The 42,995-nt window shown below is 52.4% G+C and carries 56 protein-coding genes and 2 pseudogenes (1 of these 58 only partly in view); 57 read left to right on the plus strand and 1 reads right to left on the minus strand.

All coding sequences use genetic code 11. From position 1 onward, the window contains the following. The 30 genes from ACESZP_RS12440 to ACESZP_RS12585 form a co-directional block, all read left to right on the plus strand. Window positions 1-1,335, plus strand: partial view of a DUF8193 domain-containing protein gene (locus ACESZP_RS12440; RefSeq protein ID WP_044911223.1) — the 3' portion only. 363 nt of this gene lie to the left of the window's left edge; only the last 1,335 of its 1,698 coding nucleotides appear in the window; its start codon lies off the left edge, out of view; the stop codon is at window positions 1,333-1,335. Beyond that, entirely contained in the window at window positions 1,310-1,819 is a 510-nt protein-coding gene (locus ACESZP_RS12445) for a prepilin peptidase (RefSeq protein WP_227589410.1), read from the plus strand. Before ACESZP_RS12440 ends, ACESZP_RS12445 begins: the two co-directional genes overlap by 26 nt. A 12-nt stretch (window positions 1,820-1,831) precedes the next feature. Continuing rightward, entirely contained in the window at window positions 1,832-2,671 is an 840-nt protein-coding gene (gene cpaB, locus ACESZP_RS12450) for a Flp pilus assembly protein CpaB (protein ID WP_003499634.1), read from the plus strand. 27 nt (window positions 2,672-2,698) lie between these two features. After that, window positions 2,699-3,493 carry a CpaE/TadZ family protein gene (locus ACESZP_RS12455; protein ID WP_003499635.1) on the plus strand — a complete coding sequence of 265 codons (795 nt, stop codon included), beginning with the start codon at window positions 2,699-2,701 and terminating at the stop codon, window positions 3,491-3,493. Then, complete coding sequence (locus ACESZP_RS12460; protein WP_349175861.1) at window positions 3,486-4,862, plus strand: ATPase, T2SS/T4P/T4SS family; 1,377 nt, start codon at window positions 3,486-3,488, stop codon at window positions 4,860-4,862. Before ACESZP_RS12455 ends, ACESZP_RS12460 begins: the two co-directional genes overlap by 8 nt. Beyond that, a complete protein-coding gene (locus ACESZP_RS12465) occupies window positions 4,863-5,795 on the plus strand; it encodes a type II secretion system F family protein (RefSeq protein ID WP_499709151.1) in 933 nt (310 codons plus the stop codon). Then, the gene (locus ACESZP_RS12470; protein WP_003499638.1) at window positions 5,792-6,670 is read left to right on the plus strand and encodes a type II secretion system F family protein; all 879 of its coding nucleotides are present in this window, start codon (window positions 5,792-5,794) and stop codon (window positions 6,668-6,670) included. The genes ACESZP_RS12465 and ACESZP_RS12470 overlap by 4 nt, the downstream gene beginning before the upstream one ends. Window positions 6,671-6,855: 185 nt before the next feature. Then, window positions 6,856-7,002, plus strand: a complete 147-nt coding sequence (locus tag ACESZP_RS12475) for a hypothetical protein (RefSeq protein ID WP_006873413.1) — start codon at window positions 6,856-6,858, stop codon at window positions 7,000-7,002. Between the two features lie 61 nt (window positions 7,003-7,063). Then, window positions 7,064-7,285: a DUF6133 family protein gene (locus ACESZP_RS12480; protein WP_003499639.1), complete on the plus strand. Its 222-nt coding sequence runs from the start codon at window positions 7,064-7,066 to the stop codon at window positions 7,283-7,285. A gap of 83 nt (window positions 7,286-7,368) precedes the next feature. Continuing rightward, complete coding sequence (locus tag ACESZP_RS12485) at window positions 7,369-7,716, plus strand: hypothetical protein (RefSeq protein ID WP_003499640.1); 348 nt, start codon at window positions 7,369-7,371, stop codon at window positions 7,714-7,716. A gap of 56 nt (window positions 7,717-7,772) precedes the next feature. Further along, the gene (locus ACESZP_RS12490) at window positions 7,773-8,180 is read left to right on the plus strand and encodes a zinc-finger-containing protein (RefSeq protein WP_243139228.1); all 408 of its coding nucleotides are present in this window, start codon (window positions 7,773-7,775) and stop codon (window positions 8,178-8,180) included. 16 nt (window positions 8,181-8,196) lie between these two features. Continuing rightward, window positions 8,197-8,778 carry a sigma-70 family RNA polymerase sigma factor gene (locus ACESZP_RS12495; RefSeq protein ID WP_050624190.1) on the plus strand — a complete coding sequence of 194 codons (582 nt, stop codon included), beginning with the start codon at window positions 8,197-8,199 and terminating at the stop codon, window positions 8,776-8,778. Window positions 8,779-8,838: 60 nt separating this feature from the next. Further along, window positions 8,839-9,534, plus strand: a complete 696-nt coding sequence (locus tag ACESZP_RS12500; RefSeq protein ID WP_003499643.1) for a hypothetical protein — start codon at window positions 8,839-8,841, stop codon at window positions 9,532-9,534. A gap of 2 nt (window positions 9,535-9,536) precedes the next feature. After that, window positions 9,537-9,995 carry a hypothetical protein gene (locus tag ACESZP_RS12505; protein ID WP_308459193.1) on the plus strand — a complete coding sequence of 153 codons (459 nt, stop codon included), beginning with the start codon at window positions 9,537-9,539 and terminating at the stop codon, window positions 9,993-9,995. Window positions 9,996-10,167: 172 nt separating this feature from the next. Further along, a complete protein-coding gene (locus tag ACESZP_RS12510; protein ID WP_003499645.1) occupies window positions 10,168-10,776 on the plus strand; it encodes a hypothetical protein in 609 nt (202 codons plus the stop codon). A 293-nt stretch (window positions 10,777-11,069) separates the two neighbouring features. Further along, entirely contained in the window at window positions 11,070-11,471 is a 402-nt protein-coding gene (locus tag ACESZP_RS12515) for a single-stranded DNA-binding protein (protein WP_003499646.1), read from the plus strand. A gap of 116 nt (window positions 11,472-11,587) precedes the next feature. Further along, window positions 11,588-12,403 carry a hypothetical protein gene (locus tag ACESZP_RS12520; protein ID WP_395591034.1) on the plus strand — a complete coding sequence of 272 codons (816 nt, stop codon included), beginning with the start codon at window positions 11,588-11,590 and terminating at the stop codon, window positions 12,401-12,403. Window positions 12,404-12,448: 45 nt separating this feature from the next. Then, entirely contained in the window at window positions 12,449-13,522 is a 1,074-nt protein-coding gene (locus tag ACESZP_RS12525; RefSeq protein ID WP_006874318.1) for a DUF932 domain-containing protein, read from the plus strand. Window positions 13,523-13,560: 38 nt separating this feature from the next. Continuing rightward, the gene (locus ACESZP_RS12530) at window positions 13,561-14,394 is read left to right on the plus strand and encodes a hypothetical protein (RefSeq protein WP_395591032.1); all 834 of its coding nucleotides are present in this window, start codon (window positions 13,561-13,563) and stop codon (window positions 14,392-14,394) included. Between the two features lie 103 nt (window positions 14,395-14,497). Next, window positions 14,498-15,037, plus strand: coding sequence for a sigma-70 family RNA polymerase sigma factor (locus tag ACESZP_RS12535; RefSeq protein WP_195628369.1), 540 nt, complete (start codon window positions 14,498-14,500; stop codon window positions 15,035-15,037). Between the two features lie 63 nt (window positions 15,038-15,100). Beyond that, a complete protein-coding gene (locus ACESZP_RS12540) occupies window positions 15,101-15,346 on the plus strand; it encodes a hypothetical protein (RefSeq protein ID WP_003502009.1) in 246 nt (81 codons plus the stop codon). A 104-nt stretch (window positions 15,347-15,450) separates the two neighbouring features. Next, the gene (locus ACESZP_RS12545) at window positions 15,451-16,134 is read left to right on the plus strand and encodes a YkgJ family cysteine cluster protein (RefSeq protein WP_395591074.1); all 684 of its coding nucleotides are present in this window, start codon (window positions 15,451-15,453) and stop codon (window positions 16,132-16,134) included. 35 nt (window positions 16,135-16,169) lie between these two features. Next, a complete protein-coding gene (locus ACESZP_RS12550) occupies window positions 16,170-16,598 on the plus strand; it encodes a DUF6809 family protein (RefSeq protein ID WP_117497638.1) in 429 nt (142 codons plus the stop codon). Then, entirely contained in the window at window positions 16,591-17,076 is a 486-nt protein-coding gene (locus tag ACESZP_RS12555; RefSeq protein WP_117497636.1) for a hypothetical protein, read from the plus strand. The genes ACESZP_RS12550 and ACESZP_RS12555 overlap by 8 nt, the downstream gene beginning before the upstream one ends. A gap of 175 nt (window positions 17,077-17,251) precedes the next feature. After that, the gene (locus ACESZP_RS12560) at window positions 17,252-17,791 is read left to right on the plus strand and encodes a decarboxylase (RefSeq protein ID WP_499709152.1); all 540 of its coding nucleotides are present in this window, start codon (window positions 17,252-17,254) and stop codon (window positions 17,789-17,791) included. Continuing rightward, the gene (locus ACESZP_RS12565) at window positions 17,788-18,333 is read left to right on the plus strand and encodes an adenylosuccinate lyase (protein WP_499709153.1); all 546 of its coding nucleotides are present in this window, start codon (window positions 17,788-17,790) and stop codon (window positions 18,331-18,333) included. The genes ACESZP_RS12560 and ACESZP_RS12565 overlap by 4 nt, the downstream gene beginning before the upstream one ends. Further along, complete coding sequence (locus tag ACESZP_RS12570) at window positions 18,330-19,424, plus strand: DUF4313 domain-containing protein (RefSeq protein WP_118024180.1); 1,095 nt, start codon at window positions 18,330-18,332, stop codon at window positions 19,422-19,424. The genes ACESZP_RS12565 and ACESZP_RS12570 overlap by 4 nt, the downstream gene beginning before the upstream one ends. A gap of 107 nt (window positions 19,425-19,531) precedes the next feature. Next, window positions 19,532-19,744 carry a hypothetical protein gene (locus ACESZP_RS12575; RefSeq protein WP_499709154.1) on the plus strand — a complete coding sequence of 71 codons (213 nt, stop codon included), beginning with the start codon at window positions 19,532-19,534 and terminating at the stop codon, window positions 19,742-19,744. A gap of 128 nt (window positions 19,745-19,872) precedes the next feature. Then, window positions 19,873-20,580: a DUF4313 domain-containing protein gene (locus ACESZP_RS12580; RefSeq protein ID WP_050624176.1), complete on the plus strand. Its 708-nt coding sequence runs from the start codon at window positions 19,873-19,875 to the stop codon at window positions 20,578-20,580. Between the two features lie 26 nt (window positions 20,581-20,606). Beyond that, window positions 20,607-21,263, plus strand: coding sequence for a hypothetical protein (locus ACESZP_RS12585; RefSeq protein WP_243034104.1), 657 nt, complete (start codon window positions 20,607-20,609; stop codon window positions 21,261-21,263). 107 nt (window positions 21,264-21,370) lie between these two features. Here ACESZP_RS12585 and ACESZP_RS12590 read toward each other — a convergent pair whose 3' ends face one another. Beyond that, on the minus strand, window positions 21,371-21,562 hold the full coding sequence (locus tag ACESZP_RS12590; protein WP_118555932.1) for a helix-turn-helix domain-containing protein: 192 nt from the start codon (window positions 21,560-21,562) through the stop codon (window positions 21,371-21,373). Between the two features lie 209 nt (window positions 21,563-21,771). Here ACESZP_RS12590 and ACESZP_RS12595 point away from each other — a divergent pair, with 209 nt between their 5' ends. From ACESZP_RS12595 to ACESZP_RS12725, 27 genes and pseudogenes are all read left to right on the plus strand, one after another. Next, on the plus strand, window positions 21,772-22,155 hold the full coding sequence (locus tag ACESZP_RS12595) for a GntR family transcriptional regulator (RefSeq protein ID WP_002578893.1): 384 nt from the start codon (window positions 21,772-21,774) through the stop codon (window positions 22,153-22,155). Further along, on the plus strand, window positions 22,148-23,008 hold the full coding sequence (locus ACESZP_RS12600; RefSeq protein ID WP_080908610.1) for an ABC transporter ATP-binding protein: 861 nt from the start codon (window positions 22,148-22,150) through the stop codon (window positions 23,006-23,008). The genes ACESZP_RS12595 and ACESZP_RS12600 overlap by 8 nt, the downstream gene beginning before the upstream one ends. Next, window positions 23,001-23,141 (plus strand): annotated as a pseudogene (locus tag ACESZP_RS12605) (ABC-2 transporter permease); the annotation flags it as partial. The gene ACESZP_RS12600 and the pseudogene ACESZP_RS12605, both read left to right, overlap by 8 nt. Beyond that, window positions 23,132-23,470 (plus strand): annotated as a pseudogene (locus tag ACESZP_RS12610) (sensor histidine kinase); the annotation flags it as partial. The pseudogenes ACESZP_RS12605 and ACESZP_RS12610, both read left to right, overlap by 10 nt. A gap of 176 nt (window positions 23,471-23,646) precedes the next feature. Then, complete coding sequence (locus tag ACESZP_RS12615) at window positions 23,647-24,312, plus strand: ABC transporter ATP-binding protein (RefSeq protein ID WP_080908613.1); 666 nt, start codon at window positions 23,647-23,649, stop codon at window positions 24,310-24,312. A gap of 14 nt (window positions 24,313-24,326) precedes the next feature. After that, window positions 24,327-25,289, plus strand: a complete 963-nt coding sequence (locus ACESZP_RS12620; RefSeq protein ID WP_499709155.1) for an ABC transporter permease family protein — start codon at window positions 24,327-24,329, stop codon at window positions 25,287-25,289. 164 nt (window positions 25,290-25,453) lie between these two features. Beyond that, window positions 25,454-26,827: a ParB/RepB/Spo0J family partition protein gene (locus ACESZP_RS12625; protein ID WP_499709156.1), complete on the plus strand. Its 1,374-nt coding sequence runs from the start codon at window positions 25,454-25,456 to the stop codon at window positions 26,825-26,827. A gap of 309 nt (window positions 26,828-27,136) precedes the next feature. After that, entirely contained in the window at window positions 27,137-27,493 is a 357-nt protein-coding gene (locus ACESZP_RS12630) for a DUF7768 domain-containing protein (protein WP_009901612.1), read from the plus strand. Next, a complete protein-coding gene (locus ACESZP_RS12635; protein ID WP_499709157.1) occupies window positions 27,480-28,565 on the plus strand; it encodes a DNA cytosine methyltransferase in 1,086 nt (361 codons plus the stop codon). The genes ACESZP_RS12630 and ACESZP_RS12635 overlap by 14 nt, the downstream gene beginning before the upstream one ends. Before the next feature lie 4 nt (window positions 28,566-28,569). Further along, complete coding sequence (locus ACESZP_RS12640; protein WP_117567937.1) at window positions 28,570-29,283, plus strand: antirestriction protein ArdA; 714 nt, start codon at window positions 28,570-28,572, stop codon at window positions 29,281-29,283. A 14-nt stretch (window positions 29,284-29,297) separates the two neighbouring features. Next, entirely contained in the window at window positions 29,298-30,347 is a 1,050-nt protein-coding gene (locus ACESZP_RS12645) for a DUF8626 domain-containing protein (protein ID WP_499709158.1), read from the plus strand. A 91-nt stretch (window positions 30,348-30,438) separates the two neighbouring features. After that, window positions 30,439-30,909: a PcfB family protein gene (locus tag ACESZP_RS12650; protein ID WP_012741698.1), complete on the plus strand. Its 471-nt coding sequence runs from the start codon at window positions 30,439-30,441 to the stop codon at window positions 30,907-30,909. Further along, complete coding sequence (locus tag ACESZP_RS12655; RefSeq protein WP_499709159.1) at window positions 30,906-32,729, plus strand: VirD4-like conjugal transfer protein, CD1115 family; 1,824 nt, start codon at window positions 30,906-30,908, stop codon at window positions 32,727-32,729. Before ACESZP_RS12650 ends, ACESZP_RS12655 begins: the two co-directional genes overlap by 4 nt. A gap of 89 nt (window positions 32,730-32,818) precedes the next feature. Continuing rightward, window positions 32,819-33,034 (plus strand): Maff2 family mobile element protein, encoded by a 216-nt coding sequence (locus ACESZP_RS12660; protein ID WP_016306504.1) that lies wholly within the window; start codon window positions 32,819-32,821, stop codon window positions 33,032-33,034. A 40-nt stretch (window positions 33,035-33,074) separates the two neighbouring features. After that, window positions 33,075-33,941 carry a VirB6/TrbL-like conjugal transfer protein, CD1112 family gene (locus tag ACESZP_RS12665; protein WP_005927637.1) on the plus strand — a complete coding sequence of 289 codons (867 nt, stop codon included), beginning with the start codon at window positions 33,075-33,077 and terminating at the stop codon, window positions 33,939-33,941. A gap of 42 nt (window positions 33,942-33,983) precedes the next feature. Next, entirely contained in the window at window positions 33,984-34,625 is a 642-nt protein-coding gene (locus tag ACESZP_RS12670; protein ID WP_015567066.1) for a septation protein SpoVG family protein, read from the plus strand. A 9-nt stretch (window positions 34,626-34,634) separates the two neighbouring features. Further along, window positions 34,635-35,288, plus strand: coding sequence for a DUF7007 domain-containing protein (locus ACESZP_RS12675; RefSeq protein WP_015567065.1), 654 nt, complete (start codon window positions 34,635-34,637; stop codon window positions 35,286-35,288). A gap of 44 nt (window positions 35,289-35,332) precedes the next feature. Then, window positions 35,333-35,719 carry a PrgI family protein gene (locus tag ACESZP_RS12680; RefSeq protein WP_003500106.1) on the plus strand — a complete coding sequence of 129 codons (387 nt, stop codon included), beginning with the start codon at window positions 35,333-35,335 and terminating at the stop codon, window positions 35,717-35,719. Further along, a complete protein-coding gene (locus ACESZP_RS12685; protein WP_370866625.1) occupies window positions 35,637-38,066 on the plus strand; it encodes a VirB4-like conjugal transfer ATPase, CD1110 family in 2,430 nt (809 codons plus the stop codon). Before ACESZP_RS12680 ends, ACESZP_RS12685 begins: the two co-directional genes overlap by 83 nt. A gap of 279 nt (window positions 38,067-38,345) precedes the next feature. Further along, window positions 38,346-40,013, plus strand: coding sequence for a C40 family peptidase (locus ACESZP_RS12690; RefSeq protein ID WP_148445519.1), 1,668 nt, complete (start codon window positions 38,346-38,348; stop codon window positions 40,011-40,013). A 22-nt stretch (window positions 40,014-40,035) separates the two neighbouring features. Further along, on the plus strand, window positions 40,036-40,302 hold the full coding sequence (locus ACESZP_RS12695) for a DUF4315 family protein (RefSeq protein WP_003500096.1): 267 nt from the start codon (window positions 40,036-40,038) through the stop codon (window positions 40,300-40,302). Further along, the gene (locus ACESZP_RS12700) at window positions 40,289-40,936 is read left to right on the plus strand and encodes a DUF4366 domain-containing protein (protein WP_227083914.1); all 648 of its coding nucleotides are present in this window, start codon (window positions 40,289-40,291) and stop codon (window positions 40,934-40,936) included. The genes ACESZP_RS12695 and ACESZP_RS12700 overlap by 14 nt, the downstream gene beginning before the upstream one ends. Window positions 40,937-40,938: 2 nt before the next feature. Beyond that, entirely contained in the window at window positions 40,939-41,130 is a 192-nt protein-coding gene (locus ACESZP_RS12705; RefSeq protein WP_499709160.1) for a hypothetical protein, read from the plus strand. Next, complete coding sequence (locus ACESZP_RS12710; protein ID WP_227083915.1) at window positions 41,131-41,532, plus strand: cysteine-rich VLP protein; 402 nt, start codon at window positions 41,131-41,133, stop codon at window positions 41,530-41,532. It abuts the gene before it with no gap. Between the two features lie 132 nt (window positions 41,533-41,664). Continuing rightward, complete coding sequence (locus ACESZP_RS12715) at window positions 41,665-42,255, plus strand: defense against restriction DarA-related protein (RefSeq protein ID WP_499709161.1); 591 nt, start codon at window positions 41,665-41,667, stop codon at window positions 42,253-42,255. A 12-nt stretch (window positions 42,256-42,267) separates the two neighbouring features. Then, on the plus strand, window positions 42,268-42,450 hold the full coding sequence (locus tag ACESZP_RS12720) for a DUF4316 domain-containing protein (protein WP_003500078.1): 183 nt from the start codon (window positions 42,268-42,270) through the stop codon (window positions 42,448-42,450). Then, the gene (locus tag ACESZP_RS12725) at window positions 42,450-42,791 is read left to right on the plus strand and encodes a plasmid mobilization protein (protein ID WP_117567870.1); all 342 of its coding nucleotides are present in this window, start codon (window positions 42,450-42,452) and stop codon (window positions 42,789-42,791) included. Before ACESZP_RS12720 ends, ACESZP_RS12725 begins: the two co-directional genes overlap by 1 nt. Window positions 42,792-42,995 lie beyond the last annotated feature (204 nt).

Here is a 42,995-nt window from a genome sequence, read left to right on the forward strand (position 1 = left end):
GTCAGCAGCAAGGGGCAGAGCAACATCGAAGCCATCAAACGGTATTTCTGTTCTGAATATGCGTGCATGATGGTCGCTCAGGCAGCCGGCGTCGATTATGAACGGATGATTGCCGGCGAGTACAAGCTTCTGATTGAACCCATTGCCTACTTCACTCACAACGGTCAGTATTACTGCATGACAGCTACTGAGGCCGGCCTGTATGATCAGATGTCCGGCGGCAATCTGCGGAAAACCATGACCTCGCTTACCCATAAAAATCTGCCGCTGTCAATGTTCCTGGAATTCAGCGACCTTGGCATCTCCGTCTGGACAGGCAACACCACTGGAAAGCAGAACAATTCCGACATCATCAGCACCCTTGGCGTTGGTATCGTCTGGTTTGATGAAGCTCCGCCGGAAGGAGAAATTGAGGCCCCTGATGTTGAATACCGAGTGGACACGGATGTGATCACCGCCGTCACACTACGGACGGACCAAGATCTGACGCCGGATAATCCGGCATCGGTTACCTTCCATATCCTCGGCACCACCTACCGGGTCAATGATATAGTGATCCCCGCCGGTGACAGTCAGGTAGTCTGGGTCAAATGGCATACTCCCTCCACACCCCAGACCATAACCATTACAGTATCTGTCAGCGGCGCCTATACCGCCCAGGATACCTTTGTCGCAAAGATCGTGGACCTGAATGAACACATTCCGCCTGACCCTGTGGCAACCGACACGAATCCCGGCTACTCTGTGCCGCCCCTGCCCAATGAAACGCAGAAGCTCACTGCCAACTGGGGCGTCTGGAGCTGCTACTGGGTGCCTGTATGGGTATGGTGCGACCACGGTGAAGATGGCGGTCACTGGGTCGATGAAGGATATTGGGAATACGAATATACGGGCTACTCCGCTTCCATCAGCGGCGAGATGTCTCTAATGCCAGATGATATTGTACCCACAGCATCCGGCAAGACGATGAAAAGCGGGTACGGCGTTAAAACCGAAGTGCGGGCAACGCTGTCAACAGATGCCCCGACCAGCCACATTACTTATCCCCAAACTGCCTTTTCCGTATTTCCTGAGTTCCAGTATCAGACCTATCTGCGGCTTCTGCAGCGTTCCGGCGGCCAAAGTGCAAAATTCATCTTTAAGCCCAACGAGTTTTCCACCTATGACCGGACAGTGCATTTCACACCGCTGTGGTTCCCCGATGCCACCGACTACACCATCTATACACAGGTGTGGGATACCTGGACTCCTGACGGTATGTTATCCATCAACCTAAATGACTATGTTTCGATCCAAGGGAGCCTTTATGATGACTGGTATACCAATCGAGAATAACCTCTGGACAGCTTACCTGCTTACCATATTTTTTGTGGTGGCCGGCTTTGCTGTCTACGATGTGCTTTACAGACGGGTGCCTGACCGGGCACTCGTCTTTTTTATCCCCTTAGCTGCCCTGGCGCCGGTCCTTCAAGGGTATTTCCTGTTAAATCATGGACTTCCGCCGCTCTTTCTCTGGCCGGTCGCTACCCATGCTCTGGTAGGTGCCCTGCTCGGCTTTTGTATTCCATTGGCAGCTGCACTGGCAACAAACGGCACTGGTCTGGGCGGCGGGGATATCAAGTTCTGCGGGATATTAGGGCTGGTCTACGGTCCTTCCGGCATGGCGCTGGTCTTTCTGACTGCAGCTGTTACCGCAATGCCTGTGATCTTTCTTCTCAGGCGGCTTTACCGAACCGGGCAGCCCCTTGCTATCCCGTTCCTGCCATTTCTCGCCTGCGGCTGCTGTACAGCGACCTTGGCCCAACTATTTTTAAGATAGGAGACAACGCTTATGAAACTCAATAACCGATTCATCTTCGGTATCCTTTCTCTGCTGCTGGCGGCGGTTATCGCCTTTGTGGCACTTCCAACCATCGCCCGTCAGACCAATGGAAAGGAGGAAATCGTCCGCATTACCCAGCCGGTATTGAAAGGCGAACAAATCTCGTCAGAAAATGCCGAGGTGGTTGAGGTAGGCGGCTATAACCTCCCCTCCAACATCGCCCATCAGCTCTCTGATGTAAATGGTCTTTACGCTACCGCCGACTTGGCTGTGGGTGACTATATCCTTACCAGCAAGATCAGCTCTGTACCGGTTTCGTCCGATGTGGCGCTCAACAGCATCCCTTCCGGTAAGGTCGCTATCTCGCTGACCGTTAAAACACTTGCTTCCGGCCTCTCTGACAAGCTTCAGCCCGGTGACATCATCCGTATTTACCACTTTCTTGATACGGCGGCCGAAGTACCGGAACTGCGTTTTGTCAAAGTATTGTCCGTCACAGACTCAGACGGCATCAATGTGGATAATGCCAAGGAGCCCACGGAGGATGAAGAAAAGCAGCAGTCAGCCACCATCACTGTGCTGGCAAGCCCTGAACAGGCGAAGATCATTACCGGTCTTGAAAATGACGGCGTAGCTCATGTGGCTCTTATCTCCCGCAACAATGACAAACTGGCAGATGAGCTGCTTGCCGAGCAGGATAAGACTCTGCAGGAAATCTACTTCCCCGAAACTTTGATTGAGGAAGAAGCTGCAGATGCGGAAAATTCTGATGTTGAAAGTGAACCCCAGGAAACGGAAACTGCAGAGTCTGCACAATCCACTAATGAAACTGCACCCTCGGCAGAATAATCAAATCAAGGAAGGAGGATCTTCGTTATGGGTAAAGTTATCACCGTCTGGGGAAGCCCCGGCAGCGGCAAATCCATGTTCTGCTGTATTCTGGCCAAAGCCCTGACCCGGGACAAGCGGAAAGCCATCATTATCAATGCCGATATGAATGTCCCTATGCTGCCGGTCTGGCTACCGGAGCAGATCATCCAGACCAATACCTCTATCGGCCAGGTTTTGAGCAGTGTGGAGATTGATACATCTCTGGTCGCCAGTCATGTGACAGTGCTGAAAAACTATCCCTTCATTGGGATGATGGGCTATGCGGCAGGAGAAAACCCGCTGAGCTACCCAGAGGTCAAATATACCATGGTACTGCAGCTCATTCATGCTGCCGCCAAACTGGTAGATTTCGTCATTCTGGACTGCAGCACCAGCATGACCAATGTGTTCACTCCCGCCGCCATTGAAGCCGGCGATGTGGTCATCCGTATCCTCACCCCGGACCTAAAGGGCATCAACTACCTGAAAGCCCATCAACCTCTGCTTGTGGACGAGCGCTTCCGGTTTTCTGAGCATATGACATTCGCCGGTCTGGCCCGTCCCTTCCACGCCTTGGATGAAATGGGCTATATCATTGGCGGGTTTGACGGCCTGCTTCCCTACAGTAAGGAGATCGACCGCTGTGCTACCGAAGGCGGTATGTTCAAGGCTATCACCTACTGTAACCCCAAATACACTGCTTCACTGAACAAGGTACTGGAAATTCTGGAGCAAATGGAACTGGCCGAACAGTCAGAGGATGATGCAGCGTATGAATGTGAGGAGGATGCCGATGAGTAATTTGAATGATATATTCTTCACACCGGCCGCCAATCAGGAGCTGACCTATGACCAGGTACTAGAGGATGTACAGCGGTATTTTGCCGAAAACCATGCCTCCACCATTGCCGAAGCTGGGGAAGGCAATGCAGAGCGTGCCACAAGTCTGCTCAAAGAACTGATGGAACACTACATTGTCAAGCGAAAGTATGCCCTTGACGGGCTCTCTACAAAAGAACTGTGTTCCAAGCTCTATGAAGACATGGCCGGCTACTCCTTTTTGAAGAAATGGATCTATAAGCCCGGTGTTGAGGAGGTCAACATCAACGCCTACAACGACATTGAAGTGATCGAATCCAGTGGGCGTAGCATCAAGATCCCTGATAAATTCAGTTCGCCCCAGCACGCCATCGATGTGATCCGCAGGATGCTCAACGCCTGCGGCATGGTCATTGATGACACCATGCCCAGCATTGTGGGATTTCTGGACAAGAACATCCGTATTTCGGTGGATAAAACTCCCATTGTGGATGCGGATGTAGGCGTCAATGCCTCCATCCGTATTGTCAACCAGCAGACCGTCAGTGAAGAAAAACTGCTGAACTCCGGCAGTGCCACTGCTGAAATGCTTCACTTTCTGACTGCCTGTATCCGATATGGGGTGTCCGTCTGCATTGCCGGCTCCACCGGCTCCGGCAAAACCACGATCATGGCCTGGCTGCTGTCCAATGTGCCCAATAACCGGCGCCTTATTACCATTGAAGAAGGCAGCCGCGAATTTGATCTGGTCAAGCGGGATGCGCAGGGCAATATCCTTAATTCCGTAGTACATCTGCTGACCCGCCCCAGCGAGAACCCTGCGTTGAACATCAATCAGGATTTTCTTCTGGAGCGGGTGCTGCGTAAGCATCCAGATGTCATCGGTGTAGGTGAAATGCGGTCAGCGGCAGAAAGCCTGTCCGCAGCCGAAAGTTCCCGTACCGGCCATACTGTATGTACCACTATCCACTCCAACTCCTGCAACAGTACTTACCGCAGGATGATGACCCTTGCCAAACGCAAGTACAACATGGATGACTCCATCCTCTTGCAGATCATGGTAGAGGCGTATCCCATCATCGTCTTTACCAAGCAGCTGGAGGACCGTTCCCGTAAGATCATGGAAATCATCGAGGGCGAGGACTACCAGGACGGGCGGCTGATCGCCCATTCCCTATACAAATATGAAGTGGAAGACAATGTAACTGATGACCGTGGTGAAACCCGTGTGGTGGGGCACCATAAAAAAATCGGCTTGATCTCCGATTCCTTAAAGAAAAGGCTATTGGACAATGGCATTTCCAACAAGGAATTGGACGAATTCATGCAGCCGCCAAAGGAGGTGGGGTAATTGCAATGGATCTATCTTATCTGTTTTATCCTGATCAGTGCTGGGCTTTTGGCTCTGTTTGGTGTGAAGCCGGGTGATTTTATTGATGCCCTCTTCCGCTCCCAGCGAAAATCCGCCACCTTGTCGGATGAACTGAATGTTCTTCTGGGCACACCAGCCAAGGGCTTTTTTAATCAGGATTACGAACTGAAACAGATCTTGAAGGGCACCGGACGGGCGGACCGCTATGAGGCAATAAAACGACTGTCTCTGATCCTGTTCGCTGTGGGGGCTGTACTTGCCCTTTTGATTGGGAATGTGTACATGGTGCCCATTCTGGGTATCGGTTTTTCCCTTATACCAATCTGGTATCTGCGCAGCACTGCCGCCAGCTATAAAAAGCACCTGAATGAAGAACTGGAAACCGCTATTTCCATCATCACGACTTCCTACCTGCGCACCGAGGATCTGATCCGTTCTGTCAAGGAAAACCTGCCCTATATCAATGAGCCGGTAAAAGCCAACTTTGAAGCCTTCGTTTATGAAGCGGAACTGATCAATGCCAACATCACCAGCGCTATCAACAGCCTGAAGATGAAGATTCCCAACCGGGTCTTCCATGAATGGTGCGGCACCCTCATCCAGTGCCAGTCCGACCGCAGTATGAAGAATACCCTTCCTACCATCAACCAGAAATTCTCCGATGTGCGTGTGGTGCAGTCGGAACTGGAGGCAATGATGCAAGGGCCGCGGCGTGAAGCCATCACCATGATATTTCTGGTTATCGCCAATGTGCCGATGCTCTATTTCTTGAATGAGGATTGGTTCCACACCCTTATCTTCACCACACCGGGCAAAATTGCACTGGCAATCTGTGCAGCCATCATCCTGTTTGCGCTGACCCAGATTATGAAACTGAGCAAGCCCATCGAATATGGAGGTGATAGCGTATGACCTTTCTGGCGCTCATCGCCATCATCTTCTTCGGTTTTGCTGTCTACAACCTGACCTGTGCCTTTGTGGACATCCCGACCAAGAAGACCTCACAAATGATGATGCTCTCCCGCAAACAGCAGGGCACCAAAAATGAAAAGCTGCTTGATGTCTATGTGACAAAAATCGCCGGTTGGATCGCCCCTTATTTGCGGCTGGACCGGCTCAAGCGCAATAAGGTGCAACGCGCTCTGGACATTGCAGGTCTGCAGCTTACCCCGGAGGTCTATACAACCAGAGCCTGGGTAACTGCAGGGGCAGTTGGCCTGTGTGCCATCCCCATGGCATTTCTTATTCCGCTGCTGGTACCTATTTTGATTGGCCTTGCGGTAGCGCTGTGGTTTTCAACCTACTATGCAGCCTTTGATTTTGTTAAAAAGCGCCGCAAACTGATCGAGGGAGAGATCCCCCGATTTGCTTTGACCGTCGGCCAGAGCCTTGAAAATGACAGGGATGTACTTAAAATTCTGACTTCCTACCGCCGTGTGGCTGGGAAAGACTTCGGCGCCGAGCTGGATCAGACCATTGCTGATATGAAGACCGGCAACTATGAAAATGCCCTCATTCGATTTGAAACCCGCATTGGCAGCCCCATGCTGTCCGATGTGATCCGTGGCCTGATTGGTGTCCTGCGCGGCGATGATCAGCGGATGTACTTCAAAATGATTACTTTCGATATGCGCCAGATCGAGCAGAACAATCTGAAGAAGGAAGCTGCCAAACGTCCCAAAAAGATTCAGCGTTACTCTATGATGATGCTGATTTGCATTATGATTATCTATCTGGTGGTGCTCTGTACCGAGGTTATGAGTTCGCTCGGGGCGTTCTTTGGCTAATTGGTATCCGACCCGGTACTTCCGGGCGTTTTCATACCTGCTCCTCATATGGAAGACAAATACACAGGGAGGTGAGCGTTTGTACCCAAGCGATTTTCCATAGCGACAGGCACATTATTTCCATTGGTCCTAACTGAGCCGGTCTGTTTCATCAGCCCGGCTTCATTTTTTACAGGAGAATGCCTATGCCCAAAAAGAAATTTTATCCGCCGAATGATACCGGCACCAAAAAACGCCGATTTCGTTGCTTGCTGTTCCAGCGGCCTAAAGCATATCCGAACCGGCCCCGTTCCAACAAAAACAATCTGATCAAGCCTATCCGCCGCGCTTAACAGACGGTGGACTTGATATACCTACCCAACCACAAATCAAACACATAACAGGAGGTTAACCATGAGAAAATTCACGACCCGTATCTATACCAAAGCCAACTATCTGCTCAACCGCGGCCGTATGGCATTGTCCAATCAGCGCGGCGATTTTTACATTTCGGATGCCGTCAAGATCATTATCGCCGTAGTTTTGGGTGCGCTGCTCCTGGCGGCTCTGACCCTCATCTTCAACGATACGGTCATCCCCCGCATCACTGAAGAGATTGAAAGTCTGTTCTCCTAAGCACCAAATCAGGGGCCAGTTTGCAGAACTTCTGCAGCTGGCCCCTTTTTTATTTGCAGATAACGACTAATGGAGGTGAAAGCATGAATCAAAAACCGTGTCAGTTCTATTCCTTTCTGCAGGCAGTCCGGGGTAACTGGCGCAACGCCCTGTTCATCCGCTGCAGCGGTTCACTTTGTCCAATGATCCGGCAGGCATCCTGTGAGGGGTTCCTGATGGCAGCAGACGCAGGCTGTCAGCCGATCTTTCTGTCCGTCCAGACAGTGCGGAAGCTGAGTGGAGAAGCAGTGGACCCCGAAGAATGCTCTGCAATTCTGGAGTGCCGCTCGTTCCGGACTGCTTATACCAAGTTTCTGGAATGGCATACCTCTTCGGACCATGTATGTCCGTTTTTACAGCTATGCCCAGACCGGGATACCTACTTCGGATGATTCTGCCTGTTAAGACGCAATGCCGCCGTCATCGGCGCGTAATGGAGGTGATTTTATTGAAACAAAAGCAAATCAAATGTCCTTATTGTCATGCTCACGCTTCTCTTCGGCCTGCAAGCCTTGTGTATGGATCTACTCCACAGACCAGAGGAAAATTCCTGTATGTCTGCGACAGATGGCCGGCCTGCAATGCCTATGTCAGTGCTCATGAGCGCACATTGCTCCCCATGGGGACACTGGCGAATGGCGATCTGCGCCACAAACGCATTCTGGCCCATCGTGCCCTAAAAAAACTGCAGCAGGACTGCCATATGGAAAAATGGGAGGTCTATATCTGGCTGCAAGCCAAACTGGGGCTTGATGCACACCAGACCCACATCGGCCAGTTTTCCGAATATATGTGTGAGCAAGTCATTTCCCTCTGTCAGCAGGCTCCGGCGTACACATCCGGGCGTGCTGCCTGAACGGAGGTGAAGCCTGATGAAGCAAAACTTTAAGCTTACCAAAGACCAGCAGACACTGGTAGAAAAAAACCTATCCATCGTTCACTGGGTCATTGTCAACAACATCCATGTAAATCCCGGCATCTGTGGTCTGGAGTACGGAGATCTGTTTCAGGAAGGATGCCTGTGGCTCTGCAAGGCCGCTTTTACCTACAATGCCGGACAGGCGCAGTTTTCAACCTACGCCAAAAAGGTTGTGAAAAATGGACTCCTCTCCTACTGCCGAAAAATCTGTAGTCAGGGGCGGCACATCAGTCGGCTGATCATCGGAGAACAGGGCGAGCTGGCCGCAGATGGAGAGCAGGTAGACCAGCCGGATGACCATTTTGACTCCCACCTTTCTCGTCTGGAGACCCTTGATCTGCTGGAAGCCAGCAAACAGAACTATCAGGGCGTTGCCAGACTTGGCATCGAAGCACTGGCGCTGAAGGTTCAGGGAATGCGCATTACAGACATCGCCGCCCTCTATCAAGTCCCTCCTTCCCATGTGGGCGCCTGGATCTCCCGCTCCCTGGAAAAACTTCGCAATGACCCTGACTTTTTAACCTGCCTGCTTTGATCTGTTGAAAATCAGCATCAATAACAGTAAGGGATATGTATAAAAAGGAGGTATCGAAATATGGCAATCAAAACCCTATACACTGCGGTCGGCCGGTTTGAACGAAGGACAAACGGCTGCAACCGCAGTTGTCCAATCATCCTGTTAGGCGGTCAGGAGTACATGGCCGATATGCAGGAAATGGTGATTTGGAGCATGCTCAACTGGAGAATCCTGCGCTGGGATGACATCGCACAAGAATACGAAAAGCTAGCCACCGCATCCGGTTACTGTACCGAGCGTTCTTGGGAAGACTGTACAAACCGACTGCTTACCCGCGGTCTTCTGGTATCCGGCAGCGGTGAAACAGAATACGATGCTCTGTATGACCTGCTTGGTTCGCTCAGCATTATCCCAACCAGCGGACCGTTCTTCCTCCGGCTCGCCTCTTTTGTCAAGCTGACGCTGCTGGCACATGTTCCGGTATCCGCTGCGCGGAAACTGTTCCAGAAAGATAAACGCACCAAATACGAAGTTCTGGTCATGCGCCTTGCCGGCCAAGCCCTGCTCTCCACTGCAGAGATCATCAAGTGCATAGATAAAAATATTTCCCGCCTCCCCAATGAATGTGCGCTTTTGGATTCCCTCTACGGAGATGAAACGACCACCAGTGACAACATTGCCAGCATGGTCAAAATCAGCCAGAGCAGCAAGCCAGTGACATTAGCCGTTGCCAATCTTTATCTGCGGCAGCAGATTATCTTTGAGAGGGTATGAGCATGATGAAACAATGGACTCTTTTTCCCACCGTATTGCAGCGAAAGTTTCTGCTCACTCTGCTGGCCGGAATCGCCAGTGCGGGAATCAGCGTCATCATCTGCGTGGCGACTAAAGATCATATCCTGCTGGCATTGGGGATTGTCGTACTCTGCGCCTGTCTTATATCCTGTCGATGGATCTGGGCGACTGCAGCACATAAGAACTACGAGGTAGTGGAAGGCATCTGCGCCGGTATCAGTACACCTATGCTCCGCCACTACCGCAAAGTACATCTGATAGACAGCCATGGTATAGAGATCACACTGCTTCTCAGTAAATCGGCCCGGCTTAAAATAGGCGCACCCTACCGATTTTACTTTCAGAAAGGGGCGCGGCCTGCCGTGGGAAATGACTATCTGGACGCAGCCCTTTCAACGAACAGCTTTTTGGGCTATGAAGCAATCAGCGAGCCGGAGTAACATCCCGATCCGTCCTCTGAATCCTAAAAATGCGAGGTGGTTTTGAGCCACCTCGCTTTCTTAAAGGGCATTTTGCAAATCACAATGACCAACGCCTGATTTCCTTATATTTTGCAGAATACATTCCTTCTGTCCCTATTTATTGGGTAGATCAAGGAAAGGAGGGTTTCCTATGTATAAGCCCCATACCATCGAACAATATAAAGTCTATCGCTTTCTGGAAGAAAACTTTGCGCTGGAGCATTTCCTGCTCGCTCCTTTGTCGCGCTTCGGACTGATGCTGGAGGACAAAACCGGTGAAAAAATCGCGTTTGCCTTTCTCAATGACTGTGTACAGGAAATACCTATACCAGCTCCAGCTGCTCCAGAAACAGTAATCGCTTTTCTAAAGCAATTCCGCAGCCTTACGCCCCGCCCAGTCGTCCATGACTTTGAAGCGCTGACCCGCTGGTGGCTGGACAATCCCAACCCGCTTACCTACCAGCAGGCACTTGGTATGTCCGATGATCTCTACCACCATTTTCTGTCCCATCCTTTGATCAGTGAAGATGACGCCCTTCGGCTGGCACGCAAAGGACTCGTTACCGAATCGGAATATAATGACCTGCAGCTATGGTATTTCAACGGCCATACAATGTCCTGCTGGTTTGGTCCTCTGGGAGTAGATGGCACCGGAAGCCTATACGGCCTGACCTTTGACTATCAAACGGCATCCCCAACAAAGACTCAGTTCTACCTATTGGATGACTACTACCGCGTTATGAACCATCTTACAGAGTAAAACCTTTTCAACTACTACATATCGTACTTGTCGCTGGCTATAAATCTATATATAGTGTTTTACATCTTGACAGGCACAAGATGCAGTGCTATACTGTATCTGTAATTGATTTTTGTGCGTATCCCATTTGGGAATACAGGTCTTTTTGATCTGTACCGTAGGCCAAAAGCCTGCATTGCACACGCTGTTAAGTTTGTATGCAAGTGTCAGTGATTTTTTGCGCCCTTTTAGGGTCGAAAAACTGCTGGCACTTTTTTATATAGATAATAATGCCAATGGCAGAAAGGAGTGTTATGGCACAGATTTTTGTGTTCGGGCGCGTCATGAACGACCTCGTACCCAAAGAAAGCCAGTCCAAACAAAGCTATGTATGCTTTGATCTGATGGAACGCACCAAAAACTGGACGCAGTTCTATCAGGTGTGGGCCTGGGATGCAGATGTCACCCGGCTCATGCAATTCAAGGTCAAAAAAGGCAGTATGATCTGGCTTGCCGGCTCACAGCGGCTGGTAGATGTTCGCATGAAGGACGGCAAATTGGAAAAGAAACTGAAGGTCAGTCTAAATGACTTCGGTTTTCTCCCCAAACAGCCCGCCGCGGCGAACAGACAAGAGAATGACCCGGACATTACGGCGGAACCCGCACTGCCTCCCGCGGAGGTATTGGACGGTGACCGTGAATCCCTGCCGGAGTAGTTTACTTCGGCTCCTAAGAGGGACCGTATCAAGTTTTTCAGAATGAAACTGAAAGCTTGGTGCGGTCCCTCTTTTTTTGTTTTCCAACAAATTCAGAAAAAAGGATGGTATCAAACATGAATAATGACAAAGGACTTTTGAGCGGCAGCATCACGATCCTGATTGGTGCGGTCATCGCAATTATGGCTCTGGTACGTGGGCCCTGGCAGGTTTGGCTGCTTCTGGGCGTTTTCACTCTCTGGGGACTGTGGGTAGTTTTGATCCTGCTTCTCCCCTATATGCAGCAGGCTAAACGGCATCGCCAGCGTCAGCAGCGCACCAGACAGCTCCATGCAGAAGGCCTCCAAACAAGAAGTTTTGAGATCCCTGACCTGGGCAGCACCAGCTCCGATGAACTGCTGGTTCGCCACACCAACCATCGTATTCTGGCATATCTGCGCTCCGCTTATCCGCAAGCCACCTTCGAGTGGTGTGAAAAGCAGCCGGAGCAGCTGATCCGCAATGGCGGTACCGGCCGCATCCGTGTGTTTGGTATTGACGAGTTTGATCACGCTGATGTGACATTGGATCAGAATGCCAATATCGAATGCGATATGGTCAAGATCGTTCCGCTATCCAAGGTCGGCGGAGAAACAAACGAGGATGATGCAACACCTCCGAACAGGCAGCCTGTTGATCCCCGTATCTGGTATGAAACGCAGGGACGCTCTGTACTGGAAGCACTGATCTCCGACCTTAATTCCCGCGGGCACAGCAAACTTACGCTTCGGGAAGACGGTGATATCTGCATTGAGCAGGGCGAAGATGCCGTTTCTCAGGAGCATCTGAACAACTTTCCCCAAAAGGTCTACTGGCCCCGACTGGCAGAGGTTCTGGAAAGCAATGGTCTGGCGGCTGAAGTCACTGCCCAGGGCATTCAGGTATCCTGGTAATGCTTCTGCTGACAAGGAACACAGAGAAAGGAGTGAACTTGACGAATGAAATCAGGACTTACCATCGTGGAAATGGCACAGCAGATTGAACGCCAATCCAAACTCAAGCAAGACTATTTGCTTGATACCAGGCGACTTCAAGTAGAACCTTTTGGTTCTCAACTTTATCTCCACACCTTTGATGACCACGATGACCCACTGGTGGAGCCATTGGAGATCAACCAGATCGCCCATCGGCAGATCGGCACACATCTGAAGATTCCGGCTGCTTACTATGACCGTATGCTTTCCGATTATCCGGAACTGCTGGCAGAGAATGTGAATTCCTGGTTCCAGCGGGAACCGACCCAGCGTATGGTCCGCACCCTGGATGGCACTGTACGGGCGTTTTTGAGCAACCGCTATCGCCGCATTGACAATCTGGACATTGCAGAAATCGTCCTTCCTGTCATTCAGCAAATGGAGGACGCCTATTTTGAAAGCTGCCAGATCACGGACAGCCGTATGTACATCAAGGTAGTCAACAAGCGGCTTGAAGCCGAAGTTGTACCCGGTGACATCGTACAGTCCGGCGTTATCATCAGCAATAGTGAAGTTGGACTGGGTTCCGTCAACATCCAACCTTTGGTCTATCGGCTGGTATGCAGTAACGGCATGGTCGTCAACGATGCCCAGACTCGCCGCACTCACATCGGCCGGGTCAATGAGGCAGATGAAAACTTCCAACTGTTCTCACAGGAGACATTGGCCGCTGATGACCACGCATTTGCCATGAAGATCAAAGATACCGTGATGGCCGCCGTGGATGAAACGCGGTTTACACGGGTAGTTGGCATGATGCGTGAAGCCACAACCGTTCAGATGAATACCACTGATATTCCCGGCGTTGTCCGTCTGGCAAGCAAGGATTTCAATATTACCGAGGAAGAAAGCACCGGCGTTCTGCAGCGTCTGATTGAAGGCAAAGATCTGACCCTCTATGGGCTATCCAATGCCGTAACACGCTTTAGTCAGGATGTGGACAGCTATGACCGCGCCACTGCCCTGGAGGGGATCGGATACAATATCCTGTCCATGCCCCGACAGCAGTGGAACCGTATCAATCAGATGGCCGCCTGACCATCTGCAACCATCACAATTTTTAAGGAGGAACCACTATGTATAATCAGAACCGCGATTTGATGAAACAGGAAAAATTCATGCTCCCCACTATGATCGAAGGCGATTTCAGCGCCGAGGAACTGGCTGAGGACGCCGATGGTCTGCAGATGAGCTTTCAGCGTGTCAAGATTCCCGCCGGCGGCACACTCCAATTTGAGATGCCGTCCGATGATCCGGACAATCCCGACTATGAAAAGACTCTGGTAGGCGTCATTCTACATAACCACGCCACCTGCGCCTACTGGCCGGCTGGCAGCGAATATGACGACGATACCACGCCGCTTTGTTCTTCTGTGGATGGCAAGGTTGGCATCGGCACTCCCGGAGGCGCCTGTGCTGCCTGCGTGATGAACCGCTTTGGTTCTGCACCTGATGGCAGTAAAGGAAAAGCCTGTAAAAATATGCGTGTGCTCTACCTGCTTCGCAGTGGTGAGTACATGCCTCTGCAGGTAAATCTGCCTCCTACCAGCATCAAGCCCTTCAAGGAATTTCTGAACCGAGCCTTCATGCTCCGCCGCCGCGCCACTTACGGCAGCATCGTGCAGATTGGCCTCAAGCGTGAGAACAACGGCACCAATGACTACAGTGTTGCTACCTTCAAACTGCTGCAGGATTTCCAGGGCGAGGAGCTGGCTCAGATTCGGGCTTACGCCAACAGTTTTAAGGAGCAGATCAAACTCCTGCTCCAGCAGCGTGCCGAGATCACTGAGGAGCAGCGCGACACCGGCTGCGATTATGTAGTCGAGCCTGGCGCCATGACCAACGAGCCGGCAGACGGTCACTATACTGTCAGCCAGATCAATGGTGACTGCGAGCAGCTGCCCGCATAAGTATTCTGATGTGGTCTGCGCCACATGACACATGAACAAAGGGATGCCTTCGGTTTAACACACCGGAGGCATCCCCCTTTTTTTATTTTAGGAGGAAAACACAATGTTATGTGAAGTACCATTAACCAAAGAACAACAGACATTTGCCACCGCCCATCATAGCCTAGTCTATAAGTTTCTGAACGAAAACCGGCTGCCGGAAGATGAATTTTACGATGTAGTTATTTTCGGCTATCTGAAAGCTGTTCGGGATTATTTTTCTGATCTCACTGCACAACAGTTTACTTTTTCCACCATTGCTAATCGTAGAATGAAGTTCTGCTTGTTCGATTACTTCCGCACCCAGGAGCGCCGCAAGCGCAATATGGAGGTTCTCAGTATTCATGTCGGATTATATCCCGATGGTGCGCCTTTAGAAGATACCATTCCTGCTCATGACCCAATCATGCAGCAGTTAGAAATGGATCTTCTGCTCCACGAGCTGGCTGGCAGAGTATCCAAGCAGCAAATGGACATTGTTCATCTGAAACAGGGCGGCTATGGTATCCGTGAGATTGCCCGCACCCAGAAGGTTCCCATGCGGCGCATTAAAGAGTTGCTAGCTGAAGTCCACGATGTGCTGCTGGACATTTGCTATGGATGAACCCATTACAGATAAGAAATACCCTTACATCCACATTTTCAAAAAGATTGGAGGTCAAACCGAATGAAGAAAGAAAAGAAACAGATCGTTTTGAATGGCTCTCTGCTGCGTCCACTGTCTGTTGGGCGAGGTGCGCTTCTGCACGCCGGAGGAAACATCTACCACACTTCGCGTGTGGTGGCGATTCTGGAGGAGTCGGAGGATTGCGTCCGTTTTGAAACGCAGAACTCCCACTACCATCTCTCCATGTCCCCTTTTCCGCTGGCGGCTGTCAGTCCGCTCCCTGTGAGATTGGCCGCATGTGCGTGAAGGGGCTGTAAATGGATTGGAACAGCCGGCTCCCGCTGACTATTCCACAAGTTCTGGCCGTGGCGGATACCATTCCGTCACGGCTCTTTTTATGGAGGAACAAAATGAACGAAGAAATCATGAATGAGATCCAACCAGTCCACCCCAAAGACCAGTTTACCTTTTCCTGCCGTCAATGCGGGGCGTGCTGCCGCAATATCGAAGGTTGTGTAATGGTGGAGAGTCTGGACGCCTACCGTCTGGCTCGTTACCTCCGGGCAAATGGTGAGCCCATCGAAAGAATAGATGATTTCCTGTTCCGCTACTGCGAACCGGAACCACTGACCGAGGAAGGCTTCCCCATCTATATGCTCAAGACCAAAGCCCCAAACGGCTCCTGCATCTTCCTTACAGATGGGCGCTGTTCCGTCTACCCTGCCCGTACCCGCACCTGCCGTATTTATCCTCTTACCGTAGGTCCAGGGGAGCGTGGCCGCGATTTTGAATACTGCCTGTGTCTGGACCGGCACCAGAGCCACTTTACTGGCAGCCGGGTATCCGTCAAAGACTGGCTGTATCAGAATTTTAAGCGGGAAGACAAAGAATATGTGAAGCGGGAATATGAGATTGCCACCGAACTGGGCAAACTGATGCGCGCCATTGACCCTGCCATGCGGCAAGGTGTTGTATTCAAGGTACTCTACTACCGCTATTACAATTTTGATTTGGACCAGCCTTTTCAGCCTCAGTATGAGCAGAATAACCGGCACCTGTTAGCAGACCTGCACCGGATTGCCGGGGAACAGTAAAAGGCAAATGGCTTTTAGAAAGGGGGTCTTATTCTATGAATTTACACGAAACAGCGATGGGACAAAAATTTTTTAATGTTCAGCTCCCCGCACTGATCAATACACTCAAAGATATTGCGGCGGCGCTTTCCCGCCCTGCACCATCTGCTGTATCCTTTCCGGCAGACCCACATTTTCTCACTTCGCTCTATTACGGCGAATATGAAGCAGATGTGTTCAAGCCTGATAAACGCCTCGCGCCTTTTAATCAGGCAGTACAACAAAAAGAAAGAGCGTTGCTTCCGCTGCTCTCCAACGAGGCGTCCATCGCTTTTGAACAGTATCAGGCTGCGGTACAATGCCGCAATTCTGCTGTATTGGAACAGGCATACGCCTCTGGCTACCGTACCGCTGTGCAGATGTTTGCGGCAGGCTTAGGTCCTCAGCCGCCAGTACCGGAACATGGGGAGGATCGCAATGGATGAGAACAGACTGCCCGAACTGCCCCAGGATATTTTTCGGCCAATGATCGCCCAATCAGTCCAACTGGAACAGTTTTTGGGGGAAGAACTGCTTTTTTGCTTTCGGGATTTTGATGGTGTCCATACCTTCACTACCTGCTATGGCGATATCTACAAAATTGTCAATGCACTGCGGGATTATATCCGGCTTCTGGAAGCGGTGTGCGACCAGTGGGAGCTGACTGGATTCCATCGTGCTACCTATGAGTACCATGCAGAAAAGCTGCGTAAAATTGCGGATAAACTGCAAGCCGGTATTGGCTACGACTATGACAAAGCCGTGGAGCGATGCAAAAAGAAACGAGCCCGAAAGTCCCACAGCAGCGATGTCGGGGAAGATGCCCTTCTGCTGACGGTACGGGCTGCCGGCAAGTCCACTGACAATGAAAAGGAGGCTGCACCTTATGAGGAAGATACCCCTTGGGAACCTGAACTCGAATAACCCTATAAAAATATCTGCTAAAAAGTATCATGCAAGCGTTGCCCGGCAATCCCCCAGAGAACGGAACCGATTGCCGGCCTGCAAGCGCTATGCGTTTGTCCACGCCAATGTGCATGAGCACTGCCGCCACTTCCGGCGCGGATAACCGCCCGGAAGTTACCCACGGAGGATGCCTATGGAACGAGATGAACTACGCACCACTTTAGTGAACCATCTGGAAACCCTGCGGCGCAATCTGCAGGTTGTATCCATGGAGGTGCTGAAAACCAAGTACAAAAAACCATTTGATGCCTTGCGGCAAGACATCTGTAAAGCCGCTACCGCCTATACCCGCTTTCTTGTATTTGACGGTATGAAAATCAAACACAAATACTTTGATGAGGCTGTACCCTATATCGATGCAGCTGTGAAGCAAACCAAACGGCTCAAACAGATCTCAGATGCTGCCTTTCAGCGTCAGGATATTGACGAGATCGAATCACTCGCCCTTGCCCTGCGCAAAGAGATAGAAGCAGCCCTGCAGCCCTTCTATATGAGCCATATGTGCCTTTATGTGACGCCGGAATGCTTTGACGATCCGCCCAAGACGCCGGAAATCTACAACGATGCAACTGCCTGTGTCTGGCGGGATGGTACATGGCAGCTCCTGGAGGATACCAGCAAAGGGTTCCTGCTTTTTGTTCAATCCAAATCCAAGGAGGAAGCTGCCGCATGAAAAAGACATCTCAGCAATATCTAAACAGCGAAGCACACGGTTATCTCATGGAGGCCAAAGCCTGTAAGCTCTTACTCAAAGACTTGGAGCGCATCCGCGCCAAGCTCAGACGACACATCGAAAAGGAAGCCGCAGACCGCAAGACAGAATTTGAAGCAGCTATGGAATACCATAGCGAAAGCGACATTCAGGAAGCCTACGGCTGGGACTTCATCAGCGAACAGCAGTATGGGCGCTATCTGGAGTTATTCCGTCAGGGGCGCAAGGCGCTTGATGAACACAGCCCCACTGTTACAGAGCTGGCCCTTTCCATCCTGAACCACATCTTTCAGGATATTGATCGAGACTGCCGCCAATGCGAGTTTGAAGCGCTGTCGCCGGAAGAACAGCTTGCCGAGTTGAAGCGTGCTGAAGAATCCAAGCAGGCATGGGGGCAGTATATCGCCAGTCTGAAAGAAATGGTCGGCTCTATGACTGGAAAGACCAATGACCACACTGCGTCAAAAAATGCAGCAACTATACACAAGGAGGATGCAAAATGAAAATTCACGAAGATCGTTCTCATATGAATATTGATACCAGATGGTTTGAAAAAGGCTATGCCAAAGAAGACGTCCACTCCCTACGCCTGCAGTCTCTATGCACCGAAGCAGAGGCAGCAGCAAACAAACAGTTTTATGACAGCCACACCCGCGAAGAATGGGAGCAGTATATCCGTCAGGCAAGTTTGGAGAGCAGCGCAGCAATGAAACCCGTCATGGAAGCCATCGCACAGGACTTTGTCTGCTACCAGTATGACGAAAATATCCCTGTGTCCTATGGCAGCGACCGATGGGATCTGTACTTCTGGTGTAATCCCTTTAACGGCGCCGCAGACGCATCCGAACGGGATTTCTCATATTTCACGCTGACCTTTAACGAACGTCAGACGCTGGAGAAACGAAGAAAAGTCTGTCAACAGGTGCTGGATCTCCTATGCTCACGCTTTCAGGAGCATCCTAATCTCGATGTAGCCGTACAGTATTCCATATGGTTTGACCATCCAAAGATCCACGATGCGGTGGAGCGCGCAAAGCCCCGTCTGCATGGCCTGCGCTGTATTCAGGACCAAAAAGAAGGAAAGCTGCTCCTGCAGGACGGTGCCCTGCTCTTCAAACCAAAATACGCAAAGAAATATACCCGCACGCTGAGCCAGAGCCAGATTTTGTCCCTTAGTTGGGAACTGGGCGTAGAGGACGGAGAGCCTGATACCGATGCTGCACCTGTTACCTTGCCTTACAAGAAATTTGGTGCCACGCACCCCATCCAGCTGCAGGTGACTTCCTACCTGAATGGAAACCTTGCCATACAAATGGTGACATGGGAAAGCGGTGACCCGGAACCCTGGGCGACTCTCACCGTCAACCTGCCCGGCCAACGGCAAAAAGACCATGCCTTTATCGACACCAATGCCGATTCGGAATTTCCCACCTGGCTCATACGACATGGTCTGGCCATCCCAACCGGTCGCACCATGCAGAGTGGGTTCTGCACCTATCCTGAATATCGTTTTCGTGCCAACCGGCTGCAGGAGCTGGACCCGGAAGGGTATGCAGGCTACTTGAAAAACTTTGAAAGGCGGTGCAGCGCATGAAATATAAGGCAGTTTATGATGTACTGAATGAAAGGCGGCAGACTACCCCCGGTTTCTGTTACCATGACCGTAGCGGCTGGCGTGCTTACTCCCAAACCTACATGACCATGCAGTGCCCTTTATGGATTATTGCTGAAGATGCTGCCACGGGCAGGCGTCTGTGGATTACCCAGGAGGGCACCCGATTTAGCATTTCCATTCGAAGGATGGATGAACAGGGGCGTAACTATGGCCCTACCTATCGCATTACTTGTGAAAACAGGACAAAGCTGGCTCAGGTTCTGCGCTATCAGTTCGAGTCAAAGACTTTGGCTGTGTAGCTGACGATGACCAGAGAGGAACTGCATTCCTCTCCCTGCTCCGGTTTCCTTGTCCGGAACACACACTAAGAAGCACCGGCAATCTGTATTTTTGCAGGCGTCCGGTGCTTCTTTGGAGGAAAACGCTTATGAATACTCTCGCATTTACGCTGGGCGAACACCGAGCCCAGCTGACTTTGAAAATCAGTACATATCCCAACGGCAATCTCGCCATCAAACTTTATGAAAAGGATCACAGCATCCTGATTTTTTGGGAAACCCTTACCACCAACTTAACCGGAATCCGCCCCGACCACTGCGCTTTCATCAATATAAAAGCCGCAGACGGACTTTTTCCGGTCTGGCTGTCAGACAATCACCTTGCGGAACCTACCGGGCAAATTCTTGAATCGAATGGCTGTCTTTACCCTGAATACCTGTTTTATGGCAAAGAACTGGACGCCCTGGACCATGAGGGGCACACCCTCTACATCCGGCATCAGAAAGGCGAGCTGGGGCGCCGCTTTGAGCGGCTATATCTTGCCCTGCGCCGGCTGGCACGAGAAATCAATGGGTTCAGCTACACTGATTACAGCGGCTGGCGGCGTCCAGATGGGGTTTCCACCACCCTGCCCCTCTGGATCGAGGCGTCTGACCCTTCTCATGGCCGCAAATTCATCTTCACACAGAAAGGACCCGCACTCCAGACTACCATCCGCTATGCCGATGGTACGAAAAAGCAGCGCATCTACCGGCGTAAAGAGGACATGGCTGCCGAACTGATGACCATGTTTCAGGAGGAATTGCGTGTCTACCCTCCCTGGTCTGAAGACCGGAGGAATCGGTACGAATATTAAAGGTAGTAAAATAGGAGGACATCATCATGAAGATCCGTATCTATCCCCAATCCCTGTTGGAAACCGTATGGCAGCAGGACAAACTGCTGTTTACCCCAGAGGCAGCGCAACCACCCTTGTGTCTTCGGTGTGGTCAGCCGCTGGACCGCAGGCTGGTCATCAACGCCCTGAGCCGCTATGCAGATGTCCATATCTGCGAGGCGTGCGGTATGGATGAAGCCCTGCGTGATGCCAACCGTTGCCCTCTCCCTCTAACAGAATGGGCGGCTGTCAAAAACGGTTTGAGCCAGCAGCAGACCGATTTTGAGGATCCGCTGCTGACTACTTCCTGCACCTTTGAAGATCTGTTTCAGCAAGGCTCCCGTCCTGCCAGCGAGATAGCCTATTCCCGTTCTGATTATGATGGATGGAAATGGTGGACCACCTGGCATCAGTGCCAAAAGGATACGCCTGTTCTGGAAGTTGCCCGTGAAATTGATGCTTTCCAGAATGCGCTGTTCCAACTGCCGGAGTTTCGGAATTTGGACACCCTGACACGGTTCTGCCGATGGTACGCCCAGCCCACCAGCGAGCCCACCGAATTCAATCTGTATTCGGAAACTGCCCACTTTTGTATCTGGCTGCGGCTGATTACCCGGCATCGAGATTATAATGTCTATGTTCATTACTATCTGAAAGGTTAAAAATTTACAACGCACCGGATACAGTATGCCTATCGGCTCTGTATTCGGTGCTTTTTTCTCAAAGTATATACTGCACCATTAACTTTACCATTATATCAATATACATTTCATTCCAGATTAAGCTGTATGATAACCGGCAAGCTGGGAATCGTGTCATCGTTTTCAAGGTTGGCAAGATAGCGCCAGTCGATATTGATCTGTTCCGCCAGCGTCTTACGCGATAACTGCTTGACTTTCCGCGCCTCTTTTACATCCGCGCCGAAAGTTTCAAAGCCGAGACAATCTTTGATATTTGCCATATAGCACCATCCATCTACATTGTATATTTCATATTTTCTCAATGGAATGTTGCTATATGCAGTAAGATTAAACTTTATAATTCATATCCCGAAACATAGACAGAGGAAATCATTGCCACCCCCCCCTTGAAATATTGACAAGATACGCCTCTCGTGTTATGCTGTTATACACAACAGCATAACAGTTAAAACACACGGAGGATGCAGCAATGAAACTGATTATTTCAAATGTATCTGGCGTCCCCATATACGAGCAGATTAAACAGCAGATCAAGGCGGCTATTTTATCTGGCGAGCTTCAAGCCGAAGAAACTTTGCCCTCCCTTAGAACACTTGCCAAAGACTTAAAGATCAGCGTCTTAACAGTGACAAAGGCATACACAGAATTAGAGCAAGAGGGCTTTGTTAAAAATGTGCAGGGGCGTGGATGTTTCGTAATGGGGTCTGGTTCAGAACTGATTAAGGAGCAGCTTATTTGCAAAGTAGAAAACAATCTCACCGAAGCAATAAAAGCTGCAAGAATGGCAAATCTATCCACAGAGGAATTACATCGCCTTTTGGACATTTTAACGGAGGTAAAAACAGATGACTAATTATTTAGAGGTAACGAATCTTTCAAAATCTTTTGATTCTTTTCAACTTCACAATATCAGCTTTACTTTGCCAAAGGGATATATTATGGGCTTGATCGGCCCGAATGGTTCTGGCAAAACAACGACAATCAAACTGATTTTGAATATGCTCAAGCGCACCGGCGGCACAGTCAAAGTGATGGGGCTAGATAATATCGCAGAAGAACAAAAAGTAAAATCAGAGCTGGGCGTTGTTTTCGATACAAATTATTTCAGTGATGATTGGAAAGTGTCGCAGGTTGAAAAATCCATTTCGGTATTTTATCCAAATTGGGACAGCCAGAAATTTGCGGATATGTTACGGAAATTTCACATTGCACCCACCAAAAAGGTAAAAGAACTTTCCAAAGGTATGCAGATGAAGTTAATGCTTGCCTGTGCGTTTTCATACGACGCCAAACTGCTGATCCTCGACGAGCCGACCAGTGGACTTGACCCGGTTTCCAGAGATGAACTTTTGAAAATTCTTTCAGAGTATATTGAAGATGGCGAGCATAGTGTTTTGTTCTCCACCCATATCACAGGCGATTTGGAGCGTGCAGCCGATTATATTACCTACATCAGTTATGGCGAGCTGTACTTTACTGGCAGCAAAGATGATTTTGTAGATATGTTCCGCATTGTAAAAGGTGGAATTGAGGAACTGTCCGATGATCTGAAAAATAAGGCGGCTGGTATTCGTACATTCCCTACGGGATTTGAGGCGCTGATGAAAACCGAAGATATTAGCGGTTTCCCTAACCTGACCGTTGAGCCTGCCACCATTGATGAAATTGTAGTGTTTACAAGCAAGAAAGGTGACGATTATGAGTAATATTTTGAAATCCACAAAATTAGATATTGCATTGGTAAAACCATATTTTAAGACAATTTGTTTCACCCTGCTTCTGCCGATTGTGTTTGCCGCAATCAATCGTTCTTTGCTGACAGGGGTATCATTTGCTATGACAGCAAATGGACATCCGAAGCCCTCTTTAACCTGCTGGACAATGCGGTGAAGTACACCCCGCCAGGCGGGAAAATCGCTGTGTCGGTGGTGCTGTGGGAAATGTATGTGGAGATTAAAGTGACCGACACCGGCAAGGGCATTTCTGAAAGCAATCAGGCCGCCATCTTCCGGCGCTTCTATCGTGAGGAAGAAGTACACGAACAGCAGGGCGTTGGCATTGGTCTATATTTGGCCCGCGAGATCGTAACGCGGCAGGGCGGCTATATCAAAGTGGTTTCGGAGCCGGGCAAGGGTTCGGAATTTTCCATTATGCTACCTACAAAATAGAACGCGGCGGACGGCCATTTCCGGCTGCCCGCCATAAATTTTTTTGAAATGTCCGAGCGTTGTAACATTTCACCCCGATTTTCAATGAATTTTTTGGCCGCTGTAACATTTCGCGGACATTTGGGTTTTACAATACCCTTATCAATAGGCAGAAAGCCTTGAAAGGAGTTTTGAGTATGAGCGTTTTGCAGACGATTGATCTGAAAAAGTATTACGGCACAGAGCCGAACATCACCCGCGCTCTGGACGGCGTGAACTTCTCCGTAAATGACGGCGAATTTGTGGCCGTTGTGGGAACCTCCGGCAGTGGCAAGTCTACCCTACTTCACATGATGGGCGGGCTGGACACTCCCACCAGCGGAACCGTGACTGTCCGGGGCGAAGAACTGGCAAAGAAGAACGACGAACAGCTCACCATCTTCCGCCGCCGCAACATCGGCTTTATCTTCCAGAACTATAACCTTGTTCCCATCCTGAATGTGTATGAGAACATCGTCCTGCCGGTGGAGCTGGACGGGGACACGGTGGATCAGAAGTTTTTGGACGAGATCGTTCACCTGCTGGGGCTGGAAGATAAACTGAAAAATATGCCGAACAATCTCTCCGGCGGCCAGCAGCAGCGTGTGGCGATTGCCCGCGCCCTGATTACCAAACCGGCTATTGTGCTGGCCGACGAGCCGACCGGCAACCTTGACAGCAAGACCAGCGCCGAGGTGCTGGGGCTTATCAAGCGCACCAGTGCGGAATTCCGGCAAACTGTTGTGATGATTACCCACAATGACGACATAGCCCGCCTTGCAGATCGGATTGTCCGCATTGAGGACGGAAAAATTGTGGAATAAGGAGGTGGCAAGCTATGACATGGCCTTTTGAGAATGACACTAGCACCATTATAAAGAAACTGGCGAAAGCTGACCTAAAGGAACATAAGCTCAAGACTTTAATCACTGCAATTATTATTGTAATTGCGACTTGCCTAATGGCAACCGTCTTTTCGATTTTAGTAAATGACGCACTGAAACAATCCACACAAGCACCTTATCATGCTATGTTTCGCGCTGTGAGCGAAGATACGAAAAACAAGTTACAGACCGATAATGATTTTGAAACAGTTGGTGTTTACAAAACTTTTGGTAATATTGTGAACAGTGATGGGCGCACTGATCTGGCATACATGGATGATTCGGCAATGTCCTTTTTGGGCTTTGAACTGATGGATGGAAACCTACCGCAAAGCAATACAGAGGTACTTGTATCTGAAACTTATCTGTCTATTCACAAATTGGTATTAGGTGATTCATTTTCCTTTGAATATGTAGACACCTTGACAAACGAATTGAAAGAAAACACATTTACTGTTTGCGGCATTATCCAAAACAAAACGCAGGAAAAAGGAAAACAGTTTTATATTCTGACCTCTGATCATTTCCGCACAGAATACGCACAACAGTACAGCGAGCTTTCTTTAACTTACAGCACACAAACTGCCTCGACTGTTGATGTATTAGTTTCACTTAATTCGGAAAAAGCCGATATGAGTCCTGACACTCAAAAAGATTTCTTAAAAAGTAAGGGTGAAGCCGAAGGTATTAAAGATTTTGACATCATACTAAATGACAGATATATTGATGGAATCTATATTGATGGTGCTGTGGCGGTCGGTATTATCTTTTTTGCGATATTCATTATGTTCGCCAGCAGCTTTGTAATTTACAGTATTTTTTATATTTCCATTGTCAATTCGATGCCTATGTATGCCCAGTTTATTTCATTAGGGACGACGAAAAAACAGTTGCAACGGTGTACAAAGGGAACATAATAAAAAACTTAATAATGGACTGCCAATCTTACACAAAGTACCGCCCAAACGAGACTACGGGCGGTATTTTTGTATCATGGCGGAGAAAGGAGGAACTTCCCACGGGGGCTTGACTGAAAAGTTGAGCCTCTTTTTTCATGCCAAAAAACAGGAGGTAAATGCTTATGGCAGATGATAAAACCACAAAAACGCCGGAACAGCCGGTAACGGATAGCGGGCCGGGCAAGGAAACGCCTCCCGCTCCCCCAAAAGAGCCGGAGAAGGTTTCCGTTTCTCCGGAGCCGGAAAAAAAGACGGAACCAGAGGTAAAGAACCCGCAGGTTTCCGTCTATAACTTCTCTGAAATTATGAAGGAAAAGAAGGTCGAGGAACGGGCGGCAGCTCCCAGCGGGGAAAAGTCTGACCCGGCAAAAGAGGAGAAACCGGAAAAGCAGCCGGAGGCTCCGAAAAAAGCAGAGGAAAAACCCAAAGAGCCGGAACAGCCGAAGCGCCGGGGCCGTCCCCCGAAAACAGATAAGGACAAGGCCGCAGCCCCGAAGTCCAAAGCCCCCGCACAGAAACCGGAAAAGGCGGTCAAAAAGGAACCGGAGAAAAGAACGGCTCCAACGATACAGGCCGCTCCCGCTCCGAAAGGACCCGAAAAGCCAAAGGATGCTCCACGCCGGGGCAAGGAGCAGATCGTCTATATCAAGCTGAACGAACTCCACGCCTTCAAGAACCATCCCTTTGAAGTCCGGGATGATGAAGAAATGCGGGCTATGGTGTCCAGCGTCAAGGACAAGGGCGTGACCCAGCCCGCTATCGTCCGTCCCCGTGAGGATGGCGGCTATGAGATCGTGTCCGGCCACCGCCGCCAGAAAGCCAGTGAGCTTGCCGGATATGCGGATATGCCCTGTATCGTCCGAAATCTGACAGATGATGAAGCCATCACACAGATGGTAGAGGACAATCTGAACCAGCGTGAAGAAATCCTCCCCAGTGAGCGGGCCAAAGCCTTAAAAATGCAGCTTGAAGCCATCAAGCACCAGGGCTCCCGCACTTCGGGCCAGATTGACCCGAAGGACGCAGGTAAACGCTCCAACGAGATCGTGGCCGAGCGCAATAAGATGGCGGTCAAGCAGGTGCAGCGGTATATCCGTCTCAATGAGCTGGTTCCAGACCTGATGAAGCTGATGGATGAAAAAAAGCTGGGTTTTACTACGGCGGTGGAGCTTTCCTATATCGGCAAGAAGAACCAGAACTATATCGCCGTCGCCATTGACAGCCAGCAGTCCTCGCCTTCACAGGCGCAGGCAAAGCGTATGCGTGAGCTGGACGAAAAGAAGCTGCTCAACGGGGATGTGATCGACGGCATTATGATGGAGGACAAAAAGGAGGTAGACAAAGTGATTTTGACAGGTGCGGAACTGAGCAAGTATTTCGGCAAGGAAACTACGCCGAGGGAAATGAAGGACCAGATCATCAAGCTGCTGGACGACTGGAAGGGTCAGCAGAAGGAACACGAAAAGCCGGAGAAGAAAACCGAACAGGAAAAGTAAGCTAAAACTTCGGGTCAGCATGGCCCGAGGATTGCGGGGCTCTGCCCCGCGCCCCGAAGCTCTGGAGATATAAATGATTCCCCGTCGCCAGTTATTCCGTAGCATAGCCGGGAAAATCAGTCAAGGGCAGCGCCGCCGCAGGCGGTGCCAGAGGCACCCTTGACGGATTTCTCCCGGTTATGCTTTTTCCCGGTCAAGCGACGGGGATATAAATTCTCCAGAGCCGTTCCCCTTCCCGGGGGAAGGGGCGGAGGGGTTGGGCGAACTCTTGCTTTTCCCTAAACCAAAACAGAAATGGAGGCTCAACCAATGAAGCGACCTTTAGCATACCTGACTGCCGCATGGAGCGGCGAGCCGGATGTTGATATGGAGCTGGCGGCCCACTACTGCCGCCTTGCTTATGAGGCGGGCTTTTCCCCAATCTGCCCGCTCTTGTATCTGCCGCTGTTTTTGAATGACAGCGTTCCCGAGGAACACAAGGCCGGGATTGATATGCGCCGGGATATGCTGCGGCGCTCCCATACCCTGATCGTCTGCGGCAGCGTTGTGGACGAGGATGTAAAAAATGATATTGCGGTTGCCGGGCGGCTGGGCATTGCGGCGACCACACTGGAAGGGGTGCTTGCCGTGAAGGGACACGGCACCCCGGGCCATGCCGGACATTAAGCTGGGAAGCCTTTTCGACGGGATTGGCGTGTTCCCTCTGGCTGCTTCCCGGTGCGGTATCCGTCCGGTATGGGCCAGTGAGATTGAAAAAGCGCCCATCTCCATAACCAAAAGGCACTTTCCCGACATGGTGCATTTGGGGGATATTACGAAGGTGGACGGCGGGAAAATCCCACCTGTCCATATAATTACCTTCGGTTCCCCCTGTCAGAACCTTTCTCTGATCGGCAACCGCTCCGGCCTTGCCGGGGCAAAATCAAGCCTGTTCTATCAGGCGTTTCGTATCATACAGGAAATGAGGGATGCTACTGATAACCTATATCCAGCTATCGCTGTTTGGGAAAACGTCATGGGAGCGTTTTCTACAAATGACCGGATGGACTTTAGAGCCGTCTTATCCGCCTTCTCGGACACCGAAGTTCCAATGCCTCCTTCGGGAAGATGGGGAAACGCCGGAATGGTGCGAGGGGGAACGCCTGATGTGTGCTGGCGGCTCATGGACGCCCAGTATTGGGCAGGCACCCGAAGGCTGGCACGAAGGCAGCGGATTTTCGTCGTGGCGGATTTTGGAGGCAGACGTGCCGCAGACATACTATTTAAGCCCCGTCCAATGCTCCCACTTCCTCCGCCTTGCGGAGAGGGCGGGCGGGTCGCCGCCGAAGGAGATCGAACAGCTTCTTTTGAAACAGGGCGGCAGATACCAGTCATCCACCCCTTTCAGTGCTTCCGTATGCGGGGAGCGGCAAAAAGGCAGGAAGAAACGGCCTTCCGAAACAGCTTCGGATTACCAACTGACCCTTTTCCCACTCTTTTAGCCAGTGATGTAACGCCCTTTGCCTTCTGGTATGAGGGCGACCCGGAGGGCGGCTGTATCCGTTTTCTGACGGAAACAGAAAGTGAACGGCTGATGGGGCTGCCGGAGGGCTGGACAAAGTACGGGGCGGACGGCGTGGAGATCCGGCCTCTGCAACGTTACAAGGCGCTGGGAAATGCGATTGCCCTCCCTTGCGCCGATTACATTATGGCCGGGATTTATGAGGTGCTGGCTGACCGGGCCGGAAAGGAGGAATGAGCCCATGTTTGAAGCCTATATAACCAACACCGCCCTGTACCCCTTGATGGGGATCGAGGTAGGGACAACGGTACATTTCCCCATGACGACACAGGAGTTGCAGGCCGCCCTTGCCAAAATCGGGATAGACGGGAAGCGGTACAGCGAAGTGTTCTTTACCAGCTTTGACAGTGATGTGCTGGGGCTCTACGATCATCTCTACGAATGTGAGAACATCGACGAGCTGAACGAGTTGGGCCACGCCCTGCTGGAAGTACGGGATAAGGGCGGACTGGAAACCTTTGAAGCCGCTCTTGTCTTGGGAAACCACACAAGGAGCGTGAAGGATTTGATAAACCTGACGCAGAACCTTGACCTTTACCGCTTTTACCCGGATATTTCTGATGATGAAGGGCTGGGCCGTCTTTACGCCGACGAGCTTGGGACTATCGACATACCGGAGCACATTCAGAACTACTTCGATTATGAGGCATACGGGCGGGATGTGCGTATCAACGAGGGCGGCGTATTCGCTCCCGGTGGGTATGTGTCGGCAGTCCCGGAGGGCTTCAAGGAGTATTACCACGGGCCGCAGGACATTCCGCCGGAACACCGGATATTTGCCTATCCTGAAAAGGCCGAGCCTGTCCACTCCATTCTCGCTACACTCAAACGGTTTCAAGAAGCCCCACCCGCTCCGAAAAAGGACAAGGCGGGGCCTTCCCATGAAGAACGGTAAGACTTCGGGCCAGCATGGCCCGAAGCATGAAGGAGGTGCATACCATCAACTATTACCCTATCAATGAAGGGGCCGCCCGTCGGGCAAAGGAAATGAACAGCTTTTCCGACTACAAGGAAGGGAGCGCAACGGCGGAATACCGGGCAATGGTGGACAAGGCCGCCGCCATAGCGGAACAGCAGAAATCCCGGGTGGACCCCATGTACCATGAGAAGATCGACCATCTGTTAGACACCTACGCCCGCAAGCTGGCCGAAAACATGAACCAGGGCTTTGCCATTGACGCAAGGGTTCCCTCTATGATGATCGCCGGACCTGCCAATTTCCCGGTGGGAAAGAAGGAAAAACAGAACCGGGCCCGGGACAGCAACATGGAGGAATGGCGGTATATTCAAGGGCTGCTGGATAAGATACGCAGTACCGGCATGGGCGGGATCAGCGCCGATGACCCGGCAGCGATTGAAAAGCTCCAGAAGAAGCTGGACGGACTGGAACGCTCCCAGCTCATTATGAAGGAGGTCAACGCCTATTACCGCAAGCATGGCAAGCTGGACGGCTGTGCGCTGCTGTCGCCGGATCAGATCGAAAAGCTGAAAGCAAGCATGGCGTCAAGCTGGCGGAGCGATCCGAGGCCCTTTGAAAGCTACCAGCTTACCAACAACAATGCGGAAATCCGCCGGGTAAAGACGCGTATCGAACAGCTTTCCAAACAGGCACAGCAGGAATTTTCCGGCTGGGAGTTCGATGGGGGCCGTGTGGAAATGAACCGGGAGGACAACCGCTTGCAGGTGTTCTTTGACGGAAAGCCTGACGCGGACACCCGGGTTGAGCTGAAAAGCAATGGTTTCCGCTGGGCTCCCAGCGTGGGCGCATGGCAGAGGCAGCTCACGGACAACGCCATCCGGGCGGCTGACCGTTTGGAATGTATCAAGCCGCTGTCCGGCGAAAAGCCCTCCCAGCTTCAAAAGAAGCCCTCTATCTTGCAGACCATGCGGGAACAGGGCGAAAAAGTCCAGACGGAGCCGGAAAAGAAAGCTCCGTCCGGCAGGGATGCCGAGCGGTAAGCCTCGGGCCACATTGGCCCGAGGTTTTCTGTTCCCCGATATTGTACGGGGGCCTCCCGGATAGCGGGGACCCCGACGGAAAGGAGGTTTTATGCAGGAAGAAGTAAACCAAAAAACGGTTGCCCTTTCGATCAGGACAACGAAGCTCACAGGAAAAGTGCTGGCTGCCGCTCTTGGCAAGGTGGTTCGGGCGCTGCAAAAGCACCACCGGAAGGCGCTGACCCCGCAGGGACGCCAGAGCGTGAAAAAGCTGATGAACCACTATGGCGGCAAAAGTGCCATGCCCTATGTGGGAGCTCCAAAGGATTTTGACCGGATCGCGAAGGAGTTCCATGTGGACTACGCTTTCCATAAAGTGAGCCCCGGTCATTACCTGCTGTTTTTCAAAGCCAATCAGGCGGACGCTATCACGGCGGCCTTCCAGAAGTACAGCGCAAAGGTGCTGAATAAAGAGCAGGACAAGGCTTCCATCCTCGGCCAGCTTCGGAAATTCACGGAGCAGATCAGGACACAGGCAAAGGAAAAGCAGCGGACCAGAGAGGCGGTGAAGGACGGACGTTGAGTGACAAAATCAGAAAATATGTACTCCCAAACCTGCCGTACCTCTTTGTGTTCTGGTTCTTCTCCAAAATCGGGACGGCCTACCGGATCGCCCCCGGCACAGACTTCGGGACAAAGCTCATGGGGATGCTCGATACCTTCCCCAAAGCCTTTGAAACCTACTGGCCGGGGCTGGGAGGTATTGACCTGCTGGTGGGCCTTGCCGGTGCGGCTGGGGTGTATCTGCTGATACAGTCAAAGATCAGGCAGGCGAAAAAATTCCGGCGGGATGCGGAATACGGCACCGCCCGCTTTGGAACAAAGGAGGATATAAAGCCGTTTGTTGACCCAAAATTTCAGAACAATGTCATTCTGACCGGGACGGAGTTCCTTACCATGAACACCCGTCCGAAGATACCCGCCAATGCCCGGAACCTAAACGCCTGTGTCATCGGCTCGTCCGGCTCGGGAAAGACAAGGTTCTGGCTGACCCCGCAGCTCCTTCAAGCCCATTCCTCGTATGTGGTGGTAGACCCGAAGGGCGGCACCCTCGACCAGTGCGGGCGGTTTCTGCAACGGGAGAAATACAGGGTGCGGGTGTTCAACAGTATCGACTTTTCAAAATCCATGCACTATAATCCGCTGGCATATATCAAGACGGAAAGCGATGTTTTGAAATTCGTTACCGCCTTGATTGCCAACACCAAAGGCGACGGCAAGGAGGGCGACGAGTTCTGGACCAAAGCCGAAACCCTCTTGTACTGCGCCCTTGTGGCCTACATCGTCTTTGAGGGGCCGGAGGAAGAATGCAACATGAATACGCTGGTGGAAATGATAAACAGCATGGAAGTCCGGGAGGATGACGAAACCTTCAAAAATGCGGTGGACTATATGTTTGACGGGCTGGAACGCCGCAGCCCCCAGCACTTCGCCGTGAGGCAGTATAAGAAATACAAGCTCGCCAGCGGCAAGACGGCAAAAAGCATTTTGATTTCCTGCGGTGCGCGACTGGCTCCCTTTGATATTCCCCAGCTTCGGGAGATCATGTCTTATGACGAGCTGGAGCTGGATAAGCTGGGGGATGAAAAATCGGCGCTGTTCTTTCTTATCAGCGACACGGACACCACCTACAATTTTTTGGTTGCCCTCGCTTTTTCGCAGATGTTCAACCTTCTGTGTGAACGGGCTGACAACACCTATGGCGGGCGTCTGCCCTACCATGTGCGGGTGCTGTGGGACGAGGCAGCCAATACCGGACAGGTGCCGGGGCTGGAAAAGATCGTGGCCGTCATCCGCTCCCGTGAGATCAGCCTGACACTTTTTTATCAGGCAATGAGCCAGTGCAAGGCATTGTACAAAGACCATTCCGAAACCATCATGGGAAACATGGACAGTATCGTGTTCCTCGGAGGCCGGGAGGCTTCCACCCTAAAGGATATTTCGGAAAACTGGCTGGGCAAGGCCACCATTTCCATGCAGACCGAGGGTCGCAGCCGTGGACAGTCTGAAAGTTACAGCCAGAATATGCAGCGGCTTGGCCGGGAGCTGATGACCACCAGCGAGATCACCACCATGCCCGGAGATAAATGTATCTTGCAGCTTCGGGGGCTCCCGCCTTTCCTGTCCCCGAAGTATGACTTGAAAAAGCACCCGAATTACAAGTACACAGCCGAATTTGATAAAAAGAAAAACGCCTTCCGCTTGGAAAGCCTGTTCCGCCACCGGCCATTGAGACTAAAGCCGGAGGACGAATACACGGTGTACGAAGTGGACGGCTCCGACACGGACGAAGAAGCTGACCTGTTGAATTTCGATGATCTGGACAGAGACGAGTTTGTGTAACTTCGGGCCATGATGACCCGAAGCGCCGCCGATGTGGGCGGCTTTTTTTGTACCCAAAACCATCAAACAAACAAAATGGAGGAACGTATATGGAATTTTTCAATCAGGCAATCGACATTCTTAAAATTCTGGTCATGGCTCTTGGCGCTGGTCTGGCGGTATGGGGCGTCATCAACCTTCTGGAAGGTTACGGGTCGGATAACCCTGCGGCAAAATCACAGGGCATTAAGCAGCTCATGGCGGGCGGCGGTGTCGTTCTGATCGGCCTTCAGCTTATCCCTCTGCTGTCCGGCCTGTTCAGCTAAGTGTCACCCGTTGTCCCTTTTCCAGAAAAGGAGCTGATGTATGGACTTTATCATCGACGCAATCGTTGAATGGCTGAAAGGTCTGCTCGTCGATGGTATCATGGGAAATCTGGATGGCCTTTTCGATAACGTCAATCAGAGCGTTGGCGAGATCGCCACACAGGTAGGCACGACCCCGGCGGACTGGAACGCCGGGGTCTTTTCCATGATACGACAGATCTCCGAAACTGCCATTCTGCCAATCGCCGGGGTCATCCTCACTTTTGTTATGACCTATGAACTGATACAGATGCTCATAGAACGCAACAACCTCCATGAAGTTGACACATGGATGTTTTTTAAGTGGGTGTTCAAAACCTTTGTGGCTGTGATGATCCTGACGAATACCTTCAATATCGTGCTGGCGGTCTTTGATGTGAGCCAGCATGTGATACAGCAGTCAGCGGGCATTATCCAGAACGGGACAGAGATCACGCCGGATGTGCTGGACAGTCTGCGGACAGAGCTTGAGGCGATGGAGTTAGGCCCTCTGTTCGGACTCTGGCTCCAGTCCTTCCTGATCCAGCTTACCATGATTGCCTTAAACATCGTGATTTTCGTCATCGTATATGGCCGTATGATTGAAATTTATTTACTCACAAGTTTAGCGCCTATCCCGTTTGCCACAGTCCCCAACAGGGAAACCGGACACATGGGGCAGAACTATTTCCGCTCCCTCTTTGCGGTGGGCTTTCAAGGTCTATTGATCTTGGTCTGTGTCGCCATCTATGCGGTGCTGATCCAGAGTATCGCCACCGACGGCGACCCCATCGGGGCGATCTGGGGCTGCGTGGGATATACGGTGCTGCTGTGTTTTACCTTATTCAAAACAGGCAGTCTTGCAAAATCCATCTTCGGCTGCCATTAAGAGACTTCGGGCCATGCTGACCCGAAGCGGAAAGGAGGCGGTATGCCTCGGCGTTACAAACAGGGTGCGGACGGACAGCCGCACCCGGCTTTCTATGGAAAGCTCCCCGAAGAATTTTCTAAAGCAGACACCATGCGCTTTATGGTGGAAACCGATCTGAAACTGTCCGGGTGCGTATCGGCGGACACACTGGCGGCACTCCGGGCGGAAGGCTATGACTACAAGGACGGGAACCTTGTTCCCGCCGGAAAGGAGGAAACCATGCAGGAAAAGGTTGCAAACACCACCCCGGCCGCACCGTTGAAGCTGGATGTAAGCGTGCGGGTCATCGAACCTGTGAAAAATCTGATGGGCTTTGCCAGCGTGAAATTCAATGACTGCTTTGTGGTGGAAAATCTGAAAATCGTACAGGGCAGCAAGGGTCTCTTTCTTGGGATGCCCAGCCAGCCGGACGGCAAAGGCGGCTATCGGGATATGGCCTACCCTGTCACAAAGGAGTTCCGGGAACAGCTCAATACTGCTGTTCTGCAAGCCTATGAGGCAAAGCTGGAACAGATGGCGGAGCGCGGCTCTGTGGGGCGTGCGTCCATCAGCGACCAGCTCAAAGCCGGAAAAGCGGCTGCCGAACAGGCAAAGGCAGAGCGGCCTCCGAAGGAAAAGCCCAGCCGCAGTGCAGAGCGTTGACCTCGGGCTATGCTGGCACGAAGCAGAAAGGAGGCGGGAACCATGCCACGCAAACGGACGGGCTATGACGCGGCCTGCTATTACGACGGAAAACTGCTGGGCCGCTGTACCAAAGCGGACAGCGACGCCTACACCCTGTTGATGAACGCCTGCGGCGGGGAGGCTGCCCGTGTCCTTCGGGAATATGCCTATTTTTCCCCAGAACTGAAAGCCATCTTGGAAAAGGCGGCGCTCATGCAGGCGGACCGGAGCCGGACGGGCGGAATGTTCCATGCGCCGAAAAGCTCCCCGTGGGGCGAGGTGCAGAATTGTGAAACCCTCTGTCCGGGGGTGTTTCTGGTATCTACCGCCAGCCACGGCGGAACGATGGTGGCAAACGAGGTAGCCGCCGTTCTCTCCCCGGCGGCCAAAAAATGCGGCTTCAAGGACAAGGGCTATATCTGCTATGAGGAGGACGCACAGGAAAGCGTAGTGCTCCGGGAGCTGCTGGACAAAAAGCTGTGGAAAATCCCTGACCGCATTAAGGACAAAGGACAGTTTGAAGAAAAACTCAATCAGTCCATCCGGCAGTATCACCCCGAATACTGGCGGGCAAGGCAGAGCGGACGAGAGGCCGCCGAAGCTGCCCGCAGCACAGCCCCGGCCAAAGAGGCCGCAAGATAACCTCGGGTCATGCTGGCCCGAAGCAATAAAGGAGGTGTACCAAAATGGCCTATGTACCAGTACCAAAAGACCTTTCCAAAATCAAGACAAAGCTGGCCTTCAATCTGACGAAGCGCCAGCTTGTTTGTTTTTCCAGCGCGGCGGCGGTGGGCCTCCCGGCCTACCTGTTTTCCCGTGGCAGTATCGGGAACAGCGCCGCCATGTTCCTGATGATCGGCCTCATGCTCCCGTTCTTCTTTCTGGCTATGTATGAACGGGATGGCCTTCCGCTGGAAAAAGTGCTGAAAAACATCATCCGCACCCGGTTCCTCTATCCCCGGGTGCGGCCTTACAAAACCGAAAACTTCTATGCGCTGCTTAGCGCCAGAAAGGAGGCGCAGCCGATTGCGAAACAGCAGAAGGGCCGGAAAGCCCGCAGGCAGAAAGCCTGAAAAGCAGGGCCTTACCGGCCTGTTCACGAAAGGAAAGAACATTCCCACCACCGCCCAGCAGACCCTCCCTTACCGGGAAATGTACCGGGACGGGGTGTGCCGGGTAGCGGACCGCTATTACACCAAAACCATTGAATACGAAGACATCAACTACCAGCTCGCACAGTCCGAAGATCAGGCGGCCATCTTTGACGGGTGGAGCGCCTGCCTCAACTACTTTGACAGCAGCCTTCCGTTCCAGCTTTCCTTCCTCAACCACCGGAGCCGCCCGGGCAGCCGGTACAGCGTGAACATCCCCATGCAGGACGATGATTACAACAGCGTCCGGTGTGAGTATGTGGAAATGCTGGAAAACCAGATCGCCAAAAGCAACAACGGCATAGTCCGCACAAAGCTCCTGACCTTCGGCGTGAACGTGGACGACCTTCCCACCGCCAGGGCAAGGCTGGAACGTGTAGAGGCGGACATTTGCGGGAACTTCAAAAAGCTGGGCGTCAAGTGCCGCTCCCTTTCGGGGCTGGAACGGCTGGAACTCCTTCACGGACAGCTCCACCCCGGCAGCGGCTCCCCCTTCCGGTTTTCATGGGATATGATCCCCAAAACCGGGCTTTCCACCAAAGACTTTATCGCCCCGGACAGTTTCGATTTTCGTTTCAGCCGTCTGTTCCGGGTGGGGACGACTTGGGGCGCTGCCTCCTACTTGCAGATTTTGGCCTCAGAGCTCTCGGACAAGCTGCTGGCGGAGCTTTTGGAAATGGATGCGGAAATGACCATCACTCTCCATATCCAAACCGTCGATCAGGCCGCCGCCGTAAAATCTATCAAGGCCAAAGTCTCCGACATTGACAAGATGAAGGTGGAGGAACAAAAGAAGGCAGCTCGGTCAGGGTACGACATGGACATACTTCCACCCGACCTTGTAACGTACAGCAACGACGCAAAGACCCTTCTGGAAGATTTACAGAGCAGGAATGAAAGAATGTTCCTGCTGACCTTCCTTGTGGTAAACATGGCCCCGACCCGCCGGGAGCTGGACAATGACCTGTTCACGGTGTCGGGTATCGTCCAGAAATACAACTGCACCTTGAAGCGGCTGGACTTCCAGCAGGAGGATGGTTTTCTTTCCAGCCTTCCGCTGGGCCATAACGGCATTGAGATCAAGCGCGGCATGACGACCAGCTCCACGGCCATTTTCGTTCCCTTTATGACGCAGGAGCTCCGCATGGATGGCGAAGCCGTCTATTACGGGCTCAACGCACTTTCCCATAACGTCATCATGGCAAACCGGAAAAAGCTCAAAAACCCCAACGGCCTGTTCCTCGGCGTGCCGGGCTCCGGCAAATCCTTTGCCGCAAAGCGGGAGCTTGTGAACGTGTTCCTTGCCACCCGTGACCGGATCATTGTGGTGGACCCGATGGGCGAATACTCGCCCCTTATCAAGCGGCTGGGCGGACAGGTCATCGAGATCGCCCCGGACAGCCCCCACCACATCAATCCGATGGACATTGACCTGAGCTTTGACGAGGAAAACCCGATGGCGCTGAAAGCCGACTTTATCCTGTCGCTGATGGAGCTGATCGTTGGCGGCAAGGATGGCTTGCAGCCGGTGGAGCGGACCGTCATTGACCGCTGTGTACGCCAGATGTACCGGGAACACTTGCAGGACCCGGAAACAAGCAAAATGCCGACCCTCCAAACCCTGTATGACCTGCTCTGTTCCCAGCCGGAGGGCGAGGCGGTACGGCTGGCAACTGCCCTTGAAATCTATGTGTCGGGTTCCCTTAACGTGTTCAACCATGAAACCAATGTGGACTTAAACCGCCGTCTGGTATGCCTTGACTTAAAAAAGCTGGGGGCCGGGCTTCGGACGATTGCCATGCTCATTATGCAGGACTTGGTAAACTCGCAGGTGTCCATGAATTTCCTCCGCGGTATCGCTACATGGTGCTACTTCGACGAGTTCCATGTGCTGCTCCGTGACCGGCTGACGGCAAGCTACTGTGTGGCGATCTGGAAAATGCTGCGAAAAAAAGGGTGCGTTCCCAGTGCTTTAACGCAGAACGTGAAGGATTTTCTGGCAAGCCCGGAGATCGAGAACATCTTTGAAAACTCGGACTTCCTTGTGCTGCTCTCGCAGGCACAGGGGGACCGGCAGATTTTAGCCAAACAGCTTGGGATCAGCCCCCACCAGCTTTCCTATGTGACCCATACCAATTCCGGCGAAGGGCTGCTGTTCTTCGGGAATACCACCATCCCGTTTGTTGACCGCTTCCCGCAGAATACCGAGCTGTACGCCATTATGACCACCCGCCCGGAGGACAAAAAACAGGAAATGAACCGGGCATAACGCACTTCGGGCCATGATGGCCCGAGGTTTGGAAAGGAGGGATACATCATCGGAAAGAAACCGGATAAACGGAATTTTCAAAGGCCGGGGCCGACGGAGGATACCGGGAGCAATCGCCCCGGACCGGCTGAACGGGAAGGGCCTTCCCCCGTACCATCCCGACGCCTGCGGTTTAAGGACGAGGATACCGGGCAGGACAGTCCTTCGGGCCATGATGGCCCGAAGTCCAAAAGCGGCAAGTTTCAAGAGGACAGACGGAAAAGCCGTCCCTCTGACCGCATGAGGCAGGAAGATGAAGCGGACGGGCCGCAGGATACCGGCAAGGCACAGGAGCCGGAGGGCTCCGCCGAGAAGGCCGGGAGCAAAAAGGACAAGTACCAGAAAGCACAGGCAAAAGCGGAACACGCCGGGGAAAAGCTGGGAAAGGCCCGGGAGAAACTGGACAAGACCGAAGCAAAACGGGCAGCGAAGAAGCCGCCGGGGCTTGCGAAGAAAGCTGTCCGGGGAGCCCGCACCGAAGCATGGTTTTATCTCCACAACAAAATCCACGAAGTTGAGCATGAAAATGTGGGTGTGGAAGGAGCCCATAAGTCGGAACTTGTGGCCGAGGCCGGAGCCCGGAAACTGACCCGGTATGCCAAACGGAGATACCGGGAACACCCGGCCCGGAAGGTGGCAAAGTGGGAACGGAAGGACATAAAAGCCCGGGCCAATGTGGATTTTCAAAAGATGGCCTCCGATCACCCGGAGCTTGCCAGCAATCCGCTTTCCCGTGTGCAGCAGAAATGGAAACTGAAACGCCGGTATTCCAAAGAAGCAAAGGCGGCTGCAAAACAGGGCGCAAAGGCCGCAAAGAAAACCGCTGCCGCTTCGGGAACTGCGACCCGTCGGGCGGCGCAGTTTGTGACCCGTCATCCCGTGGCGGTGCTGGTCCTGCTCCTGCTGTTGCTGCTCTGTTTTCTTGTGTCGGCGGTAAGTTCCATCTTCCCCACGCTTGGCAGCGGCCTCGCCAATGCGTTATCCGGCACCTCCTACGCCTCGGAGGATACGGACCTGCTGGGGGTGGACGAGGACTACACAGCGCTGGAAAACGAGCTGGCGCAGACGGTAGCGAACATCGAAAGCACCCATCCCGGCTATGACGAGTACCGCTATTCCGTGGACGAGATCGGCCATAACCCCTATGAGCTGGCGTCCTATCTCTCGGCAAAGTACCATGTGTATTTCCGTGAACAGGTGCAGGACGAGCTGCGGGAGATTTTCGAGGCACAGTATGAACTGACCTTGACGGAGGAAGTCGAGATACGCTACCGCACCGAAACCAGCACCGACCCGGAGACCGGGGAAACCACCACCGAGGAAGTTCCCTATGAGTATTACATTCTCAATGTGACCCTCACAAACAAGACGCTGCCCGCCGTGATCCTGCCGAGGCTTAACGAACAGCAGCGGGAAATCTACATCGTTATGCAGCAGCTCAAAGGCAACAAACCCTATCTGTGGGAAGGGATTTACAACGGCGGCGAAGATACCGGCCCCAGCTATGAGATACCCGGCGAGGCGCTGGATGACCCGGCTTTTGCGGCGCTCATGGAAGAAGCCACAAAGTACATCGGCTGGCCCTATGTGTGGGGCGGCTCCAGCCCGTCCACTTCCTTTGACTGTTCGGGCTTTGTCTGCTGGGTGTACACGGCCAGCGGCGTCCACAACCTGCCCCGTACCACGGCGCAGGGCATTTATAACCAGTGTGCTATCATTTCCCCCTCCGAGGCAAAGCCCGGCGACATTATCTTTTTCACGGGAACCTATGACAGCCCCGGCCCTGTGTCCCATGTGGGGATTTATGTGGGCGACGGGATGATGCTTCATTGTGGGTCCCCCATCCAATACGCAAACATCAATTCAAGCTACTGGCAGACACATTTCTATGCCTTCGGGCGTTTGTGAGCCAGAGGAAAGGAGTCCTTGCATGAACAAGATCGACAAGCTCGATAAGGAACTGGAAAAAGCCCGGGAGAAGGCTGCCGAATGGCAGGCCAAAATCCGGGAGCTGGAAAAGCAGAAACAGGAGGAAGAAAACAGCCAGATCGTGCAGGCGGTGCGCTCCCTCAAACTGACCCCCGCCCAGCTGATGGCTTTTCTGAACGACCCCAAAAACAGCCTTACCGCTTCGGGCCATACTGACCCGAAGCCGGAGGCACCCGGAAAGGAGGACACAGCCCATGAAGAAAACTAAATACCGCAGGCTGGCGGCGATGGCTGCCAGCCTTTTGTGTTGCCTGATCTTTACGGTCCCGGCCTACGCCCAGAGCAGCGAGCCGCAGCCCGAGGCCACTCCCGCTCCGGTGGAAACCGAAGCGGAGCCGGAAACCCAGAACCCCTTTACCCCGGACGGGACGGGAACCGTGGTGGACAACGCCACCGACGAGGACGGTAAAGAGTTCTACACCATCACCACAGCAGACGAGAGCGTGTTTTATCTGGTGATCGACAAACAGAAAACCAGCGAGAACGTCTATTTCCTCAATACCGTTACCACAGACGACCTTCTGCCTCTTGCTGAACAGGGTAAGGAACCGCCCAAAGAAGTGACCCCGGAGCCAGAGCCAAAGCCCACCGAACCGGTGGAGGAAGTACCGGAACCCGAGCCGGAGAAAAAGGACAGCCCCCTTCTCTCTCTGCTCCTGATCGGTGCGGTGGTGCTGTCCGGCGGTGGGATTGGTTACTATTTCAAGATTTACAAGCCGAAGCATGAGGCCCCGGATTTGGAGGATGATTACTGCGAATATGAGGACGGGGAGCTGGAGGAGATCGCAGAGGAACCCGATGACGAAGATACCCCGCCGTGGGAGAAAGATACGGAGGAATGAGAATGAATTTTACAAGCAGCCCTTTTGAACGAATGATGAAGGAAGTACCGCACCCCGGCTGGGACAATGACAACCCTTGTAAGGGATGCCGTTACTACAAGGAGTGCAAAGGAAAGAAAAAACAGTGCCGGAAGAAGTTCCGGGCGCTGATCGTGGAGTCCCGCCCTTCGGGCCATCGTGGCCCGAAGTCTTAAATGGACGCCCGGGAGCTGACCCGTGACGAGAAGAAGAAAATCCGTTCTCTGGTCACGGGGATGTGCGCCAACTATGACCGGGAAAGCGGCCTGTGCCTTCCTCTTGACTGTGCCTGTTATATGCTGCACAAGTGCTGGACAGGGGCGTACTGCCGTTATTTCCGTGAGGCTGTCCTGCCTCTTAACCCGGAGCTTCAAGCGTCGTTGACAACGGAAGGCATCTCCCCGGAGCTGCGGGCCTGTGCGGTCTGCGGAAAGGCGTTTTTGCCCGAGGGGCGTCAAGCCTACTGTTCCGACGCCTGCAAGGCCGAAGGGAACCGCCGAAAAAGCCGGGAACGCATGAGGAAAATGCGGGAGAAAAGGCCGGGCGGCTGTTACGATTTGTCGCCTCCAAAGGCTTGACATTCCGGGCTTTTTGGAGGGTGTTTCCGGGGTGGGAATATCTTATTACATTCCTCCCCGGTCTGCCCTCTTATTTCGTAACATCCAGCACTTCGGGTCATGTTGACCCGAGGCACAGAAAGGAGGGATCTCTTGGAGACAGTACAAGGATATGTGATTTTGAAAGCTGCCACCTTTGAAACCGGACACGGCTTTGCGCTGGGGCATAATCCGGGAGCGCCGAGCCCCTTTGTGACCTGGCAGTTTACCGAGGGGGAAAACGGCCATCGGGATTACTACTGGGGCCGCTATGGAACCAGTCAGGCGTGGGCGCAGAGGGACTTTGACCGCCGGGTGGACGACTATCAGCAGTTTTACCATGCGGCGGTCAAGCATACCGAGCTCGGACCGGAGGGCGTTTACCGCTATTATTCCACCCAGCGGCCCGTGGACATAGGAACTTACCCGAAGCCGCCGGATAACCAGCCTCTTTCCATCGTCAACTACGATGACGACAGGCGGCGTCCTGTGGCAGACGGCAGGCTGATGGCATGGGGCGAACTGACCTACGCAAAGCCGCTGACCGAAAAGCAGATGGGGGATTATGAACTGAAACCAGCACCGGGCAATCCTGACCGGGTGCGCCCATCCATTACCGCCCGGCTCAAAGAAGGAACCAGAGGGCAGGAACCCCAAAAGGAGCCCGGCCAGAAGCGGAGCCATAAAAACCATGAGGAACGATAAAGGAGGATCGCCATGCACGAAAAAGACAACTATCTGAAAACCGCCGAGCTCTCCACGGAGCAGAACTGCAACATGATCGACGGCGTACCCAACAATACGCCCATCCCACCCACGCCCCCGGAGCTGGACGCAAAGCCGCTGGACAAGGTAAAGGAGCCCAAAGAGCGCCGGAAAGGCCGGGAGCTGGAACGCTGATGGAGAACCGCAAGCGGAATGTCCATCTGCACGTCATGGTAACGCCGGACGAGCTGGCAGCCATCCATGAACGGATGGCTGAGGTGGGCATTTCCAACGCCGGGGCTTATGTACGGAAAATGGCTCTGAATGGGTATATCCTGCACATCGACCTTGCGCCCGTAAAAGAGCTGATCTCTCTGCAACGGCGCTGTTCCAACAATCTCAATCAGGTCGCCGTACACGCACATACCTATGGCGTGTACCCGGAGGAAATCGACGGATTGAAGCGGGACTATGAAAAGCTGTGGGGCGAGGTGTCAAAGGTGCTGCGGGAGCTCTCCGAGCTGGTGGCAAAGTAAGACGAGGGCGGCAGGCTTCCGTTGCGGGGCTTGCCGCCCTGCTCTTTTTTTACCACTTCGGGCCAGTATGACCCGAAGGTTTGGGACAGGATTTACTAATCTTTCGCAACATTTATGTCCCCGGGCGGGCATGATAAAATAGAGGTAGGAAGGATAGATAAAGGAGGTTTTGAAGATGAAGATACTGCTGAAAATATTGGTTGC

Origin of the sequence: Candidatus Dorea massiliensis AP6, assembly GCF_964245105.1 — a bacterium.
Lineage (GTDB): Bacteria > Bacillota > Clostridia > Lachnospirales > Lachnospiraceae > Laedolimicola > Laedolimicola intestinihominis.

Excerpts from the sequence above, each read along its gene's own strand:
- ACESZP_RS12445 (WP_227589410.1), top strand. The coding sequence starts at position 1,310 with ATGACTGGTATACCAATCGAGAATAACCTCTGGACAGCTTACCTGCTT.
- cpaB (WP_003499634.1), top strand. The coding sequence starts at position 1,832 with ATGAAACTCAATAACCGATTCATCTTCGGTATCCTTTCTCTGCTGCTG.
- ACESZP_RS12455 (WP_003499635.1), top strand. The coding sequence starts at position 2,699 with ATGGGTAAAGTTATCACCGTCTGGGGAAGCCCCGGCAGCGGCAAATCC.
- ACESZP_RS12460 (WP_349175861.1), top strand. The coding sequence starts at position 3,486 with ATGAGTAATTTGAATGATATATTCTTCACACCGGCCGCCAATCAGGAG.
- ACESZP_RS12470 (WP_003499638.1), top strand. The coding sequence starts at position 5,792 with ATGACCTTTCTGGCGCTCATCGCCATCATCTTCTTCGGTTTTGCTGTC.
- ACESZP_RS12475 (WP_006873413.1), top strand. The coding sequence starts at position 6,856 with ATGCCCAAAAAGAAATTTTATCCGCCGAATGATACCGGCACCAAAAAA.
- ACESZP_RS12480 (WP_003499639.1), top strand. The coding sequence starts at position 7,064 with ATGAGAAAATTCACGACCCGTATCTATACCAAAGCCAACTATCTGCTC.
- ACESZP_RS12485 (WP_003499640.1), top strand. The coding sequence starts at position 7,369 with ATGAATCAAAAACCGTGTCAGTTCTATTCCTTTCTGCAGGCAGTCCGG.
- ACESZP_RS12495 (WP_050624190.1), top strand. The coding sequence starts at position 8,197 with ATGAAGCAAAACTTTAAGCTTACCAAAGACCAGCAGACACTGGTAGAA.
- ACESZP_RS12500 (WP_003499643.1), top strand. The coding sequence starts at position 8,839 with ATGGCAATCAAAACCCTATACACTGCGGTCGGCCGGTTTGAACGAAGG.
- ACESZP_RS12505 (WP_308459193.1), top strand. The coding sequence starts at position 9,537 with ATGATGAAACAATGGACTCTTTTTCCCACCGTATTGCAGCGAAAGTTT.
- ACESZP_RS12510 (WP_003499645.1), top strand. The coding sequence starts at position 10,168 with ATGTATAAGCCCCATACCATCGAACAATATAAAGTCTATCGCTTTCTG.
- ACESZP_RS12515 (WP_003499646.1), top strand. The coding sequence starts at position 11,070 with ATGGCACAGATTTTTGTGTTCGGGCGCGTCATGAACGACCTCGTACCC.
- ACESZP_RS12520 (WP_395591034.1), top strand. The coding sequence starts at position 11,588 with ATGAATAATGACAAAGGACTTTTGAGCGGCAGCATCACGATCCTGATT.
- ACESZP_RS12525 (WP_006874318.1), top strand. The coding sequence starts at position 12,449 with ATGAAATCAGGACTTACCATCGTGGAAATGGCACAGCAGATTGAACGC.
- ACESZP_RS12530 (WP_395591032.1), top strand. The coding sequence starts at position 13,561 with ATGTATAATCAGAACCGCGATTTGATGAAACAGGAAAAATTCATGCTC.
- ACESZP_RS12535 (WP_195628369.1), top strand. The coding sequence starts at position 14,498 with ATGTTATGTGAAGTACCATTAACCAAAGAACAACAGACATTTGCCACC.
- ACESZP_RS12540 (WP_003502009.1), top strand. The coding sequence starts at position 15,101 with ATGAAGAAAGAAAAGAAACAGATCGTTTTGAATGGCTCTCTGCTGCGT.
- ACESZP_RS12545 (WP_395591074.1), top strand. The coding sequence starts at position 15,451 with ATGAACGAAGAAATCATGAATGAGATCCAACCAGTCCACCCCAAAGAC.
- ACESZP_RS12550 (WP_117497638.1), top strand. The coding sequence starts at position 16,170 with ATGAATTTACACGAAACAGCGATGGGACAAAAATTTTTTAATGTTCAG.
- ACESZP_RS12555 (WP_117497636.1), top strand. The coding sequence starts at position 16,591 with ATGGATGAGAACAGACTGCCCGAACTGCCCCAGGATATTTTTCGGCCA.
- ACESZP_RS12560 (WP_499709152.1), top strand. The coding sequence starts at position 17,252 with ATGGAACGAGATGAACTACGCACCACTTTAGTGAACCATCTGGAAACC.
- ACESZP_RS12565 (WP_499709153.1), top strand. The coding sequence starts at position 17,788 with ATGAAAAAGACATCTCAGCAATATCTAAACAGCGAAGCACACGGTTAT.
- ACESZP_RS12570 (WP_118024180.1), top strand. The coding sequence starts at position 18,330 with ATGAAAATTCACGAAGATCGTTCTCATATGAATATTGATACCAGATGG.
- ACESZP_RS12575 (WP_499709154.1), top strand. The coding sequence starts at position 19,532 with ATGCAGTGCCCTTTATGGATTATTGCTGAAGATGCTGCCACGGGCAGG.
- ACESZP_RS12580 (WP_050624176.1), top strand. The coding sequence starts at position 19,873 with ATGAATACTCTCGCATTTACGCTGGGCGAACACCGAGCCCAGCTGACT.
- ACESZP_RS12585 (WP_243034104.1), top strand. The coding sequence starts at position 20,607 with ATGAAGATCCGTATCTATCCCCAATCCCTGTTGGAAACCGTATGGCAG.
- ACESZP_RS12590 (WP_118555932.1), bottom strand. The coding sequence starts at position 21,562 with ATGGCAAATATCAAAGATTGTCTCGGCTTTGAAACTTTCGGCGCGGAT.
- ACESZP_RS12595 (WP_002578893.1), top strand. The coding sequence starts at position 21,772 with ATGAAACTGATTATTTCAAATGTATCTGGCGTCCCCATATACGAGCAG.
- ACESZP_RS12600 (WP_080908610.1), top strand. The coding sequence starts at position 22,148 with ATGACTAATTATTTAGAGGTAACGAATCTTTCAAAATCTTTTGATTCT.
- ACESZP_RS12615 (WP_080908613.1), top strand. The coding sequence starts at position 23,647 with ATGAGCGTTTTGCAGACGATTGATCTGAAAAAGTATTACGGCACAGAG.
- ACESZP_RS12620 (WP_499709155.1), top strand. The coding sequence starts at position 24,327 with ATGACATGGCCTTTTGAGAATGACACTAGCACCATTATAAAGAAACTG.
- ACESZP_RS12625 (WP_499709156.1), top strand. The coding sequence starts at position 25,454 with ATGGCAGATGATAAAACCACAAAAACGCCGGAACAGCCGGTAACGGAT.
- ACESZP_RS12630 (WP_009901612.1), top strand. The coding sequence starts at position 27,137 with ATGAAGCGACCTTTAGCATACCTGACTGCCGCATGGAGCGGCGAGCCG.
- ACESZP_RS12635 (WP_499709157.1), top strand. The coding sequence starts at position 27,480 with ATGCCGGACATTAAGCTGGGAAGCCTTTTCGACGGGATTGGCGTGTTC.
- ACESZP_RS12640 (WP_117567937.1), top strand. The coding sequence starts at position 28,570 with ATGTTTGAAGCCTATATAACCAACACCGCCCTGTACCCCTTGATGGGG.
- ACESZP_RS12645 (WP_499709158.1), top strand. The coding sequence starts at position 29,298 with ATGGCCCGAAGCATGAAGGAGGTGCATACCATCAACTATTACCCTATC.
- ACESZP_RS12650 (WP_012741698.1), top strand. The coding sequence starts at position 30,439 with ATGCAGGAAGAAGTAAACCAAAAAACGGTTGCCCTTTCGATCAGGACA.
- ACESZP_RS12660 (WP_016306504.1), top strand. The coding sequence starts at position 32,819 with ATGGAATTTTTCAATCAGGCAATCGACATTCTTAAAATTCTGGTCATG.
- ACESZP_RS12665 (WP_005927637.1), top strand. The coding sequence starts at position 33,075 with ATGGACTTTATCATCGACGCAATCGTTGAATGGCTGAAAGGTCTGCTC.
- ACESZP_RS12670 (WP_015567066.1), top strand. The coding sequence starts at position 33,984 with ATGCCTCGGCGTTACAAACAGGGTGCGGACGGACAGCCGCACCCGGCT.
- ACESZP_RS12675 (WP_015567065.1), top strand. The coding sequence starts at position 34,635 with ATGCTGGCACGAAGCAGAAAGGAGGCGGGAACCATGCCACGCAAACGG.
- ACESZP_RS12680 (WP_003500106.1), top strand. The coding sequence starts at position 35,333 with ATGGCCTATGTACCAGTACCAAAAGACCTTTCCAAAATCAAGACAAAG.
- ACESZP_RS12685 (WP_370866625.1), top strand. The coding sequence starts at position 35,637 with ATGCGCTGCTTAGCGCCAGAAAGGAGGCGCAGCCGATTGCGAAACAGC.
- ACESZP_RS12690 (WP_148445519.1), top strand. The coding sequence starts at position 38,346 with ATGAGGCAGGAAGATGAAGCGGACGGGCCGCAGGATACCGGCAAGGCA.
- ACESZP_RS12695 (WP_003500096.1), top strand. The coding sequence starts at position 40,036 with ATGAACAAGATCGACAAGCTCGATAAGGAACTGGAAAAAGCCCGGGAG.
- ACESZP_RS12700 (WP_227083914.1), top strand. The coding sequence starts at position 40,289 with ATGAAGAAAACTAAATACCGCAGGCTGGCGGCGATGGCTGCCAGCCTT.
- ACESZP_RS12705 (WP_499709160.1), top strand. The coding sequence starts at position 40,939 with ATGAATTTTACAAGCAGCCCTTTTGAACGAATGATGAAGGAAGTACCG.
- ACESZP_RS12710 (WP_227083915.1), top strand. The coding sequence starts at position 41,131 with ATGGACGCCCGGGAGCTGACCCGTGACGAGAAGAAGAAAATCCGTTCT.
- ACESZP_RS12720 (WP_003500078.1), top strand. The coding sequence starts at position 42,268 with ATGCACGAAAAAGACAACTATCTGAAAACCGCCGAGCTCTCCACGGAG.
- ACESZP_RS12725 (WP_117567870.1), top strand. The coding sequence starts at position 42,450 with ATGGAGAACCGCAAGCGGAATGTCCATCTGCACGTCATGGTAACGCCG.